The 57,671-nt window shown below is 39.5% G+C and carries 45 protein-coding genes and 2 tRNA genes (1 of these 47 running past the window's edge); 26 read left to right on the top strand and 21 right to left on the bottom strand.

Translation table 11 applies throughout. The features are described 5' to 3' along the window. From HY817_04210 to HY817_04200, 3 genes are all read right to left on the bottom strand, one after another. A protein-coding gene (locus tag HY817_04210) for a zinc-ribbon domain containing protein (GenBank protein MBI4836435.1) crosses the window boundary here: on the bottom strand, positions 1-693 show its 5' end (the start). Its footprint begins 915 nt before the window's first position; the window shows 693 of its 1,608 coding nt (coding positions 1-693); the start codon lies at positions 691-693; the stop codon falls past the left edge of the window. 98 nt (positions 694-791) lie between these two features. Continuing rightward, positions 792-1,535: a hypothetical protein gene (locus tag HY817_04205; GenBank protein MBI4836434.1), complete on the bottom strand. Its 744-nt coding sequence runs from the start codon at positions 1,533-1,535 to the stop codon at positions 792-794. Positions 1,536-1,650: 115 nt separating this feature from the next. Next, positions 1,651-3,309: a hypothetical protein gene (locus HY817_04200; protein ID MBI4836433.1), complete on the bottom strand. Its 1,659-nt coding sequence runs from the start codon at positions 3,307-3,309 to the stop codon at positions 1,651-1,653. Positions 3,310-3,550: 241 nt separating this feature from the next. On the opposite strand from HY817_04200, the gene HY817_04195 reads away from it, so the two are divergent. Further along, positions 3,551-4,882, top strand: coding sequence for a hypothetical protein (locus tag HY817_04195; protein MBI4836432.1), 1,332 nt, complete (start codon positions 3,551-3,553; stop codon positions 4,880-4,882). Between the two features lie 85 nt (positions 4,883-4,967). On the opposite strand, the gene HY817_04190 is transcribed toward HY817_04195, so the two are convergent. The 5 genes from HY817_04190 to HY817_04170 all read right to left on the bottom strand — a co-directional run bounded on the left by HY817_04190 (position 4,968) and on the right by HY817_04170 (position 12,397). Continuing rightward, entirely contained in the window at positions 4,968-6,674 is a 1,707-nt protein-coding gene (locus tag HY817_04190; GenBank protein ID MBI4836431.1) for a hypothetical protein, read from the bottom strand. 57 nt (positions 6,675-6,731) lie between these two features. Further along, on the bottom strand, positions 6,732-8,456 hold the full coding sequence (locus tag HY817_04185; GenBank protein ID MBI4836430.1) for a zinc-ribbon domain containing protein: 1,725 nt from the start codon (positions 8,454-8,456) through the stop codon (positions 6,732-6,734). A gap of 65 nt (positions 8,457-8,521) precedes the next feature. Then, the gene (locus HY817_04180; protein MBI4836429.1) at positions 8,522-10,219 is read right to left on the bottom strand and encodes a hypothetical protein; all 1,698 of its coding nucleotides are present in this window, start codon (positions 10,217-10,219) and stop codon (positions 8,522-8,524) included. Positions 10,220-10,228: 9 nt separating this feature from the next. After that, the gene (locus HY817_04175; GenBank protein ID MBI4836428.1) at positions 10,229-11,926 is read right to left on the bottom strand and encodes a hypothetical protein; all 1,698 of its coding nucleotides are present in this window, start codon (positions 11,924-11,926) and stop codon (positions 10,229-10,231) included. Between the two features lie 12 nt (positions 11,927-11,938). Then, positions 11,939-12,397 carry a hypothetical protein gene (locus HY817_04170; GenBank protein ID MBI4836427.1) on the bottom strand — a complete coding sequence of 153 codons (459 nt, stop codon included), beginning with the start codon at positions 12,395-12,397 and terminating at the stop codon, positions 11,939-11,941. Positions 12,398-12,516: 119 nt separating this feature from the next. Between HY817_04170 and HY817_04165 the strand changes: the two genes are divergently transcribed. Next, positions 12,517-12,789 (top strand): type II toxin-antitoxin system Phd/YefM family antitoxin, encoded by a 273-nt coding sequence (locus HY817_04165; GenBank protein MBI4836426.1) that lies wholly within the window; start codon positions 12,517-12,519, stop codon positions 12,787-12,789. Between the two features lie 2 nt (positions 12,790-12,791). Beyond that, on the top strand, positions 12,792-13,085 hold the full coding sequence (locus tag HY817_04160; GenBank protein ID MBI4836425.1) for a type II toxin-antitoxin system RelE/ParE family toxin: 294 nt from the start codon (positions 12,792-12,794) through the stop codon (positions 13,083-13,085). Between the two features lie 21 nt (positions 13,086-13,106). Here the strand turns inward: HY817_04160 and HY817_04155 are convergent, their stop codons facing one another. From HY817_04155 to HY817_04130, 6 genes are all read right to left on the bottom strand, one after another. Continuing rightward, entirely contained in the window at positions 13,107-14,759 is a 1,653-nt protein-coding gene (locus HY817_04155) for a hypothetical protein (GenBank protein ID MBI4836424.1), read from the bottom strand. Between the two features lie 9 nt (positions 14,760-14,768). Next, a complete protein-coding gene (locus HY817_04150) occupies positions 14,769-15,689 on the bottom strand; it encodes a DUF4328 domain-containing protein (protein MBI4836423.1) in 921 nt (306 codons plus the stop codon). Beyond that, positions 15,668-17,350 (bottom strand): hypothetical protein, encoded by a 1,683-nt coding sequence (locus HY817_04145; protein MBI4836422.1) that lies wholly within the window; start codon positions 17,348-17,350, stop codon positions 15,668-15,670. Before HY817_04145 ends, HY817_04150 begins: the two co-directional genes overlap by 22 nt. Before the next feature lie 66 nt (positions 17,351-17,416). Then, positions 17,417-19,315: a hypothetical protein gene (locus HY817_04140; GenBank protein ID MBI4836421.1), complete on the bottom strand. Its 1,899-nt coding sequence runs from the start codon at positions 19,313-19,315 to the stop codon at positions 17,417-17,419. 62 nt (positions 19,316-19,377) lie between these two features. Next, the gene (locus HY817_04135) at positions 19,378-21,054 is read right to left on the bottom strand and encodes a hypothetical protein (GenBank protein ID MBI4836420.1); all 1,677 of its coding nucleotides are present in this window, start codon (positions 21,052-21,054) and stop codon (positions 19,378-19,380) included. 349 nt (positions 21,055-21,403) lie between these two features. Then, positions 21,404-23,053 (bottom strand): hypothetical protein, encoded by a 1,650-nt coding sequence (locus tag HY817_04130; protein ID MBI4836419.1) that lies wholly within the window; start codon positions 23,051-23,053, stop codon positions 21,404-21,406. A gap of 174 nt (positions 23,054-23,227) precedes the next feature. On the opposite strand from HY817_04130, the gene HY817_04125 reads away from it, so the two are divergent. From HY817_04125 to aspS, 5 genes are all read left to right on the top strand, one after another. Continuing rightward, positions 23,228-25,594 carry a hypothetical protein gene (locus HY817_04125; protein MBI4836418.1) on the top strand — a complete coding sequence of 789 codons (2,367 nt, stop codon included), beginning with the start codon at positions 23,228-23,230 and terminating at the stop codon, positions 25,592-25,594. A gap of 72 nt (positions 25,595-25,666) precedes the next feature. Next, on the top strand, positions 25,667-26,284 hold the full coding sequence (locus HY817_04120) for a hypothetical protein (protein ID MBI4836417.1): 618 nt from the start codon (positions 25,667-25,669) through the stop codon (positions 26,282-26,284). Positions 26,285-26,343: 59 nt separating this feature from the next. After that, complete coding sequence (locus tag HY817_04115) at positions 26,344-27,432, top strand: hypothetical protein (protein ID MBI4836416.1); 1,089 nt, start codon at positions 26,344-26,346, stop codon at positions 27,430-27,432. Between the two features lie 65 nt (positions 27,433-27,497). Beyond that, positions 27,498-28,643 carry a hypothetical protein gene (locus HY817_04110; GenBank protein MBI4836415.1) on the top strand — a complete coding sequence of 382 codons (1,146 nt, stop codon included), beginning with the start codon at positions 27,498-27,500 and terminating at the stop codon, positions 28,641-28,643. 255 nt (positions 28,644-28,898) lie between these two features. After that, the gene (gene aspS, locus HY817_04105; GenBank protein ID MBI4836414.1) at positions 28,899-30,206 is read left to right on the top strand and encodes an aspartate--tRNA(Asn) ligase; all 1,308 of its coding nucleotides are present in this window, start codon (positions 28,899-28,901) and stop codon (positions 30,204-30,206) included. A 5-nt stretch (positions 30,207-30,211) separates the two neighbouring features. Here aspS and HY817_04100 read toward each other — a convergent pair whose 3' ends face one another. From HY817_04100 to HY817_04090, 3 genes are all read right to left on the bottom strand, one after another. Beyond that, positions 30,212-30,487: a hypothetical protein gene (locus HY817_04100; GenBank protein ID MBI4836413.1), complete on the bottom strand. Its 276-nt coding sequence runs from the start codon at positions 30,485-30,487 to the stop codon at positions 30,212-30,214. A 3-nt stretch (positions 30,488-30,490) separates the two neighbouring features. Then, complete coding sequence (locus HY817_04095) at positions 30,491-32,035, bottom strand: hypothetical protein (GenBank protein ID MBI4836412.1); 1,545 nt, start codon at positions 32,033-32,035, stop codon at positions 30,491-30,493. A 130-nt stretch (positions 32,036-32,165) separates the two neighbouring features. After that, positions 32,166-32,948, bottom strand: coding sequence for an SGNH/GDSL hydrolase family protein (locus tag HY817_04090; GenBank protein ID MBI4836411.1), 783 nt, complete (start codon positions 32,946-32,948; stop codon positions 32,166-32,168). 403 nt (positions 32,949-33,351) lie between these two features. On the opposite strand from HY817_04090, the gene HY817_04085 reads away from it, so the two are divergent. The 11 genes from HY817_04085 (at position 33,352) to HY817_04035 (ending at position 43,081) form a co-directional block, all read left to right on the top strand. Then, positions 33,352-33,428, top strand: a tRNA-Met gene (locus tag HY817_04085). A 165-nt stretch (positions 33,429-33,593) separates the two neighbouring features. Next, positions 33,594-33,669, top strand: a tRNA-Thr gene (locus tag HY817_04080). Between the two features lie 283 nt (positions 33,670-33,952). Then, on the top strand, positions 33,953-34,456 hold the full coding sequence (locus HY817_04075; protein MBI4836410.1) for a hypothetical protein: 504 nt from the start codon (positions 33,953-33,955) through the stop codon (positions 34,454-34,456). A 150-nt stretch (positions 34,457-34,606) separates the two neighbouring features. Beyond that, positions 34,607-35,752: a hypothetical protein gene (locus tag HY817_04070; GenBank protein MBI4836409.1), complete on the top strand. Its 1,146-nt coding sequence runs from the start codon at positions 34,607-34,609 to the stop codon at positions 35,750-35,752. A 57-nt stretch (positions 35,753-35,809) separates the two neighbouring features. Next, on the top strand, positions 35,810-36,415 hold the full coding sequence (locus HY817_04065; protein MBI4836408.1) for a hypothetical protein: 606 nt from the start codon (positions 35,810-35,812) through the stop codon (positions 36,413-36,415). A 180-nt stretch (positions 36,416-36,595) separates the two neighbouring features. Further along, a complete protein-coding gene (locus tag HY817_04060) occupies positions 36,596-37,543 on the top strand; it encodes a hypothetical protein (GenBank protein ID MBI4836407.1) in 948 nt (315 codons plus the stop codon). Positions 37,544-37,670: 127 nt separating this feature from the next. Beyond that, positions 37,671-38,129: a hypothetical protein gene (locus HY817_04055; GenBank protein ID MBI4836406.1), complete on the top strand. Its 459-nt coding sequence runs from the start codon at positions 37,671-37,673 to the stop codon at positions 38,127-38,129. A gap of 151 nt (positions 38,130-38,280) precedes the next feature. Next, on the top strand, positions 38,281-39,111 hold the full coding sequence (locus tag HY817_04050) for a C39 family peptidase (protein MBI4836405.1): 831 nt from the start codon (positions 38,281-38,283) through the stop codon (positions 39,109-39,111). Next, entirely contained in the window at positions 39,108-40,418 is a 1,311-nt protein-coding gene (locus HY817_04045) for an oligosaccharide flippase family protein (protein ID MBI4836404.1), read from the top strand. Before HY817_04050 ends, HY817_04045 begins: the two co-directional genes overlap by 4 nt. A gap of 62 nt (positions 40,419-40,480) precedes the next feature. Further along, positions 40,481-41,059, top strand: a complete 579-nt coding sequence (locus HY817_04040; protein ID MBI4836403.1) for a hypothetical protein — start codon at positions 40,481-40,483, stop codon at positions 41,057-41,059. A 138-nt stretch (positions 41,060-41,197) separates the two neighbouring features. Beyond that, a complete protein-coding gene (locus HY817_04035; protein ID MBI4836402.1) occupies positions 41,198-43,081 on the top strand; it encodes a DEAD/DEAH box helicase in 1,884 nt (627 codons plus the stop codon). Positions 43,082-43,244: 163 nt separating this feature from the next. Here HY817_04035 and HY817_04030 read toward each other — a convergent pair whose 3' ends face one another. Both HY817_04030 and HY817_04025 read right to left on the bottom strand, forming a co-directional pair. Then, on the bottom strand, positions 43,245-45,353 hold the full coding sequence (locus tag HY817_04030; protein ID MBI4836401.1) for a right-handed parallel beta-helix repeat-containing protein: 2,109 nt from the start codon (positions 45,351-45,353) through the stop codon (positions 43,245-43,247). Positions 45,354-45,572: 219 nt separating this feature from the next. Then, a complete protein-coding gene (locus tag HY817_04025; protein MBI4836400.1) occupies positions 45,573-47,708 on the bottom strand; it encodes a right-handed parallel beta-helix repeat-containing protein in 2,136 nt (711 codons plus the stop codon). Between the two features lie 332 nt (positions 47,709-48,040). Between HY817_04025 and HY817_04020 the strand changes: the two genes are divergently transcribed. Continuing rightward, positions 48,041-50,287: a DUF87 domain-containing protein gene (locus HY817_04020; GenBank protein MBI4836399.1), complete on the top strand. Its 2,247-nt coding sequence runs from the start codon at positions 48,041-48,043 to the stop codon at positions 50,285-50,287. A 203-nt stretch (positions 50,288-50,490) separates the two neighbouring features. Continuing rightward, entirely contained in the window at positions 50,491-51,165 is a 675-nt protein-coding gene (locus HY817_04015; protein MBI4836398.1) for a hypothetical protein, read from the top strand. On the opposite strand, the gene HY817_04010 is transcribed toward HY817_04015, so the two are convergent. Beyond that, positions 51,149-52,687 (bottom strand): hypothetical protein, encoded by a 1,539-nt coding sequence (locus HY817_04010; protein MBI4836397.1) that lies wholly within the window; start codon positions 52,685-52,687, stop codon positions 51,149-51,151. The two genes, HY817_04015 and HY817_04010, sit on opposite strands and share 17 nt — an antisense overlap. Positions 52,688-52,855: 168 nt before the next feature. Here HY817_04010 and HY817_04005 point away from each other — a divergent pair, with 168 nt between their 5' ends. The 5 genes from HY817_04005 (at position 52,856) to HY817_03985 (ending at position 56,212) form a co-directional block, all read left to right on the top strand. Continuing rightward, positions 52,856-53,368, top strand: coding sequence for a PH domain-containing protein (locus tag HY817_04005; GenBank protein MBI4836396.1), 513 nt, complete (start codon positions 52,856-52,858; stop codon positions 53,366-53,368). Between the two features lie 15 nt (positions 53,369-53,383). Continuing rightward, positions 53,384-53,980, top strand: a complete 597-nt coding sequence (locus HY817_04000; GenBank protein MBI4836395.1) for a PH domain-containing protein — start codon at positions 53,384-53,386, stop codon at positions 53,978-53,980. A 55-nt stretch (positions 53,981-54,035) separates the two neighbouring features. Beyond that, positions 54,036-54,740: a hypothetical protein gene (locus HY817_03995; protein ID MBI4836394.1), complete on the top strand. Its 705-nt coding sequence runs from the start codon at positions 54,036-54,038 to the stop codon at positions 54,738-54,740. Between the two features lie 57 nt (positions 54,741-54,797). Beyond that, positions 54,798-55,691 carry a hypothetical protein gene (locus HY817_03990; protein MBI4836393.1) on the top strand — a complete coding sequence of 298 codons (894 nt, stop codon included), beginning with the start codon at positions 54,798-54,800 and terminating at the stop codon, positions 55,689-55,691. 68 nt (positions 55,692-55,759) lie between these two features. Continuing rightward, positions 55,760-56,212 carry a hypothetical protein gene (locus tag HY817_03985; GenBank protein MBI4836392.1) on the top strand — a complete coding sequence of 151 codons (453 nt, stop codon included), beginning with the start codon at positions 55,760-55,762 and terminating at the stop codon, positions 56,210-56,212. A 20-nt stretch (positions 56,213-56,232) separates the two neighbouring features. Here the strand turns inward: HY817_03985 and HY817_03980 are convergent, their stop codons facing one another. After that, positions 56,233-57,348 carry a M23 family metallopeptidase gene (locus HY817_03980; protein MBI4836391.1) on the bottom strand — a complete coding sequence of 372 codons (1,116 nt, stop codon included), beginning with the start codon at positions 57,346-57,348 and terminating at the stop codon, positions 56,233-56,235. Between the last annotated feature and the right edge of the window lie 323 nt (positions 57,349-57,671).

The raw sequence follows: 57,671 nt of genomic DNA, 5'->3' as shown, positions 1-57,671 counted from the left end.
AAAAATATAATATTCTTTGTTATTCAGATTGAAGCAACCAAAGCAATAGTTGCAATTGTGACAATCAAAACAAAAATAGGAAAAGTTTAAATTATGGCAATGAATACTAAAGAAAGTTTGATAGCATTTAGTGAGCGAAATGCCCTCGTAGCACAATTCACAATCCAGACACCAATAACAGTCTAAAGAATTTCTAATAAAACCACAGTCGGTAAGATAGAGCGAATCCTGGCAGTGAGCAGCAGAGAAAACTAAATAGCAATTTTTATTGTGACTAGCATCATGGGCATAGGTACTATTTTCACTTTCAATATTGATCAGCGATATTCTGGGTACAGTATGAAATAATGTTTTGATCTGAGAAAAAACTTCAGATTGTGGGGAAAAGGCGAGACCGTATTGAGTAGCATCCCAATTATCACTCCACCAACAGTTAGGACAATAAACGGGAAAAGAAGTGCTCTGAGGATAAAGAGCAATGATATCTTTTTGGCACAAATCACAATGCCGTGCATATAAATGCCTTTCGTTTCTAAAGCGAAGTCGTCGCTTTTGTCTACAATCAGGACAAAGCTGGGGATTTTGAACAATGTATTTGCTACCTTTTATTTCCGGTGAAACTTTCTGATAAAAAGCACTATCATGATCACTGATGAGGAAACTGTTGTGGCATTGAGTACAGTTTTGATTCATACAATGAAATTATGCCTGCTAGTAGCATAATTCATTTGGTCCCTAAAGCCAAAGCTAAATATTTACATAAACACCTCTTAGCATTTAGCTCTTAGCTCTCAGCTCTTAAAAAAGGCGTATTGTTCCCACCATTGTTTATTATAGGCAAACTCCTCTGGTGACTGCTTTTCGGCATTAGGAAATAGCGGCGAAAACTTGCCATCGGAAGTAAAGATAGTAGTTAGTCGTACTACTAATGTTTCAGGGTTTTTTGCTAAGCCGATAGTAATGGTATCAGTCAGTGGTGGATCTAATTCTTTAATTATATTCACAATAATATCATCAGCTTTATCTCCTGCTCCTCTTTGTTCTGGCTGAACAAAAGCGATATTTTCTTCATTGATTGGTACAGCTCCTAGTGTACCTATGAATTCGTCTTGTGATAGTCCTAACTCTTCTTTTTGTTCAGATGTAATAGTGAAATGAATCTCTGTATAGTATTCTCCTGGCAAAGAAGAAAACTCTATCCAAGGAGCCTTAAGGCCAGCAGTAACATGTCCTTTAGTATAGCTAAGTAAGCATGAAAGTACGTAATGCAAATCTTGTAATTGAGGATGAAATTTGGAGCCAGCAGTATGCAGCAATTCATCGATCATTTTTTCCGTAACTTCTATCTGCCTTTCAGTATCATGCTTTTTCTCTAATAAACTTTTTCTGCTTTGTTGACTAAGTTGTGAGAAGTGTCTTACCACATGTAATAAGCTCTCTTGAGTAATCACGATATTATCGATATCTCTGATTGCCACATCATCTACTTTTCGCCCAAACACTTTGACATCATCAATGATAAAAAAATCCTGCATACATTTGTTTACTTACTTCTAAGCTTTTATCTTTGAGCCATCTGCAGTTTCCTCCCCCTAACTTCTGCCTCCTGCCCCTTCGATTCGACTCAGGGCAGGCATCTGACTTCTGCCTTCATCCATGCACTTCTCTCTGATAACATTTCTCACAAAGTACGCGCAACTTCTCTGTATTATAGACAGTCATAATCTCTGTGCCACATTGACTACATTGTTTTGTTAATACTTCAGCCATTGTTAAACTGCTCTGAATTTTTTCTACTCGAGCAATAGGGGAAACATGAGGAATCGGAGCGTGGAACTTTCGATAGGCAGCTAATTCTTGTTTAATGATTTTATACTTTTTGCCAGTCGCTTCACATTTGAGCACAGCATTGAGAATATCATCTTTGACATCATCAATATTGTCTGGGATTTGGTAAGTAGCTGTGAAGTCTTCTGGCAGATCTTCTTTCCAGGTGTAGCCCAGTCTTTCTGCTTCAGCTTTTTCTAAAGGCAAAAATACTTGTCCTTCGGAGCGGTTATAATCCATAGGCGACATTGAGGCAGGGAAGAATTGACCATATTCTCCTGTGCTCAACATATGAGCTTTGATTTTTTGCAGCAGAGCGAAATAGTCTTCTTTGCTATATTGCTTATTAAGAATACAATATTGTTTCTTTTTTAAGCCAATACAGCCGAAGCAGTCCATACAGCCAAAGCCAACAAAAATACAGTATTCCAAGTCCCGGACATTGCTATAACAGTCAAAGCAGAATTTAATATTGTAAGCATTTTCTCCCACAGCGGCAGAATAGTAGAGATTCTGACCGTTTTGACCAAAACCATCACAGACAAAAGCATTTCTAGTTTGGTTGATCATTTGAATTGACCATTCAGCATTTTCTGTATCGGAAGCAAAAATACAATTACGACAATCTTTGGTGTTATTTAAAAAGTCACCATGAGAATTCTCATTATTTTTACCTTGCATGAATTTAATCGCGGCCCGAGACTTCATCTCGCCAAACTTTTTCTTTTCTGATTCAACAGTTTGATAGCTACCTAAATCTATTTGAGCCCTTTTTGTTTTAAATTCTGCTTCTGTTAATTGTTGATTATCGAAGCAATATTCTTTATTAACTAAATTGCTACAACCATAGCAATTTTTACAATTCTTGCAGTCGAACAGAAATGCTGAATCAGAGCAATTGTCACAGATTTCTGAGTATTTGAGATTGTAGCAATTTTTCACATGAATACAGCCTAAACAGATCTCACTATCAGTGACATAAGTAGAATCGATGATATCTTTGGCTGTTAATACGGTTCTTGAAAAAAGCACATCTTCGCCATTCAAGACACCGAAGGATAGATAGCAATTTTTAACATTCAGTACCCCATTAGTATAATCACTATTTTCCATGGTGGAACGAATACATTCCAAGCTGGGTAATGGGGCTTTCTTAAGCAATTCAGCCATTTGGGCAAAAAATGGTCGCGAGAAATCATAGTCCAGGCCGAAGCTTAATGGATCCCAGGCATCACTCATCCAGGCATCAATGTCATATACCACGAGCTCTTTGTGGGGAGGAATGAAAGGGAGTATCGGTTTTTTAGTAAGTGCGCAAGTACTAGGATAGAGATGGACGCTGCTCAACATGGCACAAGTACGACGCAATCTTTCGACATGACTAATAGTAGGTAAAGGGATCATGTGTTCCTGACAAAAGGCTTCTTCTTGATCAGAAATTACAAACTCTTTGCCAGTAATAGCGCATATTCTTTTTTGCATATACCTTATGACATCAATTTTTCAGAATTAGTTAAGCAATTTTTGTCTTGTGTGTATAGATGGAAGTCAGAATTAGAAACTTATGTGAAAAGACTAAGCTGATATTTAAATATTTAGTTTTTTTTTGCAAAATGAACCATCTTATGGCTTTGGCTGAGGTTGACTCAGGTTTAAGCTCATTGGTATGATATAAAGATATAGTTTTTACAGGCTAACAAACACTAAAGGTTGAAATAGGTTTATGGATGGAATAGATGTTGATTTGCGGAATCGTGAGCAGCCTAAACTGCGTGCTCCTAGAGCTCCTGTAAGGGATAAAATACAGCAAGCTTTAACAGAAGTGACTGAATCTGGAGCAGACGCAAAATCGGGTCCAGATGCAATACAGCCAACTCTTGCTCCTTTGACCGAAGAACGGGCAGTAGTATTGGATGTTCCTACTGGGCCCATGCTTGAACCTGATTTAGAAGCTCCTCAGCTAATTGCTCCCATTGAAGCTCCTCAAGCTATTGCGCCAATGCTATTAGCTACTAGTGGGGATTGGCAAAAGATTGAAAATCAATTTAATGCTCCCAGGCTAGCGGATAAAAGTGTAAATATTATCGAAAATATCTTAACGGCAAAAACTATTCTGCTTGCTCAGTTGCATAAACTTTTATCAATTATCTCTGCTACTACAGTACCTGCTATTCTTCAGCGACCATACAATGCACTTGTTCAATGTATTGATTATCGCCAAATCAAGCCACAAATGATTGTAGACTTAAAAGCTGCCTTACAAACCTGGTTCCATCAGTATCATCAAAAGATGCGAGGCAATACCCATCCTTTATCTCCGGCGCAAGCAGAAGAAATGGTATTTAGAGTAAATAATATTTTTCAGCAAGCATGCAACTTAGAGGAATGGTGTAGTTGGCGTTCTGTTGGTAAAAAAGCAGCATGCCGCTTTAAGAATTGGCTATTTACTATCAGAATGCGTTATAAACAAAAAAAGAAAGCTCAAGAATTTGAAGACTATAAAAAGATGATAGAAAAAGTCGTGGCTCGTCGGAAGAGGCGTTATTTCTCTAGTTCACTACGTGCTAAACTGTTAGTCGGTTTACTAGGAGTATTTGCTAAGGCTAAGACTCCGGTGTCTGAAGTGCCAGCAGAAGTACCAGTTACTGCGGCAACTATTGCTAGGCAATCACCAAATAGTGCTGCTGCAAATATGACACCTTATAAGGATAACTTTAATCGCATTAGGGGTAATGTCAGTGCTGCTGAATCTGAGACATTGGGTCATCATGCTGGTGTGCTAAGAGGAATATTAAATCAACTATTAACACCTGAAGGAAAAAGGCTAGTAAGTTTGCTTTATCCTTACAAACAATTAAATGAAGCTCAATATCAAGCTGTGGTAAGTCGTTTAGCAAGGCGCATGCGCTTAGCTATTGCCGACTTTCATACCCATAATGGTCGAGAACAAGTTGAAATAGTTGATAAAGGAAAAACTACCAATGGCCGACAGCGTTTTCTTATTACTGTGGGCAGTAGGACGGCAGATATTTTGATAGAAATACCAGTTATTTAAAGCTAAGAGCTGAGAGCTTAGAGCTAAGATAGAAAAACTCTTAATTCTGAGCTTTCTCATTAATTTAGATTCTAGATTTTAGCCTCTATAATTCATCTGAATAGCAATTTTCACATAAAATTCTCTCCGGTCTATCTGTACCATAAGGACTCGATACTGCCATCTGACATTGCATACACTTTCTGGACCATAGCTTTCGTGGTGGGCGAAGTTGCATTCTGTCACTATGTCTTTGGTCTGGGTGACGATGTGGCAATGGGATATTATGTTGTCGGTAAAAGTTTAACTCTGCTTTGATAATACGAAATAACTTACCACTGACTTCACAAACAATGGCATAATCTAAGATCTCATCACTCACCGACTGTATATCTATTGGCAACTCTGCAGCTTTAAGAGTCTTTTTTACTGCAGGCTTTGGTGCTTCATAATCACTCCACAAAAAGCCTTTTTTTAGTGCTTCTTCCCGGGAAAGAGGATAGTATTCGTTAGCTACGGTTTCATTGTAACCAAAGGCGGAAAGCATTGGAGGGAAAAATTCTGCCCATTCACCATTGCTCTGCATATTTTCGATAATCTTGGGCACTAGCTCAAGGTACTGTTCTTTAGAGTATTGTTTGTTTAAAATGCAAAATTCTTTATGTTTTAGACCGACACAACCAAATAAATTATTGCATCCTTGCCAACAAAAAGCGGAATGGTAAATATCATGACTATCAAAGCAAGTATAATAACCGCCAATCATTTGCTGACTACCTAGACCAACCATGGCAGAATTATAAATCAATGAAGTACTCTCTCCCCACGTGTCTACATCATAACAATCAGTCGCACTCAACATAATATTGGTGCAAAAACGACTATCACGGAGACCATTAGAATCAAATGAATCGAAGGCGTTTTGACAGTTGTTAATGCTATTGCCGGTACTATTTTCATTCATTCTTCCCCGATACGCTTTCTTTGGTTGGCTGGCAAAAAAAGTTTCTGCTTGCATTCTCCATGCTTCACGATTTTGGTAGTTTCCTAATTGAGCGTTGGTAATAAATTTTTGATACTCTTCTTTGCTAAAAGGTTGGTTAAATATGTAATATTCTTTTTGTCTTAAATTGACACAACCAAAGCAATTTTTGCAACCAATACAATCTAATAAGAAATAGGAATCACTACAGTTTTCGGAAAAACGACTGTGCTGAATATTGTAACAGTTAATACAATCGATAATCTCATAACCAAGTTCGCAGCTGCGCAACTTGAGGAAATCTACGCAATCCTTAATGGTATGAAATGTTTCCCCATAAAAACATTCCTGGGCTTGTTCTCCATCAAAAATTAAATAACTGTTCACGCATTTGATTACATCATGAGTGTAGTCACTATTAATGCCATCTCCCCACACCAACAGACCTAATCTAGGCATCGTTTGCCATAACTTTTTCCATTGACTAAAGAATGTCTGAGAAAAATCGTATTCTTGTCCATAAGTCATTGGATCCCATTGATCACTCCACCAACATTTGGTGCAATATACTGATAGAGCTTTGCCGGAATCAGTGACTTTGTCTGGAGAATAAATAGAAATGAAAGGCTGTTTGCAAATATTACAAATACGGTTGTAGAGTTTTCTCTCATTACGAAATGCCAAGCGTCTTTGTTGTCTACAATCAGGACAAAGAGTGGGGGCTAGAACTTGATACTTTTTGCCAGCGAAAACTGGTGAAACTTTGGCATAGAAACTTAAGTCTTGGGGCGTGACTTCGAATTGTAGAGAACATTGTTTGCAGGTAGTCATAGGTGGTGGGAAATATGAAGTTAATTCTGAATTCTGAATGCTGAATTCAGAATTGGGCTAATGATGATAATCTAAGTAACACTGATTGCAGAATATAGTTTCAGGGCGATCAACCTGGTAAGGGGATAAAAGTTCTCTGTTACATTTATGACAGTGACGTTCATACAATTTTCGTTCTAAACATAAAGTTACACGATCAGACTGGCGGCACATGAAACATTTCCTCGGTATTGGTAATTCTCTTTGGCGATAGAAGGCAAGTTCTTGTGGGACTATGCGATAGCCTTTTTGGCATTGTGAGCAATGAAGGGTACTTTGTAGAATCCCATCGCCAATAGCATCAATAGTATCAGGTAGAGAATCTGTAGTTGATATGGCTACTTGGGCTGCATTTCCCGGTTGAGGGAAATACTGTTGTGCCATAGTCTCATGGTATGCAAACAGTGCCAAAGACATAGGAAAAAACTCCCCCCATTCCCATTCTTGTCTTCCTTCTAGTGCCTCCTCTTGTCTTGGTCTTTGTGTTTGTCTGCGTCTTAGCTCCTCTGTATCTTCATTCTTGCTACCACCACTCATCTGCTTAATAATTTGTGGTACCAGCTTTTCGTATTCCTCCTTCGTATATTGTTTATTCAAAATACAATATTCCTTTCTTCGTAAACCAATACAACCAAAACAATTGTTAGAATAAAAACAATGATCACAATAATACATATTATTGCAATTCCAGCAGGTAGTAGAAAAAAACATTTGATAACCAAACCAACAGTCTTGTACCTCGTACATCAGCTGTGAGTTCTGAAGACCGCAAAAGTTGCCATCATAAGCATCTTTGATGTTGCTGCCATCATAAATATATTTACAATCTTGAGCCCGAGTGAGATTGAAACAGTTGATACAGTTATTACAACTAACTAAATAATTTCCGGTGCAATTTTCACAATTAGTAATAGTGGCGTATTGATGGGGTAAGGTAAGAAAAAACTGTGCCACCTCTTTTTTGAGAGCCATCAGGCCTGTGTGACTTTTTTTCTGTTTTCTAATAGTTTGTATTCCTTCTTCATATTCTTCCTTTGAATAAGGCTGATTATAAATATGATATTCTTTGTGATCTAAGCTGAAGCAGCCAAAACAATGATGACAATCTTTGCAGTCATAACAAAAATAGCAGTCACTCATATTTTCTACATGAGTACAAAACTGGCTATTGTAACTGGCTCCAACTGAGATTCCCTCATAGCATAGTTCTGATCTTCCTGACCAATACATGTCTATACAATCGCGACAAGCATCTAATGAGTGAGAGTAATAGCAATCTTGATTATCATCAGCATTAAAAATGAGATAACAGTTTTTATTATGAGAAGTGTAATGAGTATATTCACTATTTTCGGCATTTCTATTGATCAACCCTAAGCGTGGAACTTTTGCTCTTAATGATTCGAATTGGGGGAAAAAGCTTTTACTAAAATTGTATTCTTCATAATGATCTCCAGCGTCCCACTGATCTGACCACCAACAAGCGCTGCAATATACAGGATATTCTTTTACTTCTGGGTAAATAGAAATGATGCTTTTGTGACACTTTGAACAGTTACGATTATAAAGCGTGTCATCATTTCTAGTGGCCAGCCGTCTTTGCTGACGACAAGTAGGACAGAGGGTGGGCGGAGGGATTGGATAACTTTGACCAGCAAAAAAAGGAGCAATTTTCTGATAAAATGCTTGGTCACTTTCGCTAATAAGAAACGTATTTTGACAATTGCTACATATTGTCGACATCACAATGGATAGTTGCTTTTAGTGTAGAGATTTGCCTTTGTCTGTTCAATAGTTGGTGACAAAATTTAATACAAAGCTTTTTCGTAACATGTCTGACAATAAATATTATGCTGTTCTGAAGGTGGGTAGCTGGTATCAATCTCTTTTTGACACTGGTGACAAAGTGCTTGATAAAGAAATGGTAAATTTAAGTTTTTCATCCGTTCTTGGTAACGAATGTCAGGATGTTTTCTGGGTAAGGCAATATTATTTTGCCGATAAAAAGCTAGTTCTTGTTTCAAAAGGCGGAAAGGCTTCTTGCTTACTTCGCACTCAATTGCCTTAGTGAGAATACTATCTGGAGTATCTCGGACATGATCTGGTAATTGGTCAGTGGCGATAGTTTCTACTTCCAGTGGTGGGATTGCATAATCACTCCAGAAGAAACCTTGGCTAAGCGCGCTATGTTTATCTAAAGGAAAGAAAACTTGGGCATTGGTTTCATTATAGCCAAATGGTGAAGTACTGCTGGGGAAAAACTCTCCCCATTCGTTGGTTGTTCGCATATGGTTAATGATTTTTGGTACCAATGTTTCATACTCCTCTTTAGTGTATTGCTTATTTAAAACGCAATATTCTTCTTTGGCATGTAAGCCGACACAGCCGAAACAGTTTTTAATATTGAAACACATATCGACATAAAGACAGTCTGAAACATCATAGGATAATGAACAAAACTTATTATTGTAACCATTGGCTTGAGCTTGGACTTCATAAAGTAATTCTGAGCTGCCAAAACCATAACAATCCATACAATCCTTATTGATTTTATGGCTCATAGTGGCATCGAAGTCCATACAGTGGAAACAACTTTCTCCTTTATAGGCATAATAACAATTTTGCACGTCTTTGCATTCTGATAAATAATCTCCGGTCGTATTTTCCGACTTTTCAATTTTTAATGCTGGTCTAATTGCTTTTTGGCAAAGGTCCTGAAACATTTGCAAGCAGCTTTCCAATTTGCTGAAGCTTCCAGTATCAATGAATGCTAACTTGGCTTCATATTCTTCCTTGTTGCATTGCTGATTGCAAAAAACATATTGTTTATTGCGCAGATTACTACTCATGAAACAGTCTTTGCAGCTTTTGCAATCATAGCAAAAAAGCAGGTCCGAAGAATTGGTGCAGAACAGGCAATAGATGCAATGATATAAGGCCTCACCCCATAAGCATTGGTATAAGATTTCGCCTTTTTTGAGAATAAAACTAGAATCAAAGATTTGCTGTGAGCTCAAAACCTTGCGAGAGAAGTAAACATTTTCACAGTTAAAAACTATAGTCGAAAGATAGCAGTCTTTATTGTTACCGGCATGATTGGAATAAGCAGAATTCTCTGAATTTTTAGATAATAATGCTATTCTCGGAACTACACCACGTAATTCTTGCCACTGATCAAAAAAGGAACGACTGTAATCAAAATCTCTGCTGTAACTTTTGGGATCCCAGCTGTCACTCCACCAAATGTCTTGATTGTAGACGGGGAAGGGTACTGTTTCATTATAAATAGAAATAATCGGTTCTTTAGTAAAACTACAAAGCCGAGAATAAAAATGGCGTTCATTGCGATAAACAAATCGTCTCTGCAATCTACAAGCTGGGCAAAATGTCGGTAATGGCAAAGAATATACTTTGCCGCCTATTTGCGGTGAGAGCTTGTGAAGGATTTCCTTTTCAATTTCAGTGATCATGAATGTGTTGCTACATTTGACACACTGTTTATTCATAGAATTCAATTAGTACAGCATCTTTTCGTAACAAACTTGGCAGTAAAGATTGTTTTGTTTCTCTGGCGAATAACTCGTTGCTAATGCTTTTTGACAGCTAGAACATTGGCCATCGTAGAGATACGGTAAATTAATGGCGGCAATGCGTTCGGTATAACGTACTTCGGGATGTTTCTGAGGTAGAGCAATATTATTTTGTTGATAGAAATCTAACTCTTGTTTAAGAATACGGAATGGTTTTTTGCTCACTGAGCATTCAATAGCGACGTTGAGAATGCTTGTATCTGTATCCTTGATATTATCAGGTAACTCACTCGCTGAAATAGTTTTGATACTTGGAGTAGGAGTAACATAATCACTCCAGTGGAAGCCTTGTTCACGAGCTTTTTCCTTAGTCAAGGGAAAGAAGTTTTTTGCATCACTTTCATTGTAACCAAATGGGGAAATACGAGCAGGAAAGAATTCACCCCATTCGCCATTCGCAATTAATTGATCAACAATTTTAGGTACTAGTTGTTCATACTCCTCTTTAGAATACTGTTTGTTTAAAATGCAGTACTGTTCTTTATTGTGGAGTCCCACACAGCCAAAGCAATTTTTTACTCCAAAGCACATGTCTAAGTAGAGCGAGTCCGCTACGTTGAAAGAGAGTGAACAAAACTTGTTGTTATAACCATTCGATTGGCCTTGTACTTCATATAATAATTCACTTTCGCCAAAGCCATAGGCATCCATACAATCCCTAACCATTTTCATTCCTCCGGCACCATCATATTCAATGCAATAGCGACAACTTTCAGCCCGATAACCACAGAAACACATGTGCATATCTTTGCACTCCAATAAATAATCACCAGTGGCATTTTCACATTTATCAATATGTTGCGCCTGTTTGATTGTGGTTTCACACAACTTAGTAAATTCAGCTTGATATTTGTCCAATACTTTTCTACTACCCAAGTCTATGGTCGCTAACTTGGTTTCGTAGGCTTCTTTTGACAATTGTTCATTAACAAAGACATATTGTTTATTTCGGAGATTACTACTCATAAAACAATCCTTGCTACTTTTGCAGTTATGACAAAACTTTAAATTTGAAGAATTATTACAAAAATTTGTGAACTGGCAATTGTAGAGGTTTTCTCCCCAGCAACACTGATAGAGAATTTGGCCATTGTGGATGATAAAGGTGGAGTCAAAAACTAGTCGTGAGTTGAATACCTTTCTACCGAAATAAACATCTTCACACTCCCAAACAATAGTAGAAAGATAGCAGTTTTTATTGTCTCCAGAATGATTGGTATAGGTGGAGTTTTCTGACGTATATGATAGTAATGCCAAACGAGGGACTTGATCGCGTTGTTCCGCTAATTGATCGAAAAGGGGACGGCTGAAATCAAAGTCACGACCAAAAGCTTTAGGATCCCAGCTATCTCCCCACCATGTTTTCTGATTGTAGACAGGGAATTTTGCTGTTTCATTGTAGATAGCAATAATATCCTCTCCAGTGGCGCTGCATTTTCGGGGATAGAAGTTGCGTTCATTTCGGTAGGCTAAGCGCCTTTGTAAGCGACATAGTCTACACAAGGTGGGAGTGGGTATAGCCAGAACTTTACTGCCTACCTGGGGAGACAACTTCGCATACATAGCTAAGTCAGCTTCACTAATAGGAAATATTTGCTTACATTTGATGCAAGTTTTTTCCATAAAAATAGTTAGCTATTGAGTAAGCATAATGCTCTGAGGATTTTGAGGATCAAATAGTACTTGCACCATATCTCCAGGCCTTGGGATTTGGACTCGAGACACTGGTATTTCTAAGATACTAGAGAAAGGGTTTCGACCAGTAGGCATTACTTGCATAGTGATTCGAATGACCAGGTAAAGGCGATCAAGAGTAATACCGGTATCCTCGACGGTGAGAATTTTTGCTGAGGCTTTTTCCCCGTTTTGTAGCAGGTAGCTATTTTGCTTATTACTGGGACTCATGCCTTTACGGAACCAAATATTGAAGCCAATTACTAAGACAAATATCAATATGGGGAAACCAAAAATGAAATATGGTATGAGAGTGGGGATTGATGCTGGATTTGTCTTCATATAGTACACCAGGTAACCAGGTGCGAAGACTCCTACAGAAAATACCAAGGCAAAACCGATCAGGAATTTTTTTTGCATAGAGGAAGATTTCTGAATTGAGTCTACTTTTTTCTAGTAACGAGCACAATCGAGATTGGTAATTATGTTACGGTCAACGTTTGTGCTATAATACTAATTGTATATTTAACTGTATTAGTATGTATACAACAGATGGTGCGGTGATTGTTGGTACTAGTGAATTACGAAGTGAAGGGGGGAAGGTTTTTAAGGCTCTTGAGGGGAAAAGAGTAATAGTGACTCAAAAAGGAAAACCTATTGGGGTGATGGAAAGCTTTGAAAGTTATGAACAAAAAGAAAAGAAGCTTGAAGTGTTAGAGGATATTATTCTGGCCATACTAGCCAAGGAAAGATTAAAAAAGAAGGGAAAGAAAATCTCTGCTGAGCAAATGCAGGCTCTTATCTTTTCTTGATTATGCAATACCAGATTACTTTTCATGAGTTAGTATGGAAAGAAGATTTAAGTGTTTTAGATAAGACCACCCAAAAGAGAATATTTAAAGCTATTATGAAAAAGCTGCCTTTTGCTCCTAAGCACTATGGCAAGTCATTAAAGTATGGTTTGAAAAATATGTGGGCACTAAAGGTGGGAGATTATCGAGTGATTTATTCTGTGAAGGAACAACAGGTGGAGGTGTTTATCATTAAAGTTGGTTTTAGAAGAAATAGTGAAGCTTATCTCACTGCTGCTAGAAGGTTATTAGACTGACTATAGTTGTGGGGAGAATTGTTAGATCATTGCCTTAGAATAGCACTCTTCACAAAGAACACTCTGTTCAGGATTGTTATAAGCAGTTCTAATTGATTTATGGCAGTGTGAGCAAGGTCTTTCAATTATTGTTTGTAGACGTAAGGCTTGGCAAGAAATCTTAATTCTTTCTAATGGAGCAATAAGCGGAATTGGTACTTGCCAATGGCGATAAAGCGCTAATTCTTGTTTGATAATACGATACTTTTTACCGCTAACACTACATTTAAGAGTTTGCTCAAGTATGCTGTCTGGTACTTCACGAATGTCATCGGGAATGATGTAATCAGTAGAAAACTCTTCAATGATTTCATCTTCCCAGCTCAGTTCTCTCGCCAAGGCTTCTTCTCGAGTGAGTGGAAAGAAAAGCGACGCTTCAGATTTATTGTAGTGGAAAGGGGAGAGTTCTGAGGGGAAAAATTGACCATACTCACCAGTGAGTACCATATGGTTCTTGATGCGTTTTAACAGTTCAAAGTATGCTTCTTTTGGATACTGTTTATTGAAGATGCAATACTGTTTTTTTCTTAAACCGATACAGCCAAAACAATTATTGGCACCAAAGCCAACATGCATGCAGTATTCAAGATCTCGGACATTGACAAAGCTGCCTAAGCAAAATTTTACATTGTAGACATTGTGGCCACAGACAGCACTGTTGTAGACCAATTCAACATTGTTTCCGAAGGTGGTATAAAAATAACAATTTTTGCCACCATTTGCTTGGACACAGTATTCACAGTCTTCAGCTTGGGTTGAGAAAAAAGTGTCAGTACACTTTTTGCATTCATTAAGATAATCACCGCTACAATTCTCATTAGATTGACCATTCACGGCTTTGAGGAAAGCAGCCTTTTTAAAGATCTCAAACTCTTCCCTTGCTCGTGTTAACTCCTTTCTACTTCCCAAATTCAGTTTCGCGCTGCGTATTTCGAACTCTTCTTTAGTTAATTGTTCATTGAACCAACAATATTCTTTATTACTTAAATTTGTAGATCCATAAGAGTTACGGACATTGCGGCAATTAAAAAGAAAAGTAGCATCGGAGCAATGGACGCAATTTTCACAAAATCGTAAATTATAGCAGTCTTTAATGTGTTTGCAGCCATAACAAAGCTCCGAGTCCCGGACATTAATGGAATCAATGATGTTTTTTACTCGTTGCATTTGATAGGAGAAATAACAATCTTCGCCCACATCACAATCGAAGATTAAATAACAATTTTTTACCTGACTGACACCATTGGTATAGTCGCTGTTTTCCATGGTGGAAAGAACAACGGAACGGCTAGGAATAGGAACTTCTTTCATAAGTTCGGCAAACTGGGCAAAAAATGGTCGCGAAAAATCAAAATCTCGACCATAACTCATAGGATCCCAAGCGGTATCATCCATCCAAGTGCCAATATCGTACACTTTGAATCCCTTATCAGGAGGGACAATACTGAGCATGGGCTTGCCAGAGAAAGAACATATTCCATTATAAAGAAAGCTCGGATTATAAAAGTAAAACATTTGTCGCAAGCGCTCATAAGGAGCAATAGTAGGAAGAGGAAGGTCATTACTTCGACAATATTCCTGTTCGGCCTTGGAGATAGTAAAAGGCTTGCCGGTGATTTTACAGATTTTTTCCATAATTATTACTTAGAATTGACTAATAGCTTTTTCTGATAGAGCTTGAAACACCATGTGAAAAGCAATGAGCAAGGGAGTCAAAATAAGTAGTGCAATGACTAAGAATATAATTTTACTGATAATTGATAATGATTTTTTGTTTGCTAACTTTTTATCGGTAATAGTGTTTGTGTCGAGGCTTACTGGTAGGTTTGGTACTTGAGATCGCTTTCTTTGTAATGTTGTTACTTTGATTACAATTCTGATTGTAATAACAAAGAATAATGCAGATAGTAATAGTATTGTACAGCTGAGTACCAACATGGTTACGATCTCATAATATCTTTCGAGATGTTGAGTCTCATAGTTGGATAGTGTTCTCAATACTTTGAGAGCATTGAAACCGCCAATTAGTTTTAATGCCGTTAGAAGTAATGCAGTAAACCACCATGCTTTAATTAGTACCCATTGTGTACTATCTACTGTGTTTAGCCAGATCTCTTTTAAATATACATATATTCCTCGCAAATTAATTACTGGGATGAGATTCTCTAGCACTACATTTCTTGGTGTGCTAGTAGTTTTGAATCCTAATGAGTAAAGATTTTGATAGGCAAAAAATAACCAGCCTAAATAAAGGCTGATATTAATGAAGAAAAGACTATTGATATGTCGTGACGTGCTACCTAATTCCTCTACTGGTGAAATCTTGATTGGGCTGGCAATATCAGAAAGAAATTGAATCAATGTACTCAATTGAAAGAAAAACTCTAGGATATAAATGCCCGCAAAGAGAGCAGAAATGATAGCAATGAATATGGTCACTTCTGCCAAAGGGGTGAACTTGGTATTTTCTAGAAAGTAATTGTGCTTGTTTTTACTAAATATTCTGTGTAGCGCTTTTAACATGGGTGAAGCTGCAATTACTTCTAAAATTCTGCTGTGTAACATTTTTCGCAATATACTAATTCTTTTCTATTAGGAGAATAGCTGCTGCTGATTTCTTGCCCACATTTGTCACACCGTCTTTGCCAAAGTTTGCGAGGATTCTTTTGTGCTTTTAAAAACGCATTGCGTATCTTGGGATGGGTACGGGGTAATGGAATATTATGAGCACGATAAAATTGTAATTCGGCTTTGGTGATGCGAAACAACTTTTGCGTTTCCTTACAAATAACAGCTGTGTTGAGGATGTCATCCGTAACATCTTTGATATTGTCTGCTAAATTTGCGGCTGACTGTGAGTTGTGGGGTAGTGCTAAGTTTTGCTCTTCATCAGACCATTTGAAGCCTTGAGCTAGGGCCTGATCCTTATTGAGGGGATAGTATTCTTGAGCTACGGATTCATTGTAACCAAAAGCAGATAGTTGAGGAGGAAAAAATTCAGTCCACTCCTTACTTATTTGCATGTGCTCTATAATCTGCTTAATGAGCTTCTCATATGCTTCCTGAGAGTATTGCTTGTTCAAAATGCAGTATTGTTTTTGTCTATTGAGCCCCACACAGCCAAACAAGTTACTACAGCTAAACCAGCAGTAAGCTGAATGGAATATATTACTAGCATTGAATGCACTATAGTAACTGGCTATTACATTTTGGCCACCGTTACCAACTCCGGAACTGTTATAGCACAATTCTATATTGTCTCCCCATTTGTCTATATCCTGACAATCTTTGGCCGGTAGTACCACCTGATTACAATAATTGCAATCTTGTAAATTATTACAATCAAAATTAGCAAAGCTATTCGTGCAATTGTTGATATTATCTCCGGTGACATTTTCACTCATGTTGCCTCGATAGGCTCTTTTAGGCTGTGACCGCCAAAATTCCAGTACTTTTTGGTGCATCTCTTCTACTGCTTTGAAGCTTCCCATTTCTAACTTCGCACTGCGCATTTCGAATTCTTCTTTGGTCAGTTGTTCATTAAACCAACAATATTCCTTTTGTTTGAGATTCGCGCAGCCGAAACAATTTTTACAGCCAATACAATCAAGCAGAAAATAAGAATCTGAACAATTTTGGCAGAAATGAGAATAGAAAAGATGATAGCAATTACTACAATTAATACATGCAAAACAAAGCTCGCAATGTTGTAAGCACAAAAAGTTTACGCAATTCCGAACATAATCGAATGTTTCGCCATAGTAACAGTCTTGAGCGAAACCGCCATCAAAACATAAATAACAATTCTTGAGATTGGCACAGCTATTATTGTATTCACTATTTTCATTGTCAGCTAAAATCAAGCTTAACTTTGGCACAGCATCAAAAAGTTCTTTAAATTGTTCAAAGAAAGGACGAAAAAAGTCGAATTCTTTGCCATAGGTAAAAGGTGTCCACTGATCACTCCAAAAACAAGAACTGCAATATACTGGAAACTCCTTTTTGGCCGAGTAGATACTGATTATCTCTTTTTTACAGAGATCGCATTTTCTTTGGTACAAATTACTTTCATTGCGAAAAGCTAATCTTCTTTGTCTACGACAATCTGGACAAGCTTCCGGCTGAGGAATAATCGTTTTTTGGGGACAAGAAATAAATTGAGTATAGAACTTTTTGTCATATTCGCTGATGGTGAAGCTAACACTGCATTGGGAGCAAGATGGCATATCAAAAAGAGCTGAGTACTATATGAAGCATAGTATATCAGCTCTGGATAGAAAAGCGGTTAAACGCTATCGAAAAAGATCTATATTAGGTTGTCTTGCTCTTTGCTGGGCAGCTTGATTTGCTTCAAAGCGCATTCTCTGAGCCACTAATTCTGTTGGGCTGACATTAATGACCACTTCTTCAGAAAATACTTCGCTATTATTACTCATATCTTTCACTTTAATGAAAAATACGCCAGGAGTGTCAGTGTGTTCAATTTTTAGTGTCAAAGGGTGTCCATTGCGACTAGAGTGCAAATTTGCGATACGCGGATGTTCAGCTAACATTTTGTGTATTACACCATCACGTAATAAGCGAATGCTTTCTCGGAGACGAAGACGATCTGGTCTATTAGGATCAATCCAATGCGCAAGATATTCTTCCGCTGCTCTTGCTTCTAAGCTTTTGCGTAACTCCATAGCAATAGGACTGTTGAAGGCAACTTCAGGAAAAGTACTGGAGCTTGGAGAATTTTCAGGTGTAAATGCCATATCAGGAGTACTTGGTGGAGGTGTCGGCGCTAAACTTTGTATTGGTCTAGTTACGGTGGAATGTTCAGCGGCTTGTGAGGGAGTAGAGTGAGGAGTGCGTCCTATCGCAGCAAATGCTGCCGCTGCCGCTACTGCTGTTGCGGCAATGGCTGAGCGATTACGTTTAACTGGTGTTCGTCCGAGAGCTGGCGGAGTTGCTCTAATAATTGGGGTATTTGTTAGATGACCAGCTTGAGCAACGATTGCTTGGTAAGTTGGTAATTTTTGTGTTGGCTGTAGTCTGCCCTGTTGCTTCAAGGCTTCGGGCGGAAGTGGTGGAGGTGCCTTATATATAGGTCCTGATATGGTTGCGGCTCGGTCAACTTTCTTATTATGAGCATTACCTGTTTTTAAGGCCTCCGGTGGTATTGGTGGGGTATAAACAGGGCCAGTCATTGTTGGTGCACGAAGGTGGCTTCGAATTTGTCGCGGCTTGGGTTCTTCATCTGAGGCTTCTGGTATCTCAATAATATCTAATTCATCCGTTTTGGGTGCATGAAAAATAGCCAAAGCTAAATGTTTAGCTATAGATTCTATATATTGTGATACAGAATAGCCCTTGCCATTGTCTTCCAAGAGCTTTTTCCCTGTGCTGTTTGTAGCAGCCAATAGATATAACTTCGGCAGTAAAATGGACATTAATTGCTCAATCTCTGTCGCTACTGCTGCTTTGTATTCAGCCGATTCTGGAGCAAGCTTTTCTAGGCGTGAAATAATACCTTTAAAATCATTAATAGTAGGAAAGAGACTAAGCAATATTTTCTGTCTTTGAGCCATCTCGGGAGCTGATACTTTTAGTTTGCCCAATAGTTTATTTAATCGCTCGAAAGCTAGGGAAACTTCTTTTTTGCTATCAGTTGTGATTTGATAGTCTACTACTTCTCGGAGATGTCTCGAGATTCTTGCCTGTCGTTGTTGGTCCTCTCCCATTAGCTCTCCCACATCTTTCTTCAAGGCTAAGGTTAGCTTTGTTGCCGTTCTAGCCATATCACTAGCTGATACAATGCGATCTTTTGTGCCACTAGATGGGGTCTGAGCAGCAATGAATCGTTCTAATAAAGGCAGGATTGCGTCAGGAAGTTGTTCTAAGGTTGCTGTTCTAGTGGTATTGTCACGTAGTGGAATATATCGTTCTAAAAACCATGCTTTCGCCATGCTTGCCAACTCTGCATCTGTCATTGGAGTTGCACGCAGATCAGTGCCAGAGCCTACTCGGTCTCGTTGAGAAGAGGGGCCTCCTTCCCCAATCATTCGGGCCAATTCACTTCGGGCTGTTGTAAGTGCATCTGCAGCTTGGGCTCTAATCTCAGCATTTATTGCTCGAAGTTCTGGCTGTAATTTTAAACTCTGTTCTCCGCTATCATTTGGTCTATGACCAACATTCTCAAGTGCCATACGGTGATTTTAATTTGTGTATCATCTAATGATACCAACAATTCTTGCTTAAGCCAATGCCCTTAATGTACATTTTCCAAGTAGCACTTTTCACAATATACCAGATCTTCCTTGGCTGGATCATAACTAGTTTCAAAATTAACGCCACATTTTTGACAGTGACTATCCCAAAGTTTTTGTGGATTTCGCATGCTTAAACGCATACGATAACGGCAATCAAAGCAATTTATCGGCACTGGTACATTGTGGTCTCGATAGTATTGTAATTCCTGTTTTACCAATTTGTACTTTTTCTGACAGCTGCTGCAGGTGAGTACTTCGTTAATAATTGTATCAGTAACTACTTTAATATCAGCGGGCACAGTAACTGGTGCTGCAGAGGAAGTATTAGCTACTTCATCTTTCCATTTAGCGCCTAATTTGCTTGCTGCTTCTTTTGTTAAGGGGAAAAATATATTGGCCATGCTTTCATTATAACCAAAAGGTGACATAAACATTGGTAATCCTTCACCCCAGCCACCAGTACTCAACATATGTTCAATGATTCGTGCCACCATTTTTTCATAGTCGTCTTTGCTATATTGTTTGTTCAGAATGCAGTATTCATTGCTCTTAAGTGCGATACAGCCAAAACAGTCATGGCTGTTTCTCGAACCTAAATTGAAATAGACATTACGTATATTACCAGCGCATAGTTGAGAAAAAAACACTTCATAGACATTGTCGCCGATTGCATTTGATTCATAGCAGCGCTCCATATTCTCACCGAAAGAAGAAATATCACAAGAATGACGAGCATCAATTAAGGAGTCACAGTAGGTGAGATCTTCACCTTTAGTAGTCATGAAGCAGTGTCTGCAATTTTTGACATTATATAGATAGTCTCCACTGCTATTTTCTGCTTGATGGCCATGAAAAAACTTGTTGGCGTGCTCTTTGGCGAAACCTTTGAGCTTTGCGTATAAAGCAGGAATGCTATCACGATTACCCAAGTTGAGCTTTGCTACATATTGTTCATAGTCTTCTTTTGAATATTGCTGATTCATAATGCAATATTCTTTATGCTGTAAATTGACACAGAGAATACAATGATTACAGCTAATGCAATTTTTCAAAAAATAACTGTCGCGACAATTGGCACAATCTTGGCTATAAAGGAGATTGTAACATTGTGTACAATCTACACATTGATAACAAAGCTCAGACATCTGGATATAAGAGCAATCAATCGTATTTTTGCTGGCCTTGATAGCATTGCTATAGAGAGAATCTTCACTATGGTCAGCATCAAAGATCATATAACAATTATTGTTGTGACCAGCACAATTCACATAAGCGCAATTGCTTTCTTCAGCATCAGGAGTAGCGATTAGATTAGGGAGGGGAGTCTTTTTCAATAATTCAGTTAATTGGACAAAAAAAGGTCGGTTAAAATCATAATCGCGGCCAAAGTCAGTGGGTACATGCTTTTCTGACCACCAGCACTTCATACAATAGACAGCTTGTTCTTTATCTGGCGAGTAAATAGAAATAATGTCTTTTTGGCATTGATCACATTTTCTAGAGTAGAGTTTGTTTTCATTACGAAAGGAAAGTCTTCTCTGGCGGCGGCATGGAGGGCAAAGTGTCGGGTTAGGTATAGGATACTTTTTGCCAGCAAAAGTTGGTGACATGCTTTCATAAAATGCGAGATCTTCACTGCTAACTAAATAATGAGCTTGGCATTGACGGCATTGCATAAAATTCCAAGTTACGAATTTAGAGACGGAAGAAGAGTATATGTATTTATTAGAAGTAACAAGAATTCTTTGAGGCTTGTCCCGATGTTCGTCATTTATCTACCTGCTTTTCATCCTAAACAAAGCGCAGCGCAGGTGCCTGCCCCGAGTGTTATCGATGGGAAGGATCCTGCCGTTTCTGGTCTCGGTAAATAATGTGCTTTGACGAAAGCAAGTAAGCCAGCTTCTTTGATTGAATATTCATAACACTTCCAACTATATGCTGGAAGGTCTTTCGATACTCGCCGCTTTAATTTAGATTTTAGATTCTAGCTTTTAAACTTTCATCTCAAGATGAAGGGGGGAGATTTCAGCTCAGGCTATTCTCAAAACACTGCTCGCAATAAACTAATTCTTCTGCTGGATTATGCACGCTAGTTAAACTTATTCCACACTTACAACATTGAATATTCTTCAAAGGCAGTATTTTATTGCGGTATAGCTTTTCTTTGATTCTTTCTAAGGGTGCTACTTGTGGTAGAGGAATTTTGCGCTCACGATAGGTATCTAATTCTTGTTTGATTAAGCGATATGGTTTACCGGTTTTTATACATGCATGTGCCTTTGTTAAGACTTCATCAGTGGCTTGTGCAATGTTGTCAGGTAAATCAGAGTGAGTAGGCGGCACTGTAAGTTTTTCTTCTGCCCAAGAAAAGCCTCGAGCTGAGGCTTCTTCTCTGGTTAGGGGACAATAAGTCATTCCTTCGGATTCGTTGTAATGACAATAGCTCATGCTGGGTGGAAAAAACTCACCATATGTATTGTTTTTTCTCATATGCTCTCTTATTTTCGCAGTTAGATCGAAGTATTCTTCCTTACTATATTGTTTATTGAGAATGCAATATTCCTTACGCTTCAATCCTATACAACCGAAGCAATTGCTAGAGCCAGCAGTATAAATACAATATTCTAAATCCCGAATATTATTCCAAGTGTGCAAGCAAAACTTAATATTATAAGCGTTTTGACCGACACTCATACAACGATAAATCAGCTCAGCATTATTACCGAAGCCTAGAAAATCAATACTATCTTTAGCGACATTCAATTGTACTCCATGCTCAATATCTTGCGATTTATTCACGAAATAGCAGTCCTGACAATTCTGGGTATTATTCAATTCATCTCCCGTAGAATTTTCATTCTGACTACCTAATATATATTTAATAGGAAATTGCTTCTTAAACTTGGCAAATTTTTGCTTTTCTTCTGCTACTGCTTGGAAGCTACCTGATTTAAATTCAGCTTTCAGCTTTCTGAATTCAGCTTCGGTCTTTTGTTCATTATACCAACAGTATTCTTTATTCCTCAGATTGATGCAGCCAAAACAATTTTTTAAACCACGGCAATTATAGAGAAAGCTTGAGTCTGAGCAATTAGCACTTTGCTCAGCGTGACGAACATTGTAACAATTGGTAATGTGATAACTATCATAACAAAGCTCACAATCTGTTCCCCAAACTGTATCTATTACATTCTTGCAGCGAATGAGGCCGGAAGAAAAATAACACTCTTCATTTTCTGAGCCGATAATCAGCAAATAACAGTTTTTGATGTAGCCAACACCATTGCAATAGTCACTGTTCTCGATACTGGCTTTATCGACAATTAAATTAGGCACAGGCACAGCCCTTTGTAATTCTGCCATTTGTTCTAGAAAAGGGCGGTTCCAATCTATCTCTCTACCATAACTTATTGGGTCCCATTTGTCTGATTGCCAAATCTCGATGTCATAAATAGTAAAACCTTTTTCTGGAGGAATACAGCTTAAAATACTTTTTCCGGAAAAGGCGCATTGGGTGGTATAGAGAAAAACAGCATTGGAAAAACTGTACATGCGATGTTTTCTTTCTTCCGGACAAAGTGTGGGGAAGGGGATATTGTGCTCTTTACAATACTGCGCTTCTTTTTCAGAAATGGTAAAACTTTTGCCTGTTATCCGACAAATTTGCTGTATCATGATTGCAATTGAGTAACGAGAATATAACAGGATGTAAGTGCGCTGGTAAAGTTGTTGTGAGCTTCTAGCTTTTGCAGTAAAGTTTTACTTTTGCTGGCTTTTTCTTGGTTTTTCTGCAAAGTGTGACTTTTTTGTCTAAATTCACTACTATCAGATAGCTTTAAGCCTGTTCACATGAAAGTTGGTCTTTTGTGCGGTGGCCCTTCGCTCGAACGTGGTATATCGCTTAATTCAGCGCGGTCGATATTAGATCATTTGAGTGCCAAAGATATTGAAATTATGCCTTTTTACTTTGATCATAAAAAGAATGCTTATCAGATTTCTTGTGCTCAATTGTATTCCAATACTCCTTCTGACTTTGATTTTAAGCTTCATCATACCGCTAAAGCTCTTTCGGAAAAGGAATTAGTTAAAAGTTTGCAAAATGTCGATATAGTTTTCCCTGCTATCCATGGTGCCTTTGGTGAGGATGGCACGATACAAAGGTTTTTAGAGAAACATCACATTCCTTTTGTGGGTACAGAAAGTGATGTCTGTCGGCGTGTTTTTGACAAATATATTGCTAATGAGTTTATTGCTGCTCAAGGCTTTTTCACTTTGCCTTCCATAGTGCTCAAAATCTTTCACAAAGATCATAAACGTTTACTACAAGATTTCTTTGCTAAGTATAAAATTAAGCGAGCTGTGGTGAAGCCAGCTTCAGGTGGATCAAGCATTGGGGTTTTTTCCGTGAATACTGTAGAAGAAGCTTTGGAGAAAGCAGAGGGTATTTTTAGTAAAAGAATGGATACGCGTGTAGTGATTGAACCATTTGCTACTGGTAATGAATTTACCGTAATTATTTTACAAAATCGTTTTGGCTTACCAGTGGCTGTGCTGCCTACAGAAATTGAGACAGATTATACTGAGCATCAAATTTTTGATTTTCGCAAAAAGTATTTACCGACCAGACAAGTTACTTATCATTGTCCGCCCCGCTTTAGTCAGGATATGATCGAAAAGATTCAAGTACAGGCAGAGCAGCTCTTTTCTCTTTTCGGCATGCGAGATTTTGCTCGTTTTGATGGCTGGGTAATGGATGACGGTAATATTTGGTTTTCTGATTTCAACCCCATTAGTGGTATGGAACAAAATAGCTTTTTGTTTCAGCAATCGTCGCGCATTGGTTTAAGTCACAAAGGCGTATTACGTCATATTGTGAAGCATGCCTGTGCTCGTTATCAAATTGCTTTTCCCCAAAAAAGTCATCAAGTAAGCAAGAAAAAGCGGAAGCTGATACATGTATTGTTTGGCGGTCAGACTTCGGAAAGACAAGTGTCACTGATGAGTGGTACTAATGTTTGGCTCAAGCTGCGAGAATCACAGCGGTATCAACCTAGTCCATTCTTACTGGATACTGAAAATCATGTCTGGCAGTTACCTTATGCTTTTAGTCTCAATCATACAGTAGAGGAGATTCAGGCAAATTGTGAAAATGCCGCGGTGAATCAGGAGAGACTCTTAACTTTAGAAAAAAAGGTTCAGATGCGTTTAGCTTCAGATGAAGTGGATTTGGATATTCATGAGTTGCCCAAAAGACTTACCTTAGACCAATTTATTGCCCAAGCACCTTTTGTTTTTTTGGCCTTACATGGTGGTATGGGCGAAGACGGTACTTTGCAGTCAGTATTAACTATGATTGGTACTAGCTACAATGGTTCAGATAAAAAGGTATCAGCTTTATGTATGGATAAATGGGCGACTGGAGAATTGGTGAAGAAGTTAGCAATTCCTGGTGTGCAAACAGCAGAAAAAAAAGTTATGGCTGTTGCTGATTTGCTAAATCTGAGGGTCAAACAATGTAAACAATTGTGGAAAAAGTTGGGTCAGGAATTAAAAAGTAAAACGCTAATTGTGAAGCCGCGTAGTGATGGCTGCTCTTCAGGGATAGTACATCTGTATTCAGCTGAGGAATTGTATTGTTATCTAGAATTAATTCGTATCGGGGCCAATGCTATTCCTAAGCACACATTCAAAAATCAGACTGATATTATTGAGCTTCCTTCAGCCACTATGACGGATCTACTCTTTGAGCAATTTATTGAGACAGATATGATTCGCGTGAAAGGCAATGAGCTGAAGTACCAAAAGCGCAGTGGGTGGATGGAAATTACAGTAGGCGTAGTGGGGAAAAAAGGAAAGTTGGCAGTATTGAATCCCAGTATTACGGTTGCTGAAGGAGAAGTGCTGAGTGTAGAGGAGAAGTTTCAAGGGGGGACCGGTATTAATATTACACCACCACCAGCAAATATTATAAAAGTGTCAGTTCTACAAAAAACAAAGGATCTCATTAAAAAGTTGGCTAATAAAATTGGTATTGCTGGATACGCTCGTTTGGATGCTTTTATGGAGGTAAAGACAGGCAATATTATCTTGATTGAAGTTAATTCTTTACCAGGCTTGACTCCGTCAACTGTATTTTACCAACAGGCTTTGGCAGAAAAGCGGCCTTTATTTCCACGTCTACTTCTGGAGGAATTTGTCAATAATAAGGGCTACTAATTAGGTGTCTTGCCCTTAAGTAGGCTTGTTTTCTGGCCAAAATCAGATTATAGTGGGCGACTTGGCACTTTTATGAAATCATGTTTTCTTACTGACAATTTTGTGGCCGAAGTAGAAGGCAGATTGCCACTTCTCTATCCGCAGCTTAGCTCAGAACAATTCTTACGGGGTAGACTAGCTTTCTCACATGCTAGTGCCCAGTTAAATGCTATGTTCTGGAATATTATTGCCGTTCATCTTACTAATGCTGTCTCGTATCGGGCGTCGATACTAACATTTCTCGAGCTTTATGGTCTAAAGCTGGAATGTGCTACTACTAGGCAGGGCCTTTATCGGGCGCTAGGCAATATGAAAAGGTCTCTGGAAATAATAGATGATGAACCACGGAAATATGAAAAGAGAGGGGATACCGGAATTCTCGAGAACTATAGAGCTAAGTATGGTAAAGATGTTTTAAGTATACCAAGTTCACGGGCATTAAAACTTTTAGATCGGGCGATCACTGGTAAAAAATTTGACCCATTGAGACTGAGAGAAATGCTGGCAATTGCCTTTCAGTATGAAGTTGCAGAAACAATAAAAGAGGAAATGCTTCAGGATATCAGCGATGCTGTGATGCAAATGGATGATGACATTAAGGCAACGATTGTTGCTGTTTTGGAGGAGGCACTTGCTAGCCATTCTGCATAAGTTGCATTTTCTTAATACCACCTTATTTCTCTAAAAAATTAAGTAACACTTTAAAACGAATGAAACCAAGTCCTGAGCAGGCATCTTTACCACATAGTAAGAGAGCAAAAAGAATTGCTATTGGCATTATTCTCTCGGGCTTGAGTCTGGGTATAGCTGACCATCTTAGAAAGAAAGCCTTGGTTTTACCATCTGTTGCTGTTGATCACCAACGAGTAGTCTCTAGTAGAGCTCAATATTCTCGTCGAGCTTCTCGGTCAGCTCGGACCTATGATTCTTTTTCGCAGTTAAGTGGTGATGCTTCAGCCTTAGAGCAAAGGGATAGTGGTAACCAACGACAACAGACAGAAAGAATCTTTGAGCAAATGTCACAAACAGCCGCTAACGAACGCGTGGTGGCTGCTGAAAGTGTAACTGAGGAATGGCAAACTTTGGTGTCGCAAATGGCTGCAAGCCCGGGTTCCCGTGTTCTGCGGGTGAATAGTATTCAAAGATCTTTTCTTAGAGAGTTTGGTCCAACTTTGGGGCCTACTGATACCAATTATGAAAGCTATTGTGCTTCTATTCAAAATCAAAGTGGTCGTCCAGCGTATCCTTTTAATGCTATTGCTCCGGTATGGACCCATCTTTATGAGAACCAAATTCGTGCTTGGCTCAATAGTAGAAATCCAACACTAAGAGAGCAAGCCTTTGTGCTGACCTTAGGTTTAGAATCGCATGTTTCTTTCACTGTACCAAACAGGGGAGATATTCCCAGTGCATTAGATATTGCTATGGGCAGAAATGATAGCATGTTTTATAGAGATCGCACTGCTTCAGCTGTTGCTCCCAGATATGATTTGGTGATAGAAGTGCTAAACACAAAGATAGCTAGTCATCAGGAGATGAGTTTGTGTTTTCTAGCACCAGGGACTACGCCACACCCATTGAGGGCACAACATGATATTCAGGCTGCCTTGCATGATATCTGTTCCTATTATCCTGAGGCTTTGAGAGAATTACCCTTCGATTGGTGGACTCCTACCCGAAAAGCGGCTGCGACCTATGTCTTACAGAGATTAGTAGATGTGCCAATGCCCTGGCTTCCAGTTCCTAATGATAGTCATCAGATAGCATTGGTTTATGTACAGGCTTTGAATGTGCACTAGCAGATACTGAATAGGCAGAATAAGCCGATAGAAATAATTATTACACTATTAGTATTAAGGTAATTATGGCCGAACCATTGATCTTTTGTGAAAAAATTGTCGATCTGTTTGAAATATCTTATCAAGAGGGAGTGGATGTTATCGATGCTGATGTGTTGCGTTTGGGTGCTATTGCCTTTTCCCGGAAGAGAGTATTGCAGCGTGGCGTGTTGAGGGACATTTTGCAGCAAGGGGAAAGGGCAAATGAAGATTTTCGGGTTGAATTGATGAATATATTAACTCAATCTGGTATTAGTAGAAAAGTGGCGATTGAAGGAAACGAATGGGCAAAAAGATTTGCTCATATTCGGGCCAGATTGTATCAGCTGTATCGTGCTAGTTATCAGCGATTGCAAACAATTAGACCAGCCGAAATAGCCACTGGCAGCGATGTGAATGTGGAAGAGTGGCTAGGGAATAATCAGCGGCTTACCAAAAGATATCGAGCTAGCTTTGGTGAACGTTTGCCAGAAAAGGCTAAAGTTGCGGTGCTTCAGCATATTATTCAACAGTTAGATGAGATGTATGCTGACTATATGCGCCATCCTGCTTATATTGAGGCGGCAGCAGATCATTTTGTTGCCCAAAATCGAGATACGCGTTTTGTGGATGTACTCTTTACCTATTTCTATCGACTGGCAGTTGGGGCAGAGAATCGTGGTGCGGCCGCAGTGTTTGACGATATTATTGAATTTGGTGCTTTATTACGATTGGCTCATGAGCAGAACTTTTCTTGCTCGCGAGAATTAAATGAACAGGGAAATCCCGTCTTCAAACTTATCAATGATGGTAATCCGTTGCCCCTTGATCGCAAGACTTTAGATGTTGTTGATATTATCGATCAATTGCTGTGCAAACACTCACTTTGGGCACAACGAGAAGGCAATGATCTCATTAAGTTTGTCTTACTTGCTTATGGCGATTCATCTGTACTGGAGAAGTTGGTTCGAGCTCACTCAGAAAGGAGAGCCCCAGAAATGTCTATCTGGAACAACTTCCTACAGCATGTAATCATGCTGATCATTTTCTATTACCCGTCACTAGTATCAATAGTTCCTGCTCTTAGTCAATTGATTATAAAAGAAGATCGTAATCCACTTAAATCTTTACCTGCTAATATTGCCGAGACTGCTAGAGATATTTTGGCAGAAAGAAAAGGTGATAATTGCTAAGTAGAGGCAATGTTGTTATATTTTGGTCAAAGCATTGAGGCTGCCAACACAGCTGAGCTGCAGGAAGAAATCCTAGATCAACTCTGGGACGTAGAACCTAGCCGGGAAGTCCCGTGAGCGACTAAATCCTTGATTGAGGATAATAAGCGGTGAACTGTAATGGTTCATCGAAAGTAAGATGGCACCGCGACTCCTTTTCGCTCTTACACGATAGATCTCGAGACTATTGTGAAGGGTTACTATTAATTTATTTGTATGAAAGGACGTGTGCTTGTTACTGAGCTGACTCAGTATGTGGGGAAAGAAGTAACTGTTGCTGGTTGGATACATACTATTCGTGACTTAGGTAAAGTCGCCTTTGTAGTGCTCCGCGATCGTTCAGGTATTGTGCAATGTGTAGCGGAATTATCCTTTAGGGCAGAACTGATAAAGTTACACTTGGAAAGTGTGGTGGCAATTTCTGGTACGGTGGTTATATCACCCAAAGAGCAGCAACCTGAGATTCAGGTTCATAAAGTGCAAGTCATTAGTGCAGTAATGAAAGCTTTACCTTTTGAAATTCATAAAGATAACTTAGAGGTGAGGTTGGATACTATGCTTGATCAACGGCTAGTTTCCCTGCGTCATCTAAAAACGCGAGCGATCTTTAGCGCTCAAGATCGTATTCTGCGCTATATGCGAGAATATTTTGCTCAGCAAGACTTTACGGAAATGAAGACACCAAAGCTGATAGGATTCCCTACTGAAGGTGGCTCTGAAGTTTTTCCCGTAAAGTATTATGAGCGAACGGCCTATCTTGCCCAGTCACCGCAATTCTATAAACAAATGATGGTCAGTGTATTTGAACGAGTATATGAAATCGCGCATGCGTATCGGGCAGAAAAAAGTAATACGAGTCGCCATATGTCAGAACTGGTGATGATTGATGTAGAAATGGGATTTATTGATTCCTGGCGAGATATTGCTGAGATAGCTATTGGAGTATTACGCTATGTGATAGATAACTTATGGCAAAAAGATCAGACGATCCTTAATCTTTGGCCGGAACTTTCAAAGCCATTGATTCCCGAAAAAGTTCCTGAAATAACAGTCCAAGCACTACATGATCTTTGTTTCCAGGACACTGGGCAAGATTTTCGTGGGGAACCTGATCCTTCACCACAAGAGGAACGATTTATCTGTGAATACATGAAAAGAGAAACGGGGAGTGATGCCGTGCTAATTACTGAATTCCCTTCATCTGCCGCGAAGTTTTACCATTATATTAACCCAGAAAAACCAGCAGTAGCTGATCGTGCGGATTTATTATTCAAAGGGGTGGAGATTGCTACTCTGTCACGGCGTATTAGTGATAGTAATGATCTGATTGCTTCCTGCAAAAAGCATGGTGTTGATGTGAATAATCTAGGACTAAAAGATTATCTTGAAGCTTTTGCTTATGGCATGCCTGCTGAAGGTGGTTTTGGGATGGGACTAGAGAGAATTACCCAAAAGATTTTTGATTTAGCGAATGTCAAAGAAGCAGCTCTTTTTCCTAGAGATGTGCAGCGCTTAAGTCCATAGGATTTTTATCTTGATGCCTTGAGTGGAGATGAGAGCGCTATTCTGGTGCTCTCTCTCATTCTTTGGCCTCTTATGTCATGAGCAATATATGCTAATAACCCGCCTACACATATAGTCTTAATCAGATTTGCCAACGGTGCTGTTCTCGCTAATGACGATCTCAGCGCTGTTCGTACCATGGGTACTCGATCTGCTGTTATTTCGGCTGTTTCAGTAAATTGAATTGGCGGCTCTTCAAAGTTGACAAATTGATTACTTGAAACATAATTCTGACCATCCATATCTTATTTGCTCAATTGTAATAACTGTTGGGATCGTCTCATATTTCTGCTCTCAAAGCTATGTTCAGGCAAAGGAATATTGTGTCTTCTATAAAAAGCAATTTCCCGTTTTTGAAAACGAAAAGCTCTTTTATTTTCTTTATCGGCCATGATTTTTTCATAGATACTTTCGTCTACTTCAGCAATGTCATCGGGAATAGGGATGGTTTGTTCCGTTGTGGGGTACGCTTTTTTATTGGTCCAAGGAATGTTTAGCCTTTGTGCTTCTGCTTCGGTGGCAATAGGGAAAAACTCCTGAGCAATGCTATCGGTGTAAGGAAAATCACTATACTTTAAGGGAAACCATTGGCCATATTCGCCAGTGGATTTCATATGAGCAATAATTCTTGGTAGCAATTCCTCATATTCGTCTTTACTATATTGCTTATTCAAAATGCAGTAGCTAGCTTTCGTATTGAAGCCAATACAGCCAAAGAGATTATTACTTTCAGCCATGATAAAACCACTATATTGTGAATCAACCAATTGCACTGCGGTAAAACAGAATTGTACATTGTAAGAATTTTTCCGTACGCCCATATTCATATACATCAGTTGGCTGCCAGTAGATGTGACTGTGTTGAAGCAGTCATGGCAATTTTCCAAGTTGAAACTATTTTCTATTTGATCGCAATTACGGATAAAGTAAGAGTTCAAACAAGCGTGACTACTATCGATATATTGGCCGGAACAATCCTCGCTGTTAACGATTGAAGTATATTGATATGAAGAATTAGCCAGCTGCTGAGCAAACTTTTTCTGTGCTTGTTCTAAGTCACTTCTTTTACCAGTGAGCAACTTTTGCATCTTTCGTTCATACTCTTCTTTGCTATATTGCTCATTTTCAATACAATACTGTTTATGTTCTAGGCCGATACAACTGAAACAATTTGAGCAATTGCGACAACCATTTAACAACGCTGAATCACGACAATTGAAGCTGTTGGTACTCCATTTTAAATTGTAACAATTGTGACAATTAACACATTCATAACAGAGCTCACAGTGAATAATGTATGAATTGTCCACACAGTCCCGACAATTAATGATACGTACACCATACATACAATCTTGGCTTTCCACACAACTGAAGGTGTAATAACAATTGTTCACATTAAGATTCAGATTCACATAAGGACTATTTTCAGCATTTACAGCTACACGTGACATTCTGGGTACAACGCTAGCTAATTCATGAAACTGCTCAAAGAACGGCCGAGAAAAATCATAGGGTCGACCATACTCCTTAGCATCCCAATCTTGCTCTAGCCACTCTTCTCGGCCATAGACTGGAAATGGTGTGTCGGGACGATAACAACTAATAATAGAGTTTCCAGTTTTACTACATTTGCGTTCAAAAAGTATCCACTCATTACGATAAGCAAAAAGTGCTCGTAGTCTTTCTGAGGGTGAAATGGTTGCTAGCGGAATACCTCTCGCTAAACAAAATCTTTGCTCGGCTTCAGATAACATAAATTTTTGTCCACTGAGCTGGCAAATTATTTCCATGAAGTGCTGCTAATTAGCAGCATAGTAGCAAAAGTTTTATATTTAGAATATTACTGTTTGCAAACAACTTTGCCCTAACGCGTAATATTGATTTGTATTAGTACCGCTAATTCGTTTGCGCGTTTTACGTTTATAGATAATGCTTTAAGCTTTCAAACCAAAGCTGAGCCATGACTTCGTAGCCTTTACTATTCGGATGATTGCCATCATCAGCTAAGGTTGTAGGATTGGTAAAAATATCGCTGGCTGAGAAGTCTACCAAAAGGGCATTATATCGAGCCGCTTGTTCTCTCAATACACTATTAAATGCATCGGCTATTTGAGACATGCGGGTGAGACCATTAGTGGCGGTGCATATTTCCCTAGCGGCTGGTCTTTTTGATTGGTCATCGACTAGACCGAGCATCACCTTGATATTGGCAGCAGTCAACTTGGTTAAAATTTGCTCAATATTTTGCTCATAGTGTGCTACGGTTTCAGTAAGGGCGCCATTTTCATTCCAACAATTATTCCACATGTCATTACTACCGATCAATAGTAATACTAAATCAGGATGAGCAGCAATAGTTTGTGGTAGTTGTTTTTCTAAAACACCAGATGAATCTTCTCCGGAATGGCCAATATTCACTGCTTTGACATTAGGTCTATTAGGCTTTATCAAGGCTTCTAATCTCGTTGGATAGCCACCCAGCTCTTCATCATCCCGATCTCCTGCAGTTAAACTATCGCCCAGGGTATAAATGTTGAGCCGATCACTTGGCAAAGTAAAGGAGGTTTTTGTCAGAGGTATTGGCGGTGTGGTCGTTATGCTGGTATTAGTTGGTTGGGAATAAGAGGTGGTTTGTTGTGAAGATGTGGTGCATCCAGAAACTAGTACTATTGCTGCCAAAGTAATTACGAGTTTATTTCGCATACATACTTTTAAGAATATCAATCTTTTTATATGCCTAAAGTGATAAAAAGGGAATTGCTGTCTTAGCTGAGAAAGTCGGGAAATACTTAATAATTTAGTGCAGATGATGCTTGCGCACTACATCTGCATTAGATCTCTCCACGAGGTCGAGATGACTGGTAGGTGAGTTTGTTCAGAAGACAGTCTTGTCAGTTTTTAGTTCAATGAGGCAAAAACTGACAAGACTGTCCAAGCAACACTTTTTCTCCCGTTGTCATCCCGAGCGCAGTCGAAGGATCTAATGCAGATGTAGTTCTGAAAACATTATTCCCCCAAGAATATTTAAGTTCCTATCATTCAGCATTGCTCTCACCGCTTTTCTTGCCAACTAAGCACTTCTTACCTATAGTATTTCCGCTTTTATGGCAGGGTAGCTCAGTTGGTTAGAGCACGGGACTCATAAGCCCGGGGTCGACGGTTCAAATCCGTCTCCTGCTACCACACGATCGCTCCGGCGATCGTCTTATCCTTATCCTAATTCTTCGATATCACTGCAGTATAGTAATGGACTATATGGTAGGCGATCGAAGGATAAGTGTCAGGATAAGAAAGAGATAAGTAATTACCACCTTATCCTCATCCTCATTCTTCGCGCTTTGCGCGTCTGCCCTTGTAGCTCAGTTGGTAGAGCACGTCCATGGTAAGGACGGGGTCACCAGTTCAAGTCTGGTCAAGGGCTCCACGAACTTGCTTGCGAGTGAGTCTTATTTTTGATTCGTGATTTTTCATCCCTTCTCTTTGCCTAAGTATATTTACGCGAGTTCGAAAAATTAAAAAATAACGAATAAAAAATGAAAAAGTGGTGAAGGATCGAGTCTTATTCCTGGGAACTTTTTTTGTATGTAGTACTTTTCGCGAGCTCAAGGAATGAGGAGCGAGGAATTAGGAATTGATTGATTGAGCAAATAAGCGCTTCTCTTGTCTTGTATTATTTACTGTAGTACTTTTGTTACTTAATTATTTTTATGGATCGTTGGATCGCTACAGATCAAATGTATAGAGAACTGGAACAAGTACCTAAGGATGCCATAGCAACAATTGAAACTACGCCGGGAAAGGTAGTTTTGCTTGCTAAGTCAGGCTATGTTCATCCCAATGGACGAATGTTTTTGGCCGCCGGTGATGATGCTGGCGTTATTGATAAAGTTGTTTTGCCATCTGAGGATAATTGTGTTCGAGAACTTGAAGAGGGGGAAAGGTTCGGTTTGAACTTTGATTTTTCTATGTTATATGCGGTGATGCGGGGCAGAGAAATGGTTTGGGCCGGTACTGTGCTTACTCATATGCCCCAAGCAGATGTGAGACTAGCAACTGCAGATGCTCTCAGAGTTCTTTTAGTAAAGAGGCATGTGTGGACGGAGGATTTGGCAAGGGCGGTAATTCATGAGCGTGAAGCAATTGCTCGCGTATTTGCTGATTGGAAGTTTGATAATTTTGAACCTGCAATACCCCATATTCAGCAATCATGAATCGAACAATAGCAGCTTCTGATACTGACTCTATTAGGACATTTGAATTGTATTGTTTTTTGCTCTAGCGAGTAAATGATATTATATCATAGCGTATAAACATTGACTTCCCGCTTTTTTCCTGTAGGATATGCTGCCGACTAATTTTCTATGTCTATTGATCTTACAAGGGATATCACCACACCTGATTTTGAGGAGCGTGGTAGCATCAGTGCGTCTCAGGTATCACAACAAAATATTTATGGTCTTGGGGACCTCATGTTTGCTACAGAGCTCTGGCGAGCCGAAGGTGGCGCTACAGGCAGATTTGCTGTTCCGGGTACCTTGTCTGTTAACCGCGATATAATTTATCAGGTACTGCAAGGTGATGTTGGGGTGTTGGATGTTCCTGGTGCCGGGAAAAGAAGGTCAATTCGATATGTGGGAAAAGATGGTTATGATGCTGAAACAGTAGTAGTACATTTGCCTGGTTTTGCGCACACTAGTCGTTATGAAGATCCTCATCAACATATTCAATTATTGGCTGATTTGGCTGATCAATACAATGCGGCTTTTTTCACCATCAATCAAACTGGCAATGCAGTTGAGGGTGCTGACTTGGCTCAAGGAAGAGGACGGATTAGTCTGAAGCAGAGAAGGGTCGATAATCGTAAAGTGCTTTTGGCAGTTTTGAGAAAGCTGCGCCGTTTTGGTAGAAAACAAATAAAACTTGTTCTTTCTGGTCATTCTCTTGGTGCTCGTGAAGCGTTCAATTTAGCATATGATGTCATCAGTGATCCAAATTATCCCGTACAATTAAGTGGTCTTGTGCAATGGGCTCCTACTGGTATTGGCACCCATGAAGATTTGTGGACAAGTCGTTATATAATGGCTACTGCGCCTCATATCGTCCCGTCTGCGAAAAGTGTTCTTTCTGGTGCTCAAGGACTAGATTTTAGCCTCAATGCCATTAGTCATTTGTTTTATAGTGGCTATGGTGGTGTGGAGCTTGCCAAAATAGCGGCTACTGGGCTAAATATGGGAGCTGCTGAACAGTTTTTCGACATTACGCTGCGCTCAGGTAATGCTGATCAGGCAAGAAAAGTAGCTGAACACTTAGCTGAACGAAATCACTGTATTGCTGTGATTCGCTCTCGAGCTGATAATATTTTTCAGCGCCCCGATAGTGATCTCTTAGCATCTTTACCAAATGTCCAACAGGCATTTTTGGATGACATGCCACACAATGCTTTATTACCGGGAGCTAGGATGTCTACTATTGCTGAGTGTTGGCACGGAATTCTACGTATAGTGTAGGGCTTCTTTTACGCGAAGAATTTTTAGGCTACACTCGAGATGTCTAAGTTCTATTGAATGAAAAAAGTAGTATGGCCTTTATTAATTGGGATTATTTTAGCGGGTGGATTATATCTCGGACTTGCTTATTTGGATCGGGATCCTGATTGGATGTACGAAGCTCCGGTTACTGAAGATAATCATAAGTATCATGTGCATAGTGATTTTGCTGTTTATCTTGATGGCCAGAAGTTTAATTTTGGCCAAGAAAAATATATGACCAGTACGGATACATGTGCGGCTGGCTCTCAGTCTCATTCGTTACACATGCATGATCTGAACGGTAATGTTGCTCATGTGCATGCAGAAGTTCAGACATGGGCGGATTTTTTTCAGGCAATTAATTTTGCCCTTACTGATAATTCATTCACTACAGACGAGGGCAAAGTATACCAAAATGAAGGTAGTAAAAAATTGCGCTTTTTCGTCAATAAACAGGAGCTAGCATCTTTAAAAGACTATCAATTCAAAGATCTTGATCAAGTGCTCATTACCTATGGTAATAGTTCTGTTGCCGTGATTGAACAACAGCTTAATTCTATCACTAAACAAGCTTGTATCTTTTCTAAAGTCTGTCCAGTGCCTGAAGGTATGATACTTCCTCAGGAAAATTGCAGTGCATAACATATAACTTATATAGCGGATTGTTTAGCGATAGAGGTGGAAATTGATTTGTTGCAGTGGAAGATTATTTAGTTACAGAACAATTAAGTCATGCCTGGATTTTAACTAAACCTAGTATTGTATACATAGTGGTTCAACTTTCTGACGACGGCGAGATGGGGTTTTATTTATGCCTGAAATTTGGTCAAGGCTAGAACTTTAGTTGATAGATTAAATGATCCAGATCCAGTGAGTACTGGTGAAGATGAAGATAAGGCAGGAGAAGTTCAAGCTCGAGACTTTAGTAGAAAAGGGGTGAAGAGGGCGTTGGAAGATGCGATACTGGCTGATAAATCTGTAGAGCAAGTGGCTGACTTACATGTTGCTAATGTACTTTTGCGGGCTCTGACTGCTCTAGCTACGGCAAAATCACAATTAGCAAAATTAGCGGCGACTGATCGTCAGCAATTAATTAAGATACTGCGCAGTCGTAATCAAGAACCTCCTGAGGGTGTAGCTGCATTGCTAGAAGATCTTGAAGGTAATATAGGAGAATTTAGTGATGTGATAGATGCTGCTATTGCTCCCGATCCTTTACCAAAGATACAAGGTAAACCACCATTTCGTTTTTATATCCAAAGACAATGCCAGCTACCTGCATTTGATAATAATCAAGATAGATTTGCTATTGCTACATCATTAGCTTCTCACACCGATCAAGGGAAGATAGTAACGGTATCTGATTTGGCTAGGGCGTTGAGTTTGCCTATAACAACTGTCACAGGCCAGCTGGGTCGATTGCGTCTGGAGTTATTAACCCGAGGAATTGCTCTCGATACCCATGTAAAAAGAGAAAAAGATAGTCGAGGTTCTTGGGATAAGAAAGATGCATATCGTCTAAAATGGTATGGCCAATTGGGCACGGCTGGGAGTTTCTCAGAGGCTCATGATTTCCTTGCTACAATAAACGCAGGGGCCAAGGGTGGTTTTGCAATTCTAGCTAAAGCTAGAGCCCATGTTCTGACGCGAGCTCATCCTAATTTCGCCACTTTGAGTGCAAAAGAGCATCTGCGACCAGGTGAATCGCTAATCCAGATAGCCGGGGGACCTGTTCAGAAAGTGCCCAATGGTATTTTGGATGTTATTTGATTGATCGATGGAACGTGATAGTTTTGCCATTTTGGCACAAAAAGCTAATTTGTCTTTTCAGATTCATGCTAGGTAGCTATTTTCATGGTAGAGCAAAAGGTATGTTTGTTTTGTCTTAACAATTTCTATGCCATATTCTATGGACATGATGGACCCGATGATGGGTAACGCAATGGGAATGATGATGATGTATTCCATGATCATCGCACGCTTACTTGGTCCATTGTGTGTGGTTCTTGGTTTGGGTATCTTGCTCAATCAGAAATACTTCAAGGATATGGTGGATGAATTAGCCAAAGGAAAGCAGCAATTCTTATTATTTGGTGCGGGGATAGTGCATTTCCTCTTTGGTTTGATTTTGATTGGTACCCATAATGTTTGGATGTGGAACTGGGCAGTGATTATTACCATTATTGGTTGGGCCTCTTTGATTCGTGGTGTGGTACTCTTGCTATTGCCCAATGCTGCTATGAGTATTTTGGGGTATTTCCGTAAACAATCATGGTGGCTACCAGTAGCTGGAGTCATTGCTTTGGTTATAGGCGTAGTGCTGAGCTACTTTGGTTTTGGTATGAGAATGATGTAGAAGTAGTGCGAAGTTCGAAATGCGAAGTGATCAGTGAAGGTCACCCGATTGGCTTATTAAAATAATGCTATCGGGTGATTTTTAAATTAACTAGTACAGTTGTTTGCGTATTTGTGACTAAAGATTATAGTCTTTATGAATACTGATTTCTATGAAAAGAAAGATTTTTATTATTACCATTCTTTTATTATTGGTACTGGGCAGCGGCCTATATATCTGGCGTACAAAGAAACAATATTTCCCTGAGATGGTCCCAGTAGAGATAGATATATCTGCCTTTCAACTTCCCACTACTTCACCATCATCACTGCCAACTTCGCACTTCGAATTTCGCACTTTTTCTCCTTCTCCTCTTAGCTCTCAGCTCTCAGCTCCCTTCGATTCCACTCAGGGCAGGCTTAGCTCTCCTTCTTCCGTTCCAACTGAGCTGAATCTCAAAATGTCTTTCTATTCCCAAGCACCCTTTGGCAACTGGTCTTTACCTTGGCAAGAAGCTTGTGAAGAGGCGAGTGCTTTATTGGTGGCGAATATGTATCAAAAGAAAAATTGGAATATTGATGAATTTAATCAGCAAATACTGCGGATAGTGGAATGGGAAAAGGGACATTTCGGTGCTTATGAGCATACCAGTGTTGCTCAAACTGTAGAGATGCTTGATCAATATCTAGGGTTAAAAAGTGTGGTGCATGAAAATCCGACATTTGAAGACATAAAGAAAGTATTAGCTAAAGGTCATTTTGTCATTATGCCTTTGGCTGGTAGAAAATTGGGTAACCCTTTTTATACTAATGGTGGTCCTGTGTATCATATGCTGGTAGTGAAGGGCTACAAAGATGGCAAGATTATTACTCATGATGTTGGTACCAGAAGAGGAGCAAATTACGTCTTTACTTGGGAGATTATTGATAATGCTTTACATGATTATGCCGAGCCAATCGAACAAGGTGATGCCCGTATTATTGAAGTATTACCACCCCAATGAATATTGGTACTAGTAGTGTCGTTTCCCTTGAAAAGAAAATCGCTTTTTCTACCCTGGTACAGTATGGTGGGAAAATTGTGCAATTGGTTTTAGGAATTATTAATCTAAGGCTGATTGCCCGGTTTCTGAGCATGCATGAATATGGAGTATATGCAGCAATTACTGAATACGCTTTATTCTTTTCGGTGGCTGCCAACTTAGGTTTATTTGCTTATCTGGTACGTAGGATTTCTGATCAGCCCAAAGACGGGCAAGTGTTTTTCAATGCTTTGATCCTCAGAGTAGTAACTGCTTTGGTGTTTTTTGTCATTGCTATTGTTTCCGCTCTTTTTGTCCAAAATGAACCATTGTTTTTGATTGGCACTGTGCTTTTTCTCAGTGCCTTATTGGCTGACTTCGTGACTACTATCTGTGATGCTTTCTTGCAAGCGAACTATTTAATGGGGCGAGCTACTTTTGCCTTATTACTTGGTAAAATAGTTTATTCAGGTGCTTTACTTTTTCTTTTAACGAATCAGCCGGTTATCGAAACGGCTTCAGTGCTAATGGTCTTAGGAGTTACCATCCTTTCTTCTCTGGTTACCATGTGGCTTAGTCTTTTTTATGTGCGGCAAAAGATTAAGTGGCAATGGCAAATAGTATGGGCTGAATTATGGACTATTCTCAAAGTGAGTTTACCTTTTGGGATTATCAATATTGTGAATGCCCTTTATTTCCGTTTTTTGCCCGATTATTTTGCTTATATTTTATTAGACAAGGCAAGTTTCTCAGCTTTTAGTATTGCTTTCAAAATTGCTCAAGTTGCTAGTCTCTTTTCTACTTTTTTAATGTTTTCTGTGCTGCCTGGTTTTAGAAAATATATAGATGATCAGCACTGGCAAAAAGCAAGAAAGTTGTATCGTGATATTACGAGAATCTTATCTGGCTTAGCTCTGTTCGTGTTTATTTTTGGTTCCCTTGGTGCAACCACGCTGATCAGTTTCTTAGCTGATAAAAAATACATTATCGAGCAATATTGGTTTATGTTTCCGGCTATGCTTCTTTTGGCTGCTATTTCTTATGGCTATGATTTGGTTTTGATTACTCTTTTTGCCTTAGGGCAAGAACGATGGTTTTTGAAACGAGAATTGATTGCTTTGGCGATTGCGCTTGTGATCCTTTTATTGGCAACTCAGCTCACTGACAATATCTGGCAATTAGGAGCCATTATAGTAGCAGCTATTAGCGCAGAAACTGTGATTGTAGTGCTTGGCTACCAGAAGGCTCATAGATTGTTACATGACAAGGAGCTGAATCACTCTTTTTGAAAATAGACGTTTGACATTCCTTTTTCTTGTTGTAATAATGCTCCTTCTTTAAAATTATAGTTATGTCTAGAATAAGAAAAACACCAGAATTATTAGTGAAGAGTCCTGAGGGTAATGTTGATCTTGCTGCGTCGGTTAGAAAGCTGATTGAAAAAATTCTAATGGCCACACAAAACTTGTCACCGGATGCTGTTTATCAGGTGAGAACTTCATTCTATTCTGGCATATTGAATATTGCTGGTACGGAAACTAGACCTGATGGTGATCAGGGGGCAGTGTTTAGACAATTAAGTCCTCTTGTTGGTCACCTTGCTCAGGAATTAAGGTGCCACTTTCCTACTGAAGAATATATTAGCAATCCATTGGATATGCCGTTTATGGGTATGATTAATGATAGTACAAGTTGGACATTTTCTTGTGAGGCTGATACGCGAGGGGCGGAATTTGTGACGGGTAGTATGTTTCAGTCCGTACCGCCGAATTTAGTAAATGGGTCAGTTAATGCAGACTTGTGGTCAGAAATAGAGGGTCGGAGAGTAGAAAAAACAACTGTTTGTAACAGTCTCAATGATTGTAGGGGGACTAGGGAGTCAGTCGTTTCTGTAACTTTGCATTTTGTACCTGAATCTGAGCAAAAATAGCACCTTAATACTTGGTTGGTTTGGTGTTGTTGTTTGACCAAAGCCAGAAATACCTGTACTGTTCCATGGTAATGCTCACAATATTGGCTCAGTTAGGCTATAATCATTGAGGGGATTATTTTACTCTCAACCTTTTATATGTCATCTGTTAGTTCACCAAATGAGTTTAGCACTTTACCTCTTTCTGAAGCTCTTCAGAATAACTTAAAGCGTTTACAATTTACCCTTGCTACGCCGATTCAGCATGCTTGTATTCCTGCCGGTCTGGAAGGAAAAGATATCATCGGTATTGCCCAAACTGGTACTGGTAAGACTTTGGCTTTTGGTTTGCCTATTTTACAACGGTTACACGGTGGCAATGATCGAGCGCTGATTGTGGTTCCTACTCGAGAATTAGCTTTGCAGGTAGAAGAATCTTTAAAAAAGGTTGCTTCTGGACTCAATCTCAATTTTGCTGTCTTGATCGGTGGTGCTTCTATGGGGGGACAAAAAAGCGATTTACGTAGGAATCCTCAGATTCTTATTGCTACCCCAGGCCGTTTAATTGATCATCTGAAGCAAAGAACAGTACAGTTGTCGCAAGTTGCTACTCTTGTTTTGGATGAGGCGGATCGGATGTTTGATATGGGATTTGCTCCTCAAGTGGAGCAAATCTTACATGCCTTGCCTGATGATCGTCAGACCATGCTTTTTTCAGCTACTATGCCAGATGGTATTGCCCAAATGGTGAAGAAGCATATGCGTTTACCTGTGCGAATTGAGATTGCTCGTCAGGGATCAGTAGCAGATAAGCTGGAACAAGAATTGTTTGTGGTCCGAGGTGGTGCTAAGCCACAATTATTAGAAAAGTTACTTACTGATTATGAAGGTACAGTATTGGTATTCACTCGTACCAAGCATGCAGCAAAGCGTATTTCTACTTTGGTAAGAAGTATGGGCCATTCTTCAGCTGAATTACATTCCAATCGTTCTCTTGGCCAGCGTAAGCAAGCTTTGCAAGGCTTCAAAACAGGCCGTTATCGTGTCCTCATTGCTACTGATATTGCTGCTCGAGGTATTGATGTTAGTGATATTGAACTGGTAATCAATTATGATTTACCAGAAAATCCTGAGGATTATGTTCATCGTATTGGTCGTACTGGTCGTGCAGGTAAATCAGGTAAGGCAGTTTCTTTCGCTACTCCTGATCAAATGTTTTTGCTCAAGCGTATCGAACGACTCACACGGGCACGATTACCGCAGTCTCCTTTACCGACAGAATTACCGCCATCTCGTCAGCCACCCAAAGATTCGGCTGAACGTGGTGATGATTTTCGTCCTAGTAGAGAGCGCGGTGGTCGAAGACCATTCGGTGACCGTGGGGGCAGAAGGAGCTCTTTTGGTGATCGTAATCGTGATGCGGTTCCATTTAATAATGAATGGAAACCAGCGAGCTTAACTACTGGAGATGATAAAGTGATGCCTAGAAATGTTGAAGGTGATGCCTCAAGAGGTGAGAGACCTTTTAGACCAAGAAGAAACTCTTTTTCACAGAATAAATTTGGTAATTCTTCTGATCGTGAATTTAAACCAAGACGATCGGGTTTCTCTGCTGATCGTGGTAATGAATCTGACCGAGGCGAAGGTGGTTTCCGTCCTAGACGTAGTGGTGGCTTCGGCCAACGTAGTAGAGGTGAGTCAACAGGATCACGAAGTAATTATTTTTCAGCACGTTCTCCGAGTAGTGAGCGTAGTGAAGGTGGCTATACGCCACGACCACGTTCCGACCGTCCTTATTCTGCTCAAGGTGGAGAAGGTCGAGGTGCTGGTCAATCTGGTGGGTTCCGTCAAAATCGCTCCCATGCTAATGGTACAGCTAGATTTTCAAGAGGTTCCGACGCTAGGTCCGGCGAAAGAAAGTCATTTGGTTTCGCTCCCAAGCGTGATGGTGCCAAAAGAGATGGATTCCATAGCCGCACTGCTCCAAGAAGAGGAATAGGACGGGGGCAAAGTCAGAGGGCAGAAGGCAGAAGTCAGAAGTAAATTAGCTCAGAGTGATATTTTAGAGATAGTGATAAATGTCCTTGCTTCTTGCTGAGTATTCTTTCTTGTGCCTTGCTCTATCATTTCTGCCCTCTGACTTCTGACTTAGAAAAAAAGCCTTGGTCTTCCAACTCAAGGCTTTTTTTCTAATGACTTTGATCAATTATAGTGGATATACTGTAATGTTATCTGTTTCATCTGATTCTGCAATAGTATTGTTGGGATCAAATTTAGCGATTAAATATGGAGTGGCTCGATAGTCCATTGCTCCTCTGTAGCTAAAGCGAATAGCAATACCATCGCCAGCTCTAATTCTTTTCATATTTACTGTTTTGATTAGAGTATCACTGGGATCAAGAGTTTCGTCAGCTGATAAATAGACACCGATTGCACTCGCTGAACTTCTCACTTCGCCTGCATTAAATGGATGAAGGCTGCTTCTCAGCGTACAAGTTTGTACTCCGCGACGTGATATACGACAGATCTTATCTACGTTGTTCCAATAGCCTTCAATATCAGCAAGATTCGTTGGTACTGGAGTTGGCGTTACTGTAGGCGTAGGTGTAATTGTGGGTGTCGGCGATGAAGTTGGAGTGGCTGATGGTGTTGGTGTACTGGTTGGTGTAGGGCTGATAGTAGGAGTTGGACTGCTTGTTGGTGTCGGTGTTTCTGTAGGTGTTGGACTGGCCGTGACAGTAGGTGATGGTGTACTGGTAGGTGTCACGGTGATACTAGTGCCAGTAGCAGCCCCAGCTACATTGCTTGTTCGGGTATTATTATAATAATCCTTGCTAACAATGTTGCTTAATGTACCAGTAGGTGCTCCGTTTGGTGATTCCCAAGTAAATGAAGGTACAGAAAAGCCCGGTAGAGACAAAATATTACTAGTGCTTGGCAAAGAAAAGTCTAAGGTACCAGCATTAGTAAACTGTGGTTGAACCACATTGATAGTATTATCTCGTAAAATTTGGGCTTCATTACAAGTAGGATTGCTGTTTTGACAACCAGTGCTTTCGCCTAAACCTAAAGACTTATCTGCAGAACCATTCCAGATAATATTGCCTTTAATTTGGAGATTGGTGTCTGTATATACAGTACTAGGAGCACTTGTTGAGCTTGAATTAGTACGAGGTCCATAAATAGTAAAGTGTTGCCATTGGCTTTCGAAGCCAGCTGGGTTGTACACGATATTATTGTAAATATAGACATTTTTATCACCAATAGAGGCTTCGCCACTGGTTACTGCCCAACCACCAGCATCTATAGTAGCCTGACAACCCTCAGTGTTACCATCACAAGAATGGCTGCCAAATTCTAGTTCAATTACATGACTTCTAGAACCAACTCGATATAAAGTATTGTAACCGTAAAAAATATTATAACCACCAGCGGTGCCTAGACCCGCACCCTCAGTGTCATGAATAATATTATTGTATGCTTTCACATCATAGGCTTCATATTGTACCCAAGGAGCAACCATAAATTCGCTACCGGTACCTTGTCCCGCTGTGAAACCACCGGTGCCGCAATTAAATATTTCATTGCCCTCAATGAGCCAATAAGCTGAACCACCTTTGACATAGGCACACCAATCATTGGCATCATGAATTCTATTACCAATCATATGGCCATATTGTACACCAACCATATCAATAGCATTGTCATGAGCTCCTGAGATATCGCTGTCTTCAATATAAATGTGCTGTGATTGATTTGCCTTGAAAGTTTCTTGAGCAGCTCGATTATTGCTGCGTAGGGTCATATTACGTAGCAATACGTGGTCGCCTTTCTCAAAGTGCACCACATCAAATTGTGAAGTTAGTTTTAGTCCAATCAAATAGAAATACTTTACATTGAAGATATTGAAGTTTCCGTTGATCTGAACATCGCCTTCGCCTTCAATAATTACTGGGGCAGTATAAGTGCCGAAAATATTTTCTGGATAATTAGGCATAGTTTCAGCTCCATATGAACCAGCTAATACATGAATATGATAGCCCGTAGTGAGAGTTTGATTGCGAGGGATAATAGCTAAAGCCTGAGCAATACCTGGAAATGGCTTTTCAATGCTGCCATTGGCATCAGCACTTCCCCCTGGTCTCACCCAGATATCAGTAACTGTTGGATTGCCAATGTCATAGCGAGTAGCACTGCCAGAGGCATCAGCCACTGAAGTGCCGCTATTGTTTAGTAATGTCAGTGGAGTGACAGCCAAAAGACCAAAAAGTAAAGTTGCTAAAAATGAAGTTAGTTTCGCGTGAGTACGTTGCATATAGTGAGTAAATAATAGAAGACCACTGAAAGAACTTTTACTACATAGTTTATAGGTTAAATTATGGTTCAAATTAGCAACCATAGGGCGACAATTCTACCAGTGGAGTTGATGTCGTACCATGTTCTAGAGCAATGTCTTTTTGACAGACGGATCGTTTAATGGGCACTATATCCAGTGGTATAGTGCCCATTAAACATTCTGAATATTTACTGTGCTTTAGAAAATGTCGCTGATGGCGTAGTTGTCGCTTTCGTCACTTTCACTTACCTTGTTGGTGTCGTCGATTACGGCAATTAGGTAAGGAGTATCGTGATAATTCCGTCTTGCGCTGTAGCTGAAGGCAATAGCTCTGCCAGTACCAGATCTTAAAGCTTTGAGCGTAATGTCTTTGATTTTGATATCACTGGTATCAAAAGTGTTATTAGTAGAAAGATATACACTGATGTGAGCATTGGGGCTATTTCTCTCACCATCATTGTGGATGTGTAAACTGGTTCTCATAGTACAAGTTTGTATATTGCGACGTGTGGTGCAGGTAGTGTTGATACCATTCCAATAGCCTTCAAGATCACTAGCTATACCAGTAGCTGGTGTTGGCGGTGTAGTGGGTCTGACAGTGCTGGTTGGTGCTGGTGTGGTAGTAGGGCGTACGGTGACTATAGTTGTTGGTGTGGGCGTTGGTATTGGTGTACTAGTAGGTACTGTTGTCGGTGCACTGGTTGGTACCGCTGTCGGTGTATTAGTGGGTACTATTGTTGGTGAAGACGTGCTAGCTGTAGTGCTGGTACCAGTAATTGCGCCAGCTACATTTCTTGTCCGTGTAGTGTTGAAGTAATCTTTATTTACGGTATTAGTCAAAGTACCTGTAGGTACATTGTTGCTAGCGTCATTCCAGCTAAATGAAGGCATGGCAAAAGCAGGAACTGAAAATACATTACTTGAGTTAGGTAAACTAAAATCCATCCCGGCAGCATTGGTAAATTGAGGTTCAACAGTATTGATAGCATTATCTCTCAAAACTTGGGCTGGATTACAAGTGGGATTGCTATTCGCACATCCCTGATCGTCACCGATACCTAGTTCAACCGCGTTGGGTCCATTCCAAATGATATTACCTTTGATGTGCAAATTATAATCTGTGATGGCAGTTGCTGGTCCACGAAAGCCAGGCACTGTATTAGTTCGTGGTGCATAGATAGCAAATTGAGTCCAGCGACTGCGATAAGGAATTGGATTGTAAACAATATTATTGTAAATGTAGATATTCCTATTTCCTACAAATACATCCTCATTGGTTGTGCTTCCCCAGCCGCCAGCATTGAGAATCGGTGTGCAGGCAGCAACATCATTCCCATCACAGGTGTGTAAACCAAATACTACTTCAATGACATGATCACGCGAGCCTACCCGATACATAGTGTTGTTGGCTAATAAAATATTATAGCCACCATTTACTCCTAAACCGGCACCTTCAATGTCATGAATGATGTTGTTATAGATTTTTACGTCATAGGCTTCGTATTGTACCCAAGGTGTTACCATGAACTGGATACCTGCTCCCTGACCAGCGGTAACGCCACCGGTACCACAATTGAAGAATTCATTACCCTCAATAATCCAATAAGCGGCACCACCTTTGACATAAGCACACCAGTCATTAGCATCATGTACTTTGTTTCCGACCATATGACCATATTGTACCCCTACTACATCAATAGCATTATCCCAAGCACCAGAAATATTACTATCTTCAATGTAAACGTATTGTGATTGATTGATTTTGATAGTTTCTTGGGCTGCCCGTCCATTGCTACGCAAGGTAACATTTCTCACTAAGACATGATCGCTTTTTTCAAAATGAATCACATCGTGACCAGCAGTGAACTTGAGGCCGACAATGTAAAAGTATCTAACATTGTAGATATTGAGATTGCCATTGATTTGGACATTGCCTTCAGCTTGTAATAGTACGGGAGCCTGAGCTGTTCCCCAACGGTTTTCCATATAATTGGGTAGGAAAGAGCGGCCACCAATTTGATCATTATTGTAAGTACCAGCTGCGAAGCGTACTCGGTAGCCAGTGGTTAAAGTTTGATTAGCAGGAATCATTTCCCAAGCGCGACTAAAAGTGCGCACGGGAGATGTTTGCGATCCATTGTTACTATCATTACCATTCGTGCTCACCCAAATGTCAGTCATTGTTGGTGAGCCGATATTGTAGCGTGCCGTACTCCCTGCTGCTTTAGCTGTATATTCCTGAGAAGTATTGAACAGTAATGATGGAATTAAGGCCCCGACGGCAAGCAAAAAGGCAGTAGCGAGAACGGCAATATGTGTTTTTTTTGAGGTCATAAATAGTAGTGGCGTTAGGTGAACTGTGCTCATGAAAGTTGCGACGTACTTTACATATTTGTTTTTTTTATTGCTGTGCTTATTATATGGCTATTGACTTTTGTTGTAAATGTTTTACTTATATCTTTGTAGACTCAATGGCTAGAGTTTAGTTGAAGCTGCTTAATTTAGCGGGTTTTGTAAACTCTTTACAACAGGGTTAAATGGTGCTGGAGCTATAGATCTTCCGGGGAAAAATAGTTATACTGTTATAGATAAGCATATTTCTTGAGTTCATTCTTGAGACTGTAGTCTATGTTTTCTCAGCATCACTAAAAACTTCTCTTTATTTCATGACAGCGGCGGCTAATAAACACATTGCGCTCCTTGTCCGAGTGCCTCAAGGGGATGCTCAACTAAAAAAAGAGAAAAAGTTTGAAGAGCTTTTGATTTCTTTGAAGAAGTCTTTGCGTAGAGACCAAGTGTCTTTGGAAATTGTGGCTTATAGGCAACATATTTACTTTTATGTTTATATTCCTGCTCATATTGTAGAGCTGGTAGAGGGACAGATCTATTCATTATATCCTGATTGTGAAATTGTCCGAACCAATGATTATGTCTATGATGGGTTGTTACAATCATTAGCTTTGGCTGGTACGGAGCTAAGAGAAAGTCGCTCAGATATTTATTCTTTTAAAACCTTTCCTTTATTTGAAGGAGACTCATTGGCATCCTTGTTTTCTGTACTGACCAAAGGGGAAAAACAAGATCAGGCTTGGGTACAAATGGTGATTACACCTATTGCTGACACTTCTTGGTTCAACTTCGGCCGCCTGTGGAAAATTCGCTTGCGTAGGATCAAAAGTATATTTCGCATCAAGAATTGGTTCAAAAATAGTGATGTAGCGAAAATAGAGAATGAATCTATTCAGAAAAAGATAAGCAAAGATTATTTTTCTCTTAGTTTACGTTTGGCCTATTTAAGTGATAACCAAGCCAAAGCAGAGCAGCGTTTGCGTGCTTTGATTGAGGCTTTTTCGCCATTTAATACCGATGATCTGAATAGTTTTAAATCAACTACAATTTCTCGAGGCAGAGCTTTTTTGCAGAAATATAAGTCACGTTCACGACTGCCTAGTTTCCAGGTAAATACTGAAGAGCTTGCTTCTCTGTATCATTTTCCTAATGCCGATATGATCCCTCATATTGTGCATGTCTTAGCGCGAAGGGCTCAGCCACCACTTGATTTACCTGTGAAGGGCACTGATAAAGATGAGAATATTAGTTTGTTCGGGACTACCAATTTTCACAATCAAAATAATGTTTTTGGGATTAAGCGTACTGATAGACAAAGGCATTTATATATTATTGGTAAAAGCGGTGTTGGTAAAAGTAAGCTATTAGAATTGCTGATCAATCAGGATGTATTAAATGGCAAAGGGGTTGCTGTGATGGATCCCCATGGAGATTTGATTGATAATGTGATGCGTAAAATTCCTGAGAGTCGACTGAAAGATGTAATTTACTTTGATCCAGCAGATACTGATTTTCCCATTGCCTTCAATCCTCTAGAACAAGTGGAACCGCAATACAAAATGCGTGTCACTATTGGTTTCATCGAAATCTTTAAAAAACTTTTCGGTAGCAACTGGACACCACGTCTCGAGCATGTCTTGCGCTATACAACACTAGCTCTATTGGATTCACCGAATACCACGGTACTGAGTATTGTAAAAATGCTTACTGACAAGAACTATCGCCAGAAAATTGTTGCTCGTATTGAGGACTCGGTAGTAAAAAACTTCTGGGTAAATGAATTTGCCGGTTGGAGTGAAAAGTTCGACAATGAAGCGATTATGCCAGTGTTAAATAAAGTAGGGCAATTTATTTCCACGGCATTGATTCGTAATATGGTGGGACAGCCTGAGAATAAACTTAATTTGCGTACTATTATGGATGGCCAGAAGATCTTACTGGTCAAATTGTCTCGTGGTTTATTGGGTGATGAAAACAGTAATTTGCTTGGCGCCATGTTGATTACCAAAATTCAGCAAGCAGCGATGAGCCGTGCTGATATTTTGGAAACTGAACGTAAAGACTTTTATTTGTATGTAGATGAATTTCAAAATTTCGCTACTGACACTTTTGAACAAATCTTATCTGAAGCGCGTAAGTATCGTCTTACAGTTACTTTGGCTCATCAATTTATGGCCCAGTTGTCACCTGCTTTGCGGGCAACGGTATTTGGCAATGTCGGTTCGGTAATCAACTTCCGCGTGGGTGCTGATGATGCCGTGATCCTAGAAAAAGAGTACACACCAGTATTCAAGGTCAGAGATATTATCAATCTTGGAGTGCAAGAGTTTTATATCAAGATGTCTATTGATGGTGAGACCCGCGACGCCTTTTCCGGTAAGACATTAAGTATCCAATATCCCGATAAAGACTTCCGCCAACTGATCATCGATAATTCCCGAAAAGTATACGGCAAACCAAGAAAAGAAGTAGAAGAAGAGCTGGCAAAGTGGAGTCAGGTAGGTAGTGAAGCTGCACCTAAAGAAGAGATTGAGGAAGAAGAGTTTGCGAAACCTCTAGTTTAATTCTGAATGCTGAGTTCTGAATGCGGAATTGTAGTAGGAAGCGCCGCCTTTTTTGAGGGCTTTTTCAAAAAAAATCACACATCAGCTCTAATCAACAACTTTCATCTTACTGTCCATTCTGAATTCAGCTTTCAGAACTCAGCATTCTTTCTGGTTGACTTTCTTCGTTATTATGGCTAATAATGCCTGCTCTTATTTTATATATGTTGAAAGCTTCACAAAGAGCGAATCTAAATGCTGCAGAAAAAGAACCTGAAAGTGAGATCGATGGTAGTGCTGATGCTGTAGTGATGGGAAAACGGACAGAGCTGTTGCGCCATGATGTTGTTGCTGAGTCTGCTCATGTGGCAGCTGGTGTTGTTGCTGTTTGCGAACAAATTGTACATGTTTGTCCTGGTGAGAATGACCCAATGCCAGCTTGTTTACTGCGCAGATTAGCTAGTAATGTATCTGTTATAGAGTTGGGGCAGTGCACCCAATCTGGAGTAATGTCATTTACTAGTAGTAAAGATTTAGATGGTATTGTTTTTGTTCAGTTAATAACTACGAAGGAGGATATTAAAGATATAGGTCGTTGTTCACTCTTTTTTCTGGTAGGTGGCAAACAAATAGAGTTCACTGTTACTTTTGACCGTGGGAATGCTAGTTTCTTTTTTATTATGAATGGCATCAAAAGTGAAAGTACTATTTTTCACATATGTGCGGATGCTACTGATCCTAAGCGACTAAAAACAGTACTTGCTCATTTTACTACTATGATTGTGCCGCTCTTACAAGAACTGGGATTGGAGCTCACCTTAGGTTGGCCCATGTTAGTTAAACGTCGAATATTGGCAGAAATACTCAGACCTTCTCAATCAACTACTGCAGAGACTTAAGTAATTTTTGACTTCGGTTGAGATGTCTGGTCTCAAAGCTTAGTCTCGGAATAGGAATGGTGTGTTTACGATAAAATTCTAATTCTTTGCGTTGTAAACGATATGCTCTTTCTGATATTTCATCAGTTAGAATTGCTTGGCAAATACTGTCATCAACTGCCTGAATATTATCAGGGATATGATACGGGTTATCTATATGTGGAGCTGGCTTCGGTTCTGCCCAATGTACTGATAATCTTTTTCCTTCGCCTTCGGTGATGGGAAAGTACTCTTGAGCAATAGTATCCGTATAGGGAAAGTCTGACATCCACATGGGGAAAAATTGTCCCCATTCGCCAGTGGATTTCATATGGGCGATTATTCGGGGGAGCAATTCTTCATATTCTTCTTTTGAATACTGTTTATTCAATATGCAATAAGTGCCTCGACGAGGGAAGCCGATACAACCAAACATCTTTTCACCAGCGAAGACATACCCGCAATATTGGCAATCCACTAGCTTGGAGCCCATATAACAGAATTGGCTATTATACGAGTTGAGACCAATAGCCACCGAGCGATAAAGTAATTCACCTTCAATAGCTGTGGTTACACTAATGCAATTTTTGCATTTTTGCCCGGCAAAGAAGTGCTCTAATTCTTGACCGGATTTCACAAAACAAGCATGGTGACAATCTTTAGAGTTTTCAATATAAGCACCATCACAATCTTCACAATTAATAATTGACTGATACTGATAAGAGGAGTCAGTAATTAATTGAGTAAATTTAATTTGCGCTGGTATCAAATCACTTGCTTTGCCTGTAAGGAGCTTATTTAGTTCAATTTCATAATCTTGTTGGCTATATTGCTGATTCCAAATGCAGTATTGCTTATGCTCTAAACCAACACAGCCAAAGCAATTACTACAATTGCGACAGGCATACAGAAATGCCGAATCGCGACAATTAAATGAATGTTCTGCCCAGCGTACCTGGTAGCAGTCATGACAATTGGTACATTGATAACAAAGTTCACAATTCATTGAGTAGAGACAATCAACACAATCACGGCAAGAATAAATCTTGGCGCTATACATACAATCTTCATCACCTAAACAGCCAAAAGTGTAATAGCAGTTTTTAACATTCATGCATAAATTTACATAAGGACTATTTTCGGCATTAGCCCCAATTTTTGCTTCACGTGGAACTACTTGAGAAAGTTCCCAAAATTGCTGAAAAAAGGGTTTGGTAAAATCATAAGGACGACCATATTGCAGAGGATCATTGATATCGCTGAGCCACACTTCTCGTTCATATACAGGAAATGATGTGTTTGGTTTGTAAATGCTAATAATATCTTGACCAGTTTTGTCACATTTTCTCGAATAGAGAACAATTTCATTGCGGAAAGCAAACATCTCACGAAAACGTTCTAAAGGAGATATGGTGGGTAGTGGAATATCTCTAGCGTCACAATAGCTTTTTTCCTGTGCACTAACTATAAATGGGATATTGCTACGAGTACATATTTGGTTCATGGCAAGCAACTTTATTGCTTTTAGATTAATACAAATAGGCTTAAATGAAAATTATTGATGGTTCTTCCATGATATTTCTGTATATAAGGAATTAGTTGGCTAATTATTCCTGTTAATTGCTAAATGCATTTTATCGGGTTAATATGAAGACATATTTACCAGGACCATATGTTGAGACCAGTACAGCGCTTGTCTCCCCGCGGTATAGCCTTTAGTCCTGTAGCTATCCGCAAGTCTCCTCTGGTAGTCATTTGTCGCGCTGCAGTTATTGTTGGTTTGTTTTGGCTAGTACTTAGCCTATGTTACTTTGCTTTATTTTCTATTGGTATTGTCCGTAACTGGTCCAATGGTATTGTGGCCTTTTTATTTCTACTCTCCATTTTTGCTGGGCTATGGTATTTCTGGCTAGAATGGTACAACAAGTGTTTTTTTATTCAGCAGGATGAGCTGATTTATCATGCTGGAGTTTTTAATCATACTGAACTCAACTTTTCTCTTGGTCGTATTCAATCAATATCTTTGTCCCAAGGTTTATTGGGGAGAATATTTGGCTTTGGGACTCTGCGGGTATTTTTCCATTTAGGTGAAGAAGTTTATTTGCGTGATATTCCGGATGTGAAGTCGATACTGCAATGTCTTGAAGATTTGGCCATTAAGTCGAGAAGCTCTATTAGCAAATAAGTAACCAATTACTTTATGTTTATAGCAGAGCCTATTCCTTCCACACCATTGCCAGAAGAGGTTCCCACTGATGTTCAAGTAGAACAGTCCAAAAAGAAGGAAGCAGATTTTAAGCCGATTGTTATTCGTAAATCATTAGTAGTAATGGTAGTGAAAGCTGTTTTATTCAGTATTATTGCTTTTGCCATTGTTACTATTGGTTACTTGTGTTTATTGTGGACCGATTTATTGTCGGCCAGGGCATTGTTAATTTTGATTGTTATTTTACTCTGTCTGGAATTCGCTATTTTTGTCTACTTAGGCATCGAGTGGTACACTAAATACTATATTCTGAGAAAAGACACTTTGGGCTATATCTCCGGGCTGCTCTTTCATAAAGAACGAGACTTTTCTTTGGCAAATGTTGCTTCAGTAACTTTGCATGAAGGAATTTTGGGCCAAATCTTTGGCTACGGTAGTGTAAAAGTCTTATGTCCGGATATTGCTGGTGGGGAAGAAGTATACTTGTCAGATATACCTAAGCCCAAAAGTGTGGTTCGGGCGATTGAAGAGATCGCGATCAAAAATGAAGTAAGTGAACAGCAGGTGCGGAAAGCAATCCATAAGTTATAGATGCTTGTTTCGATCAAAAATGATGCTTACAATGACCATGACTAATTAAATCCATATGAATTTTTCTCTCAATGAAGTATGGAGTGTTACTCTACCTACAGCCCAAGTCTTATTGCCTCGTTGGCTAGATCGTTGGAGTAGCTTTGTCCGTGCTGAGGGCGAGGCGATTAAAGAATTAAAAGCTTTGGATAGTGATGTCAGGACTTCTGAAGTGAGAACGATGGAAAGCCGGGTAACTGATGATTTGCCTGCGGTCTCTTCTTCTGATCTGGTAGAAAATGGTCTGTTGGTTGATAGTAATGATCCTTTTAAGCGCTATATTGAACAACGTTCCATAGAATGGACTAGAGCTGCTGTGGATGTGACAGTACCTGCTAATAAAGATAAATATAGTACTTGGTTCCGAGATATTCTTAATGATAAGAAAAAAACAGGTCATCTTGGTACCTACTTTTTTGATTTGAGCTCCTTGGAGCTTAATGCTGAAAATATTAGCCCACAAACTTTTACTATGCGATTGCAAACAGTGGTCACTGCTAAGCTAGAGACCATTGCCGATCGTTCTATTCAGGATATTGATCAAGATTCTGTCGGCTTAAAGGATGCAATAAATGATATTAAAAGTGCTTATATAGCACGTCTTAAAGGTCCCTTGGTGGCTGATGTCGATAGTGCTTATAAGTCTCGAGCAGAAGATTTTGAACGTACTGCTCTGGAGCGAGTTTTTCGTGATTTAGTAGGGGTTTTGGGTAAACCATAAAGGCCATTAATTTTTATGATAATCTATTAATATTAGACCGTATTTTTGTTGTATCTCATGTCACCAAAGTACTTTTTCTTTTTTGCTCGTCATATTGAGGTATCCGTTATTAATGATATTCACAGACTTTTTTTTGATCAGGTAGGCGATAGAATTGAATGTGAATTTTATCAATGCCAAGAAAAAGTAGATATGGAGGTATTGATCAAGCAAAAAATAGCTGCTGGTTACAATCATTTTATTGCTTGTGGAGGAGATGGTACATTCTCTTTGCTGGCTACACCTCTTTTACACAGTGACTGTCGAGTAGGTATTATACCCTTGGGATCAGCCAATGTGCTCGCTCATGAATTAGATTTGCCGCTCACGTATCCTGAGGCCCTTCAAGTGGTTTTAGCTGAGGAAAATATCTTGAGAATTGATAGTTTTAAAAGTACTCAAGGAGTATTTTTTACGACTATTGATGTCGGGTTGAATTCTATTGCAATCAAGCAAACTTCGCGTCGTCTCAAAAAGCTTTTGGGTGTATGGGCTTATTGGTGGCAAGGAATTAAAACTTTATTTCGTCTCCATCCTTATCAATTTACTCTTGATACGGGCATGAAAAGCTATTTGGTTCCCGCTACAAATATCGTGGTTGCCAATACAGGTGCCGTGTTGAATAAAAAACTACGGATGAGCACAAAAGTGTCAATTGTTGACGGTACATTTAGTATTTTTATCCTTAAGTCAAAAAGTATTTGGGACATGCTCCATGTGTTAGGCAGTAGAATTTTTCATTATCCTGCCAATAAGCATGTGCTGGAGTCTTTGCATGATCTCACCCAAGTGCAGATAAGTTGTGACTGTGTACTGCCAGTGCAGGGTGATGGTGATATTATTGGTAATTTACCTATTAGCATCAAGATAATTCCTCAAGCTATTCAGGTTATTGTGGGAAAGAAAAATTAAACAAATCACTTGAGTTGTTTGCTCACTTAGTCCGAGAATTGTATTCTCTTCATGTCCTTTTTTATCGTATGCCTCAAAGATACTCACTAAAAAACTCGCCCAGTTTCGATCTTACTAATTTCCACTTAGTGACTACTGATATCACTGAGGTCTTAGCGCGCGGGGTTTTATTTTGTGAGTCTAATGAAGTGTTTTCTTTTGATCATATTTACGCGCTAATCGTTCCTCGTAGCAGAGTATTGCGTGTGGATAAGCAAGAGTCAGAACGTGTGATGACAATAGCTTGTGCGCTTATAGATGCAGGCTTTGTTGGTAAGCTGGTTTGGAAGATCGTGCTTACACCTTTTGCCTTACAAGAATTACAGGCTATGCAAAAGCAAGGAGTTCATGAGCTTGCTGCAGATTATCTAAGCTATTTCAGAGAGGCTCAACAGGTTGTGTTATTTCCTTGTGCCAGCGGTAATTATTACAATGGCTCCAATCAAACAGGCTTGTCACCAGATATCATATTTGGTTTTTAACGGTTTGATCTTAGTTCGTTTCAAGGAATAATCTGCATGCTAGCTAATAATTCTTGATAGATACTGTCACTCAATGTCGGACTTTTGGCTACAACATAGTATCGTGTTTGGCCATCTTTATCGCGGAAATCGGTCACAATATGCTTTTGATTCCGCCAAGTTGGTTGCTCAGGAAAGTTATTAACGCCAGCTTTCTTTTCAATTTCATACTGCTTAGCCAGGTAGTTATTTTTGCCGACGGTCAGATCTTTTGTTTGTAGTACATTTACTGTAGTCAAAGTAAGGAATCTAGCCGCATCAAAGAAACGAATGAAGATTTGAGATCTTTCTCGAGCAGAGCCAGCACCGTGCATCGTGTAAAGATTCAATGCTTTCAGAGATGGAATGTATTCAACTTCCCATTCAGCTGGGATGGTAAAGTTTAATTTAAAATCATTACCACCAATTTCTTTCTGAGGATCAAAGGTGCGACTAGGATGATTGATCGCTACCTCGTATTGAGTAAAGAAGTCTTGTGGGTTAAGCCACTTTTCTAATCCTGCCACCGTCTGTTCATAGCCATTAATTCTTTCTTCTTCGCCAGCGTAAAGGCCAAAATGTAAATGTTTTCTTTCGCCATCAGTTTCTTCATTATTGCCTTTACCGAGCTCAGCAATTTTTTGACCTGAACGAACTGGGTCACCAGCTTTTAGCTGAGTAGAGCTGAGAGCGATATGGCCATAGATAGCATGCACTTTGCTGGCATTTAAATGATGCAAAATACGTATCACACCGCCATAGCCTGCCACATTGCCGATAAATTCTACAGTACCATCAGCAATAGCTACTACCGGTATCGGTGCTTCTGTATCAGTAAATTCAATATCATCGGCAGCATGATAACCAGTGAAGCGATCTTGGATGTATTCGCCAAAGCTTTTCAAGGTTTTTCTCTCACCATATTGTTGGATGGGAAGAGTGAGAAAATTCTGAATTCTGTCCTTCGGCGAGCTCAGGATGACAGCTGAATGCTGAATTGGGGAAGAGAGCGTTGGGGAGGTGGTGGGGGAGAGTGAGGGGGGATTTGAGACTAGGGGGGAATTGTTTGTGCACGAGGTAATGAATAATAACCCTGTGAGCAGGAGAAGCTTTTTCATTTCAAAGAGTTAAGTCAAAAGCTATTTTAGCATTGATGACGTAAGAACTCTAACAGAGTGGAGGAAAGCTAGAAGCTAAAATCTAGAATTTGCATTGGGGCTCAAAAGAACAAGGCAAGGTAAAGACGATGGCTAGCAACAAACGGATGACAAATTAGCTTAACCACTTGCTTTTTACTCACTTGTCATATACAGGAAGAGCCAAGAAGAAATGACATCTTGTTGGTGAGAAAGTAAGATTGGGGAAGGAGAGGAGAAGCTTGTTGTCATAGGACAAAGATCCTCTCGGTATGCATACAACCTTCTCCTTCTCCAATCATCTT

This window comes from Candidatus Abawacabacteria bacterium, from assembly GCA_016207805.1.
Classification (GTDB): domain Bacteria; phylum Patescibacteriota; class Gracilibacteria; order RBG-16-42-10; family RBG-16-42-10; genus JACQZO01.
Note: the sequence above shows the minus strand (reverse complement) of the source record. Positions and strands in the feature narration are given on the sequence as shown.

Bases quoted from the DNA above. Each gene is read 5' to 3' on its own strand.
- HY817_04140 (MBI4836421.1), bottom strand. From the start codon at position 19,315: ATGGCACTTGAGAATGTTGGTCATAGACCAAATGATAGCGGAGAACAG.
- HY817_04185 (MBI4836430.1), bottom strand. From the start codon at position 8,456: ATGTCGACAATATGTAGCAATTGTCAAAATACGTTTCTTATTAGCGAA.
- HY817_04040 (MBI4836403.1), top strand. From the start codon at position 40,481: ATGTCTAGAATAAGAAAAACACCAGAATTATTAGTGAAGAGTCCTGAG.
- HY817_04050 (MBI4836405.1), top strand. From the start codon at position 38,281: ATGAAAAGAAAGATTTTTATTATTACCATTCTTTTATTATTGGTACTG.
- HY817_04100 (MBI4836413.1), bottom strand. From the start codon at position 30,487: ATGGATGGTCAGAATTATGTTTCAAGTAATCAATTTGTCAACTTTGAA.
- HY817_04205 (MBI4836434.1), bottom strand. From the start codon at position 1,535: ATGCAGGATTTTTTTATCATTGATGATGTCAAAGTGTTTGGGCGAAAA.
- aspS (MBI4836414.1), top strand. From the start codon at position 28,899: ATGAAAGGACGTGTGCTTGTTACTGAGCTGACTCAGTATGTGGGGAAA.
- HY817_04110 (MBI4836415.1), top strand. From the start codon at position 27,498: ATGGCCGAACCATTGATCTTTTGTGAAAAAATTGTCGATCTGTTTGAA.
- HY817_04035 (MBI4836402.1), top strand. From the start codon at position 41,198: ATGTCATCTGTTAGTTCACCAAATGAGTTTAGCACTTTACCTCTTTCT.
- HY817_04015 (MBI4836398.1), top strand. From the start codon at position 50,491: ATGTTGAAAGCTTCACAAAGAGCGAATCTAAATGCTGCAGAAAAAGAA.
- HY817_04005 (MBI4836396.1), top strand. From the start codon at position 52,856: ATGTTGAGACCAGTACAGCGCTTGTCTCCCCGCGGTATAGCCTTTAGT.
- HY817_04010 (MBI4836397.1), bottom strand. From the start codon at position 52,687: ATGAACCAAATATGTACTCGTAGCAATATCCCATTTATAGTTAGTGCA.
- HY817_04020 (MBI4836399.1), top strand. From the start codon at position 48,041: ATGACAGCGGCGGCTAATAAACACATTGCGCTCCTTGTCCGAGTGCCT.
- HY817_04025 (MBI4836400.1), bottom strand. From the start codon at position 47,708: ATGACCTCAAAAAAAACACATATTGCCGTTCTCGCTACTGCCTTTTTG.
- HY817_04055 (MBI4836406.1), top strand. From the start codon at position 37,671: ATGCCATATTCTATGGACATGATGGACCCGATGATGGGTAACGCAATG.
- HY817_04160 (MBI4836425.1), top strand. From the start codon at position 12,792: ATGCAATACCAGATTACTTTTCATGAGTTAGTATGGAAAGAAGATTTA.
- HY817_04145 (MBI4836422.1), bottom strand. From the start codon at position 17,350: ATGCCATCTTGCTCCCAATGCAGTGTTAGCTTCACCATCAGCGAATAT.
- HY817_04200 (MBI4836433.1), bottom strand. From the start codon at position 3,309: ATGCAAAAAAGAATATGCGCTATTACTGGCAAAGAGTTTGTAATTTCT.
- HY817_04045 (MBI4836404.1), top strand. From the start codon at position 39,108: ATGAATATTGGTACTAGTAGTGTCGTTTCCCTTGAAAAGAAAATCGCT.
- HY817_04090 (MBI4836411.1), bottom strand. From the start codon at position 32,948: ATGCGAAATAAACTCGTAATTACTTTGGCAGCAATAGTACTAGTTTCT.
- HY817_04120 (MBI4836417.1), top strand. From the start codon at position 25,667: ATGAAATCATGTTTTCTTACTGACAATTTTGTGGCCGAAGTAGAAGGC.
- HY817_04175 (MBI4836428.1), bottom strand. From the start codon at position 11,926: ATGGAAAAAACTTGCATCAAATGTAAGCAAATATTTCCTATTAGTGAA.
- HY817_04170 (MBI4836427.1), bottom strand. From the start codon at position 12,397: ATGCAAAAAAAATTCCTGATCGGTTTTGCCTTGGTATTTTCTGTAGGA.
- HY817_04075 (MBI4836410.1), top strand. From the start codon at position 33,953: ATGGATCGTTGGATCGCTACAGATCAAATGTATAGAGAACTGGAACAA.
- HY817_04155 (MBI4836424.1), bottom strand. From the start codon at position 14,759: ATGGAAAAAATCTGTAAAATCACCGGCAAGCCTTTTACTATCTCCAAG.
- HY817_04135 (MBI4836420.1), bottom strand. From the start codon at position 21,054: ATGCAATGCCGTCAATGCCAAGCTCATTATTTAGTTAGCAGTGAAGAT.
- HY817_04000 (MBI4836395.1), top strand. From the start codon at position 53,384: ATGTTTATAGCAGAGCCTATTCCTTCCACACCATTGCCAGAAGAGGTT.
- HY817_03995 (MBI4836394.1), top strand. From the start codon at position 54,036: ATGAATTTTTCTCTCAATGAAGTATGGAGTGTTACTCTACCTACAGCC.
- HY817_04150 (MBI4836423.1), bottom strand. From the start codon at position 15,689: ATGTTACACAGCAGAATTTTAGAAGTAATTGCAGCTTCACCCATGTTA.
- HY817_04115 (MBI4836416.1), top strand. From the start codon at position 26,344: ATGAAACCAAGTCCTGAGCAGGCATCTTTACCACATAGTAAGAGAGCA.
- HY817_04190 (MBI4836431.1), bottom strand. From the start codon at position 6,674: ATGACTACCTGCAAACAATGTTCTCTACAATTCGAAGTCACGCCCCAA.
- HY817_04030 (MBI4836401.1), bottom strand. From the start codon at position 45,353: ATGCAACGTACTCACGCGAAACTAACTTCATTTTTAGCAACTTTACTT.
- HY817_04065 (MBI4836408.1), top strand. From the start codon at position 35,810: ATGAAAAAAGTAGTATGGCCTTTATTAATTGGGATTATTTTAGCGGGT.
- HY817_03985 (MBI4836392.1), top strand. From the start codon at position 55,760: ATGCCTCAAAGATACTCACTAAAAAACTCGCCCAGTTTCGATCTTACT.
- HY817_04130 (MBI4836419.1), bottom strand. From the start codon at position 23,053: ATGATACAGCAAATTTGTCGGATAACAGGCAAAAGTTTTACCATTTCT.
- HY817_04195 (MBI4836432.1), top strand. From the start codon at position 3,551: ATGGATGGAATAGATGTTGATTTGCGGAATCGTGAGCAGCCTAAACTG.
- HY817_04095 (MBI4836412.1), bottom strand. From the start codon at position 32,035: ATGGAAATAATTTGCCAGCTCAGTGGACAAAAATTTATGTTATCTGAA.
- HY817_04165 (MBI4836426.1), top strand. From the start codon at position 12,517: ATGTATACAACAGATGGTGCGGTGATTGTTGGTACTAGTGAATTACGA.
- HY817_03990 (MBI4836393.1), top strand. From the start codon at position 54,798: ATGTCACCAAAGTACTTTTTCTTTTTTGCTCGTCATATTGAGGTATCC.
- HY817_04070 (MBI4836409.1), top strand. From the start codon at position 34,607: ATGTCTATTGATCTTACAAGGGATATCACCACACCTGATTTTGAGGAG.
- HY817_04180 (MBI4836429.1), bottom strand. From the start codon at position 10,219: ATGAATAAACAGTGTGTCAAATGTAGCAACACATTCATGATCACTGAA.
- HY817_04125 (MBI4836418.1), top strand. From the start codon at position 23,228: ATGAAAGTTGGTCTTTTGTGCGGTGGCCCTTCGCTCGAACGTGGTATA.
- HY817_03980 (MBI4836391.1), bottom strand. From the start codon at position 57,348: ATGAAAAAGCTTCTCCTGCTCACAGGGTTATTATTCATTACCTCGTGC.